The sequence below is a fragment of the Shewanella mangrovi genome, from assembly GCF_000753795.1.
Taxonomy (GTDB): Bacteria; Pseudomonadota; Gammaproteobacteria; order Enterobacterales; family Shewanellaceae; genus Shewanella; species Shewanella mangrovi.
Genome location: NZ_JPEO01000015.1, coordinates 1 through 57,547 on the forward strand (window position 1 = coordinate 1; position 57,547 = coordinate 57,547).

61 protein-coding genes (1 of these 61 cut by a window edge) are annotated in these 57,547 nt (G+C 49.5%); 28 read left to right on the forward strand and 33 right to left on the reverse strand.

From position 1 onward, the window contains the following. Both HR45_RS19565 and HR45_RS14615 read left to right on the forward strand, forming a co-directional pair. Positions 1-258, forward strand: a 258-nt coding sequence (locus tag HR45_RS19565; RefSeq protein ID WP_206537913.1) for a hypothetical protein, incomplete at its 5' end; no start/stop codon positions are given. 77 nt (positions 259-335) lie between these two features. After that, the gene (locus HR45_RS14615) at positions 336-785 is read left to right on the forward strand and encodes an RNA recognition motif domain-containing protein (RefSeq protein WP_037444377.1); all 450 of its coding nucleotides are present in this window, start codon (positions 336-338) and stop codon (positions 783-785) included. 11 nt (positions 786-796) lie between these two features. Here the strand turns inward: HR45_RS14615 and murI are convergent, their stop codons facing one another. Next, positions 797-1,606 carry a glutamate racemase gene (gene murI, locus HR45_RS14620; RefSeq protein WP_037444379.1) on the reverse strand — a complete coding sequence of 270 codons (810 nt, stop codon included), beginning with the start codon at positions 1,604-1,606 and terminating at the stop codon, positions 797-799. Between the two features lie 189 nt (positions 1,607-1,795). Between murI and trmA the strand changes: the two genes are divergently transcribed. Beyond that, complete coding sequence (gene trmA / locus HR45_RS14625) at positions 1,796-2,899, forward strand: tRNA (uridine(54)-C5)-methyltransferase TrmA (protein ID WP_037444381.1); 1,104 nt, start codon at positions 1,796-1,798, stop codon at positions 2,897-2,899. 10 nt (positions 2,900-2,909) lie between these two features. On the opposite strand, the gene fabR is transcribed toward trmA, so the two are convergent. Then, complete coding sequence (fabR, locus tag HR45_RS14630; RefSeq protein WP_037444383.1) at positions 2,910-3,551, reverse strand: HTH-type transcriptional repressor FabR; 642 nt, start codon at positions 3,549-3,551, stop codon at positions 2,910-2,912. Between the two features lie 142 nt (positions 3,552-3,693). On the opposite strand from fabR, the gene HR45_RS14635 reads away from it, so the two are divergent. The 3 genes from HR45_RS14635 (at position 3,694) to mnmH (ending at position 7,047) form a co-directional block, all read left to right on the forward strand. Next, on the forward strand, positions 3,694-4,800 hold the full coding sequence (locus HR45_RS14635; protein ID WP_037444385.1) for a fatty acid desaturase: 1,107 nt from the start codon (positions 3,694-3,696) through the stop codon (positions 4,798-4,800). Positions 4,801-4,902: 102 nt separating this feature from the next. Next, positions 4,903-5,937, forward strand: coding sequence for a selenide, water dikinase SelD (gene selD, locus HR45_RS14640; protein WP_037444387.1), 1,035 nt, complete (start codon positions 4,903-4,905; stop codon positions 5,935-5,937). Continuing rightward, positions 5,938-7,047: a tRNA 2-selenouridine(34) synthase MnmH gene (mnmH, locus tag HR45_RS14645; protein WP_037444389.1), complete on the forward strand. Its 1,110-nt coding sequence runs from the start codon at positions 5,938-5,940 to the stop codon at positions 7,045-7,047. On the opposite strand, the gene cysQ is transcribed toward mnmH, so the two are convergent. After that, complete coding sequence (gene cysQ / locus HR45_RS14650) at positions 7,048-7,860, reverse strand: 3'(2'),5'-bisphosphate nucleotidase CysQ (RefSeq protein ID WP_037444391.1); 813 nt, start codon at positions 7,858-7,860, stop codon at positions 7,048-7,050. Positions 7,861-7,925: 65 nt separating this feature from the next. Beyond that, positions 7,926-8,477, reverse strand: a complete 552-nt coding sequence (gene nudE / locus HR45_RS14655) for an ADP compounds hydrolase NudE (protein WP_037444393.1) — start codon at positions 8,475-8,477, stop codon at positions 7,926-7,928. Positions 8,478-8,558: 81 nt separating this feature from the next. Here nudE and yrfG point away from each other — a divergent pair, with 81 nt between their 5' ends. After that, positions 8,559-9,227: a GMP/IMP nucleotidase gene (yrfG, locus tag HR45_RS14660; RefSeq protein WP_037444396.1), complete on the forward strand. Its 669-nt coding sequence runs from the start codon at positions 8,559-8,561 to the stop codon at positions 9,225-9,227. An 11-nt stretch (positions 9,228-9,238) separates the two neighbouring features. Here yrfG and HR45_RS14665 read toward each other — a convergent pair whose 3' ends face one another. The 12 genes from HR45_RS14665 to gspC are packed head-to-tail and all read right to left on the reverse strand — an operon-like array spanning position 9,239 to position 20,646. Next, positions 9,239-9,991 (reverse strand): type II secretion system protein N, encoded by a 753-nt coding sequence (locus HR45_RS14665; RefSeq protein ID WP_037444398.1) that lies wholly within the window; start codon positions 9,989-9,991, stop codon positions 9,239-9,241. Positions 9,992-10,000: 9 nt separating this feature from the next. After that, positions 10,001-10,486: a type II secretion system protein M gene (locus HR45_RS14670; protein WP_037444400.1), complete on the reverse strand. Its 486-nt coding sequence runs from the start codon at positions 10,484-10,486 to the stop codon at positions 10,001-10,003. A gap of 1 nt (position 10,487) precedes the next feature. Next, a complete protein-coding gene (gene gspL / locus HR45_RS14675) occupies positions 10,488-11,675 on the reverse strand; it encodes a type II secretion system protein GspL (protein WP_037444402.1) in 1,188 nt (395 codons plus the stop codon). A 41-nt stretch (positions 11,676-11,716) separates the two neighbouring features. Next, positions 11,717-12,709 carry a type II secretion system minor pseudopilin GspK gene (gene gspK, locus HR45_RS14680; protein ID WP_037444404.1) on the reverse strand — a complete coding sequence of 331 codons (993 nt, stop codon included), beginning with the start codon at positions 12,707-12,709 and terminating at the stop codon, positions 11,717-11,719. Continuing rightward, positions 12,709-13,431 (reverse strand): type II secretion system minor pseudopilin GspJ, encoded by a 723-nt coding sequence (gene gspJ / locus HR45_RS14685; protein ID WP_037444406.1) that lies wholly within the window; start codon positions 13,429-13,431, stop codon positions 12,709-12,711. Before gspJ ends, gspK begins: the two co-directional genes overlap by 1 nt. Then, a complete protein-coding gene (gene gspI / locus HR45_RS14690) occupies positions 13,412-13,780 on the reverse strand; it encodes a type II secretion system minor pseudopilin GspI (RefSeq protein WP_037444408.1) in 369 nt (122 codons plus the stop codon). The genes gspJ and gspI overlap by 20 nt, the downstream gene beginning before the upstream one ends. Continuing rightward, positions 13,767-14,342 (reverse strand): type II secretion system minor pseudopilin GspH, encoded by a 576-nt coding sequence (gene gspH, locus HR45_RS14695; protein ID WP_081933494.1) that lies wholly within the window; start codon positions 14,340-14,342, stop codon positions 13,767-13,769. Before gspH ends, gspI begins: the two co-directional genes overlap by 14 nt. Further along, entirely contained in the window at positions 14,342-14,776 is a 435-nt protein-coding gene (gene gspG, locus HR45_RS14700; protein ID WP_037444410.1) for a type II secretion system major pseudopilin GspG, read from the reverse strand. The genes gspH and gspG overlap by 1 nt, the downstream gene beginning before the upstream one ends. A gap of 36 nt (positions 14,777-14,812) precedes the next feature. Next, positions 14,813-16,036 (reverse strand): type II secretion system inner membrane protein GspF, encoded by a 1,224-nt coding sequence (gspF, locus tag HR45_RS14705; RefSeq protein ID WP_037444412.1) that lies wholly within the window; start codon positions 16,034-16,036, stop codon positions 14,813-14,815. 3 nt (positions 16,037-16,039) lie between these two features. After that, positions 16,040-17,602, reverse strand: a complete 1,563-nt coding sequence (gene gspE, locus HR45_RS14710; RefSeq protein WP_037444552.1) for a type II secretion system ATPase GspE — start codon at positions 17,600-17,602, stop codon at positions 16,040-16,042. Positions 17,603-17,606: 4 nt separating this feature from the next. Beyond that, complete coding sequence (gspD, locus tag HR45_RS14715) at positions 17,607-19,733, reverse strand: type II secretion system secretin GspD (RefSeq protein ID WP_037444415.1); 2,127 nt, start codon at positions 19,731-19,733, stop codon at positions 17,607-17,609. A 25-nt stretch (positions 19,734-19,758) separates the two neighbouring features. After that, entirely contained in the window at positions 19,759-20,646 is an 888-nt protein-coding gene (gene gspC / locus HR45_RS14720; RefSeq protein ID WP_037444417.1) for a type II secretion system protein GspC, read from the reverse strand. Positions 20,647-20,908: 262 nt separating this feature from the next. Here gspC and hslR point away from each other — a divergent pair, with 262 nt between their 5' ends. Both hslR and hslO read left to right on the forward strand, forming a co-directional pair. Next, the gene (hslR, locus tag HR45_RS14725) at positions 20,909-21,310 is read left to right on the forward strand and encodes a ribosome-associated heat shock protein Hsp15 (RefSeq protein ID WP_037444420.1); all 402 of its coding nucleotides are present in this window, start codon (positions 20,909-20,911) and stop codon (positions 21,308-21,310) included. A 12-nt stretch (positions 21,311-21,322) separates the two neighbouring features. Beyond that, positions 21,323-22,186, forward strand: coding sequence for an Hsp33 family molecular chaperone HslO (gene hslO, locus HR45_RS14730; protein WP_037444423.1), 864 nt, complete (start codon positions 21,323-21,325; stop codon positions 22,184-22,186). Positions 22,187-22,246: 60 nt separating this feature from the next. Here hslO and HR45_RS14735 read toward each other — a convergent pair whose 3' ends face one another. The 7 genes from HR45_RS14735 to ftsY form a co-directional block, all read right to left on the reverse strand. Then, on the reverse strand, positions 22,247-22,651 hold the full coding sequence (locus tag HR45_RS14735) for a GNAT family N-acetyltransferase (RefSeq protein ID WP_037444426.1): 405 nt from the start codon (positions 22,649-22,651) through the stop codon (positions 22,247-22,249). A gap of 37 nt (positions 22,652-22,688) precedes the next feature. Then, positions 22,689-24,530: a toxin-antitoxin system YwqK family antitoxin gene (locus HR45_RS14740; RefSeq protein ID WP_037444428.1), complete on the reverse strand. Its 1,842-nt coding sequence runs from the start codon at positions 24,528-24,530 to the stop codon at positions 22,689-22,691. An 11-nt stretch (positions 24,531-24,541) separates the two neighbouring features. Beyond that, positions 24,542-26,713: a hypothetical protein gene (locus tag HR45_RS14745; protein WP_037444430.1), complete on the reverse strand. Its 2,172-nt coding sequence runs from the start codon at positions 26,711-26,713 to the stop codon at positions 24,542-24,544. A 115-nt stretch (positions 26,714-26,828) separates the two neighbouring features. Next, positions 26,829-27,686 carry an RNA polymerase sigma factor RpoH gene (gene rpoH, locus HR45_RS14750; protein WP_037444433.1) on the reverse strand — a complete coding sequence of 286 codons (858 nt, stop codon included), beginning with the start codon at positions 27,684-27,686 and terminating at the stop codon, positions 26,829-26,831. A gap of 159 nt (positions 27,687-27,845) precedes the next feature. Next, positions 27,846-28,811, reverse strand: coding sequence for a permease-like cell division protein FtsX (gene ftsX / locus HR45_RS14755; RefSeq protein WP_037444437.1), 966 nt, complete (start codon positions 28,809-28,811; stop codon positions 27,846-27,848). Positions 28,812-28,821: 10 nt separating this feature from the next. After that, complete coding sequence (gene ftsE / locus HR45_RS14760) at positions 28,822-29,505, reverse strand: cell division ATP-binding protein FtsE (RefSeq protein ID WP_037444440.1); 684 nt, start codon at positions 29,503-29,505, stop codon at positions 28,822-28,824. 1 nt (position 29,506) lies between these two features. After that, positions 29,507-31,210, reverse strand: a complete 1,704-nt coding sequence (ftsY, locus tag HR45_RS14765; RefSeq protein WP_037444443.1) for a signal recognition particle-docking protein FtsY — start codon at positions 31,208-31,210, stop codon at positions 29,507-29,509. A 256-nt stretch (positions 31,211-31,466) separates the two neighbouring features. Here ftsY and rsmD point away from each other — a divergent pair, with 256 nt between their 5' ends. Beyond that, on the forward strand, positions 31,467-32,051 hold the full coding sequence (rsmD, locus tag HR45_RS14770) for a 16S rRNA (guanine(966)-N(2))-methyltransferase RsmD (RefSeq protein ID WP_037444446.1): 585 nt from the start codon (positions 31,467-31,469) through the stop codon (positions 32,049-32,051). Then, a complete protein-coding gene (locus tag HR45_RS14775; RefSeq protein ID WP_037444450.1) occupies positions 32,051-32,338 on the forward strand; it encodes a DUF1145 domain-containing protein in 288 nt (95 codons plus the stop codon). Before rsmD ends, HR45_RS14775 begins: the two co-directional genes overlap by 1 nt. Positions 32,339-32,341: 3 nt before the next feature. Here the strand turns inward: HR45_RS14775 and HR45_RS14780 are convergent, their stop codons facing one another. The 5 genes from HR45_RS14780 to HR45_RS14800 all read right to left on the reverse strand — a co-directional run bounded on the left by HR45_RS14780 (position 32,342) and on the right by HR45_RS14800 (position 37,072). Beyond that, positions 32,342-32,689 carry a DUF4870 domain-containing protein gene (locus HR45_RS14780; RefSeq protein WP_037444453.1) on the reverse strand — a complete coding sequence of 116 codons (348 nt, stop codon included), beginning with the start codon at positions 32,687-32,689 and terminating at the stop codon, positions 32,342-32,344. Between the two features lie 6 nt (positions 32,690-32,695). Further along, on the reverse strand, positions 32,696-33,391 hold the full coding sequence (locus HR45_RS14785) for an MOSC domain-containing protein (protein WP_037444456.1): 696 nt from the start codon (positions 33,389-33,391) through the stop codon (positions 32,696-32,698). A 27-nt stretch (positions 33,392-33,418) separates the two neighbouring features. Beyond that, positions 33,419-34,876 (reverse strand): sensor domain-containing diguanylate cyclase, encoded by a 1,458-nt coding sequence (locus tag HR45_RS14790; protein WP_037444459.1) that lies wholly within the window; start codon positions 34,874-34,876, stop codon positions 33,419-33,421. Positions 34,877-35,273: 397 nt separating this feature from the next. Further along, on the reverse strand, positions 35,274-36,113 hold the full coding sequence (locus HR45_RS14795) for a PfkB family carbohydrate kinase (protein ID WP_037444462.1): 840 nt from the start codon (positions 36,111-36,113) through the stop codon (positions 35,274-35,276). 104 nt (positions 36,114-36,217) lie between these two features. Beyond that, positions 36,218-37,072: a patatin-like phospholipase family protein gene (locus tag HR45_RS14800; RefSeq protein WP_037444464.1), complete on the reverse strand. Its 855-nt coding sequence runs from the start codon at positions 37,070-37,072 to the stop codon at positions 36,218-36,220. 151 nt (positions 37,073-37,223) lie between these two features. Between HR45_RS14800 and HR45_RS19840 the strand changes: the two genes are divergently transcribed. After that, on the forward strand, positions 37,224-37,532 hold the full coding sequence (locus HR45_RS19840) for an excalibur calcium-binding domain-containing protein (protein ID WP_081933500.1): 309 nt from the start codon (positions 37,224-37,226) through the stop codon (positions 37,530-37,532). On the opposite strand, the gene HR45_RS14810 is transcribed toward HR45_RS19840, so the two are convergent. Together HR45_RS14810 and HR45_RS14815 are read right to left on the reverse strand one after the other, a co-directional pair. Beyond that, positions 37,533-38,444: a LysR family transcriptional regulator gene (locus tag HR45_RS14810; protein ID WP_037444467.1), complete on the reverse strand. Its 912-nt coding sequence runs from the start codon at positions 38,442-38,444 to the stop codon at positions 37,533-37,535. Positions 38,445-38,558: 114 nt separating this feature from the next. Further along, a complete protein-coding gene (locus tag HR45_RS14815; RefSeq protein WP_037444469.1) occupies positions 38,559-40,730 on the reverse strand; it encodes a TonB-dependent siderophore receptor in 2,172 nt (723 codons plus the stop codon). A 277-nt stretch (positions 40,731-41,007) separates the two neighbouring features. Between HR45_RS14815 and HR45_RS14820 the strand changes: the two genes are divergently transcribed. From HR45_RS14820 to HR45_RS14860, 9 genes are all read left to right on the forward strand, one after another. Beyond that, the gene (locus HR45_RS14820) at positions 41,008-41,607 is read left to right on the forward strand and encodes a DUF4919 domain-containing protein (protein ID WP_037444471.1); all 600 of its coding nucleotides are present in this window, start codon (positions 41,008-41,010) and stop codon (positions 41,605-41,607) included. 196 nt (positions 41,608-41,803) lie between these two features. Further along, complete coding sequence (locus HR45_RS14825; RefSeq protein ID WP_037444473.1) at positions 41,804-42,079, forward strand: hypothetical protein; 276 nt, start codon at positions 41,804-41,806, stop codon at positions 42,077-42,079. Continuing rightward, complete coding sequence (locus tag HR45_RS14830; protein ID WP_037444476.1) at positions 42,076-42,357, forward strand: hypothetical protein; 282 nt, start codon at positions 42,076-42,078, stop codon at positions 42,355-42,357. Before HR45_RS14825 ends, HR45_RS14830 begins: the two co-directional genes overlap by 4 nt. Before the next feature lie 3 nt (positions 42,358-42,360). Next, a complete protein-coding gene (locus tag HR45_RS14835) occupies positions 42,361-43,983 on the forward strand; it encodes a PepSY-associated TM helix domain-containing protein (protein ID WP_037444478.1) in 1,623 nt (540 codons plus the stop codon). Positions 43,984-44,087: 104 nt separating this feature from the next. Next, complete coding sequence (locus HR45_RS14840) at positions 44,088-45,245, forward strand: iron-containing alcohol dehydrogenase (RefSeq protein ID WP_037444480.1); 1,158 nt, start codon at positions 44,088-44,090, stop codon at positions 45,243-45,245. A 144-nt stretch (positions 45,246-45,389) separates the two neighbouring features. After that, a complete protein-coding gene (locus tag HR45_RS14845) occupies positions 45,390-46,157 on the forward strand; it encodes a CDP-diacylglycerol diphosphatase (RefSeq protein ID WP_037444483.1) in 768 nt (255 codons plus the stop codon). 141 nt (positions 46,158-46,298) lie between these two features. After that, positions 46,299-47,063 carry a S1/P1 nuclease gene (locus HR45_RS14850; RefSeq protein WP_037444485.1) on the forward strand — a complete coding sequence of 255 codons (765 nt, stop codon included), beginning with the start codon at positions 46,299-46,301 and terminating at the stop codon, positions 47,061-47,063. Positions 47,064-47,408: 345 nt separating this feature from the next. Beyond that, on the forward strand, positions 47,409-49,646 hold the full coding sequence (locus HR45_RS14855; RefSeq protein ID WP_037444486.1) for a TonB-dependent receptor: 2,238 nt from the start codon (positions 47,409-47,411) through the stop codon (positions 49,644-49,646). An 87-nt stretch (positions 49,647-49,733) separates the two neighbouring features. Further along, positions 49,734-50,408 carry a Fe2+-dependent dioxygenase gene (locus HR45_RS14860; protein ID WP_037444488.1) on the forward strand — a complete coding sequence of 225 codons (675 nt, stop codon included), beginning with the start codon at positions 49,734-49,736 and terminating at the stop codon, positions 50,406-50,408. Positions 50,409-50,543: 135 nt separating this feature from the next. Here the strand turns inward: HR45_RS14860 and HR45_RS14865 are convergent, their stop codons facing one another. Further along, positions 50,544-51,497, reverse strand: coding sequence for an aldo/keto reductase (locus tag HR45_RS14865; protein ID WP_037444490.1), 954 nt, complete (start codon positions 51,495-51,497; stop codon positions 50,544-50,546). 11 nt (positions 51,498-51,508) lie between these two features. Next, positions 51,509-52,303 (reverse strand): SDR family NAD(P)-dependent oxidoreductase, encoded by a 795-nt coding sequence (locus tag HR45_RS14870; RefSeq protein ID WP_037444492.1) that lies wholly within the window; start codon positions 52,301-52,303, stop codon positions 51,509-51,511. Between the two features lie 129 nt (positions 52,304-52,432). On the opposite strand from HR45_RS14870, the gene HR45_RS14875 reads away from it, so the two are divergent. The 3 genes from HR45_RS14875 to HR45_RS14885 all read left to right on the forward strand — a co-directional run bounded on the left by HR45_RS14875 (position 52,433) and on the right by HR45_RS14885 (position 54,966). Continuing rightward, on the forward strand, positions 52,433-53,320 hold the full coding sequence (locus HR45_RS14875; RefSeq protein ID WP_037444494.1) for a LysR family transcriptional regulator: 888 nt from the start codon (positions 52,433-52,435) through the stop codon (positions 53,318-53,320). Positions 53,321-53,383: 63 nt separating this feature from the next. Next, positions 53,384-54,148, forward strand: a complete 765-nt coding sequence (locus HR45_RS14880; protein ID WP_052074768.1) for a metallophosphoesterase family protein — start codon at positions 53,384-53,386, stop codon at positions 54,146-54,148. 164 nt (positions 54,149-54,312) lie between these two features. Next, positions 54,313-54,966, forward strand: coding sequence for a DUF4937 domain-containing protein (locus HR45_RS14885; RefSeq protein WP_037444496.1), 654 nt, complete (start codon positions 54,313-54,315; stop codon positions 54,964-54,966). A 123-nt stretch (positions 54,967-55,089) separates the two neighbouring features. Here the strand turns inward: HR45_RS14885 and HR45_RS14890 are convergent, their stop codons facing one another. After that, a complete protein-coding gene (locus HR45_RS14890) occupies positions 55,090-56,136 on the reverse strand; it encodes a CDP-glycerol--glycerophosphate glycerophosphotransferase (RefSeq protein ID WP_037444498.1) in 1,047 nt (348 codons plus the stop codon). 147 nt (positions 56,137-56,283) lie between these two features. Here HR45_RS14890 and HR45_RS19745 point away from each other — a divergent pair, with 147 nt between their 5' ends. From HR45_RS19745 to HR45_RS14905, 4 genes are all read left to right on the forward strand, one after another. Then, entirely contained in the window at positions 56,284-56,415 is a 132-nt protein-coding gene (locus HR45_RS19745) for a hypothetical protein (protein ID WP_277619584.1), read from the forward strand. 2 nt (positions 56,416-56,417) lie between these two features. Continuing rightward, on the forward strand, positions 56,418-56,906 hold the full coding sequence (locus tag HR45_RS14895; RefSeq protein ID WP_037444501.1) for a pyrimidine dimer DNA glycosylase/endonuclease V: 489 nt from the start codon (positions 56,418-56,420) through the stop codon (positions 56,904-56,906). A gap of 57 nt (positions 56,907-56,963) precedes the next feature. Beyond that, positions 56,964-57,281: an MliC family protein gene (locus HR45_RS14900; protein ID WP_052074769.1), complete on the forward strand. Its 318-nt coding sequence runs from the start codon at positions 56,964-56,966 to the stop codon at positions 57,279-57,281. Positions 57,282-57,408: 127 nt separating this feature from the next. Further along, positions 57,409-57,547: the beginning of a hypothetical protein gene (locus tag HR45_RS14905; protein WP_037444503.1), read on the forward strand. The gene runs 374 nt beyond the window's last position; the window shows 139 of its 513 coding nt (coding positions 1-139); it begins with the start codon at positions 57,409-57,411; the stop codon falls past the right edge of the window.

Sequence of the window (57,547 nt, forward strand, 5' to 3'; positions counted from 1 at the left end):
TTTCAAACTTATTTTTCGCCTCGTGATGAGTTACCTCATCACCACCTCAACCGCCTTTGCTTTCGCGCTGTGCCGTCTCAGTGGGTGCGCATTATAGGCACCTCAAAAAACTCCGCAACCCCTTTTTTAAAGAAAAAAGATCGCTTGTTGATCTTTTCAGCGAAACGCTGTTTTAAGCGGCAAAATTTGCGGTATTTCCCAATTTTGAGGGATTTATTGTATGAAATAGCGCCTCAACCCAGCCCGGTACTGGTTTAAAACTAAATAATTCATTACCATAGCGGTGATTGTTAAAAATATATTGCCAATTAGTTATTTTTTGAGATCTTCTGTTTATGCAAAAATCCTTGCTTGTTGTCGCCCTAATTGCAGCACTTGGGGCACTGGCGATCTCCTTCTTGTTGCCAGACTTACCTGCTTATATTGCCTTTGTTATTGGCGCACTCGCGTCCGCATTAGTCTTTATTGCCTTACCTACTAATGGTAATGCGGTTGCAACTGAGACCGTCGGCCCCATGACGACGCTCTATGTAGGCAACTTGCCTTATCGAGCGAACGAAGCTGAAGTGAAATCCCTGTTCGAGAAATACGGTGCCGTTAATTCAGTCCGTTTGGTACGTGATCGTAAGACCGGACGCCGTAAAGGGTTTGGTTTTGTCGAGATTACTGAAGATGGTGCGCAGAAAGCGTTATCCAAGCTCAATGACGCCATATTTCAGGAGCGAACGCTGAAAGTTCGGGAAGCGAAGTCGCAGGACGCCGACTCCGACGATAGAAAAGAATAGAAATAGTGAGATTAAAACTGACCGTTCGCGGTCAGTTTTTTTATCGCTTGAAATCCCTGCTGACGTAATAGATTTTCCAAGCCAACGCTTAGGCTGCCCGTGTAATAAGCGGCGACCAAACTCTGCTGCAATGGCAAGGGAGGTAAACTCTCTGCTGCCGAAGCTTCCAGTAACTGACTCACACGACGGGCGATGGCGGCCCCTGAGTCCAATAAGGTTACGCCAGTACCGAGCACGTCTGCGATTTCAGCTTTTAGCATTGGAAAATGAGTGCAACCTAACACTAATACGTCAATATCAGCATCACGGATAGGTTGCAGCAAGCTGGTGAGTATCGCTGCATCCAAATGAAAGCCGGCACACTTTTGCTCAGCCAGTAATACCAGCTCTGAGCTACCAAACAATTCAACATGACAATCATGAGCGTACTGCGCTATCAACTCATGGGTGTAACGTCGTTTGATCGTACCGGGCGTTGCCAACAACCCTATATGCTTACTTTGACTAAGCTTTGCCGCAGGCTTAATCGCGGGGACCACACCGACAACCGGGATAGTCAGACGCTCACGTAATGCTGGCAAAACTAGGGTGCTGGCACTATTACATGCAATGACCAGAATATCGGCCTTTATATGCTCGACCAGAGGTACCAGTAAATCGACGCAGCCACGGATTAATGTCTGTTCTTCGAGTTCACCATAGGGCAAACGCGCATTATCGAACAGATAGTAATAGTGATGTTGCGGCAACAAGGCTTGGATCTCTGCCAAAATAGATAAACCGCCGACACCTGAGTCGAATACGAGAATTGACTGCGACAATCTTAACCTCTGCTCAGAAAACATGATTGCCACTTAACACCGTCATTGGGCGAATGTGAAATGACAGGCTATTTTTTCATAGCAGTTGCGAAACTGCAAAATGCGGCCGCAGCATTTAGTCACTTTGCTTGAGCTATAGCAACGATATGTTTACTATTTGCGCCCGTTTTAGCTCCGGAGAACCGTTTCATGAAACTCTCATCAATGGATCCAGCACTGTATCCACAACAATTAGCCGAAAAGCAGCAGTTGCTTACACAAGCATTTGCACCTTTTTCTGCGCCAACGTTGGAGGTATTTGCATCAGCGCCTGCCCATTATCGTATGCGAGCCGAGTTTCGTGTCTGGCACGATGGTGATGACTTATATTACTGCGTGTTCGATCAAGAGTTGAAGGCGATCCAACGCTGTGATCAATTCCTCCCCGCCAGTACGCTGATTAATGACATGATGCTCGCCTTGGTGGAAGAACTAAAACCGAATATGGTATTGCGCCATAAGTTGTTCCAAGTCGATTTTCTGTCAACGCTGTCAGGCGAGATATTGGTATCGCTGTTATATCACCGCCAGCTTGGTGAAGATTGGGTAGCCGAAGCGGAAGCATTGAAACAACGACTGTCGCAACGCTTTAACGTGGATATTATTGGCCGCGCTCGCAAGCAAAAGCATGTTCTGCATCGCGAGTTTGTTGTAGAGCAGCTAACGGTTAATGGCCATCAATACCAATACCAGCAAGTAGAGAACAGCTTTACCCAGCCCAATGCCAAGGTGGCAGAAAAGATGCTGGAGTGGGCGCTCGATTGCACTCAAAACAGCCAAGGCGATCTGTTAGAACTTTATTGTGGTAACGGCAACTTCTCCGTAGCGTTGGCGCAGAACTTTAATAAGGTATTGGCCACCGAGTTAGCCAAGCCATCGGTGGAGTCGGCGCAATATAATATTGCCGCGAATAAAATTGAAAACCTGCAGATCATCCGTATGTCAGCAGAAGACTTTAGCGATGCCATTACAGGTAAGCGTGAGTTTAAACGTCTCGGCGATATCGACCTAAGCAGCTATCAGTGCAATACCATTTTTGTGGACCCGCCACGTTCAGGCTTAGATCAAGCCACTCTCGATATGGTGCAAGGTTACGAACATATTCTCTATATCTCGTGTAACCCTGAAACACTGGCAAATAACTTGGAACAGTTAAGTAAAACTCACCGAATGATTCGCTTTGCTATGTTTGATCAGTTCCCTTACACAGAACATGTAGAAGCAGGAGTCTTGCTGAGCAGAAGGCCGGCTTAACCTATTGCTATCAACGACCTTGCAGCCGCGAGCGAAACTCTGGATTTTCCAAGCGCTGCTGCAGGGTTTCAGCCCCCTTTACTACCATCCGCAATTGCGTGATTAATCGCTCTGCTAATAACTTGCGATCGGCACGCTTCATATCCAGCGCCGCTGCACCAGCGTTAAATACCAAAATGACTAACGCCTCGGCTTGCACCCGCGCCAACTCCAAATCACGATGAGCCGTTTCTTCAATATAGTGCGATAACTCAGAGATGAAATGATCGATCTCGCGCTCAACCGCCGCTCGGAAAGTAGCCGATGTGCCGGAGCGCTCGTGCAACAGAATACGGAATACGTTGGGATTGGATTCCAGCACTTCCATGAAGGTTTCAACCGAAATGCGGATGACACTGCCACCTGCGTCAGCACGTTGTCGCCCTTTACGCATCATCTGCCGCAGCGCTAATCCGCCTTCATCCACCATGGTCATACCCAGTTCATTCATGTCCTTAAAATGGCGATAGAAAGAGGTGGGGGCAATATTGGCTTCACGGGCGACTTCTCTCAAGCTCAGGCTGGAAAAACTACGTTCGGCACTCAGTTGATTAAATGCTGCATCGACTAACGCCCGACGTGTTTTCTCTTTTTGCTGTGCTCTGACGCCCATGTTTTTTCCTTGTTCTGAATCAGTTAGCTAGATGATACCGACTTTACGCCATAAACAAAGTGTAAAGCATACAAGCTGTGATTAGGCGTTTACAATATTTTAGCTTACACTTGTAAGCCTAAGTATTTCTGGAAGTAGATTTATGCACAAACCGCGAATTCTCTGGCTTAATGTCATTTTCTTCACGCTGACCTTTACTGGCGCTGTTATTTGGGTGCCATGGCATGGGCTAGTCAACGGCTTTGATGCTGCAGAATGGCTCACGTTTTTCGTTTTAGTGTTTGCCTCAGGAATGTCTATTACTGGTGGCTATCACCGTTTGTGGTCCCATAAGGCTTATAAAGCTCACCCTATCGTACGGGTCCTGTATGCCTTGGGTGGCGCACTAGCATTTCAAAATAGCGCACTGCACTGGGCCTCAGATCACCGCGTGCACCACAAACATGTTGATGACAATGACAAAGATCCTTATTCAGCGAACAAGGGTTTCTGGTTTAGTCATATTGGCTGGATGTTGCGAGAGTACCAACCAGAGCGTTATAGCGATTATCAAAACGCGCGCGATCTGCAAAATGACCCGATCGTGATGTGGCAACACCGCAACTATTTATGGCTGGCACTGACCATGAACATTGGCCTGCCGCTGCTGCTAGGTTGGTTAAACGGCGATATGTTGTCGATGTTACTTTTAGCAGGTCTGATGCGCTTAGTATTAGTGCATCACTGTACCTTCTTCATTAACTCGCTCGCCCACGTTTGGGGTTCACAACCCTACACTGACCGCAACACCGCCCGTGACAATGGTTTTTTGGCGATTCTAACCTATGGTGAGGGTTACCATAACTTCCATCACATCTTCGAGCATGATTACCGTAACGGCATTCGTTGGTGGCACTATGATCCCACCAAATGGATGATTAAGGGCTTCGCAGCGCTGCGCCTGGCGTCGGATTTACGCCAAGTCCCTGAAGAGAAGATTGAATCCGCGAAGTTGCAGATGCAGTTGAAGCACACACAAAATAAGGTTGCACGCTTACCCAATGCTGAGCAGTTGCTATCACAGCTACAACACGAATATGAGCAACTCAAGCAGCACCTGACAGACTACTACCGCGCCAAGAAAGCCGCGTTAGAAGCCAAAGGACAGCAGTTGAAAGAGCAGGATCTGCATCAACAGGCAGCCCTGTTACAGCAGAACTTTTATCAACAGTTAAGGCGCTGGCGCCAATTTACTGCGCGAATCGCTTAAGGAATGGCGAATATTATCGTGGAACATGACACGTCCACCTTGTAGTGTGATGTAATCAGTTTATGATCAGGGGTTCTGTCGTAGCTTTCAGGACCCTTTTTTATGTCGCAAGATCCTATCAAGCTAACCGAGTACAGCCATGGAGCTGGTTGCGGTTGCAAAATCTCTCCTAAAGTACTGACCACCATTTTAGCGTCCCAGTTACCGGAATTTGTTGACCCCAACCTGTTAGTTGGCAACCACAGTCGCGATGATGCTGCAGTGTATAAGTTAGATGACCATACTGGCATTATTAGCACTACTGACTTTTTCATGCCAATTGTGGATGATCCGTTCACCTTTGGCCGCATCGCTGCAACCAATGCCATCAGCGACATCTATGCCATGGGCGGTAAACCCATTATGGCGATTGCTATTCTTGGCTGGCCGATTAATAAGTTACCTGCTGAAGTGGCTCAGCAAGTGGTCGATGGTGGCCGTCAGGCCTGTGCTGACGCGGGTATTATGCTTGCCGGTGGCCACAGCATTGATGCACCAGAACCCATTTTTGGTCTGGCCGTTACAGGAACGGTCGCACTGGAACACCTCAAGCAAAACGATACCGCCCAAGCGGGCGATAAGTTATATCTGACCAAACCGCTCGGTATTGGCATTCTGACTACGGCGCAAAAGCAGAAAAAGCTCGCCGATGAAGATGTATCGATCGCGCCAGAAGCGATGTGTCAGTTGAATAAGGTCGGTACCGAAGTCGCCAAAATTGCCGGAGTACACGCCATGACCGATGTGACCGGTTTTGGTTTGGCTGGCCATTTGTTGGAGATGTGCCAAGGCGCAGATCTCAGCGCAAATATAGATATAAGCAAGTTACCTCTACTGCCCAAAGCACGCGACTATCTCGCCCTTGGTTGCGTGCCAGGCGGTACCCAACGCAATTTCGACAGCTATGGCGAACATTTGCCAGTGCTCACCGAAGAGCAGAAAGCACTGTTGTGTGATCCGCAAACCAGTGGCGGATTAATGATCGCAGTCGCGCCCGAAGCAGAGGCGACATTAATTGATACGCTTAGCTCTGCTGGTATCGCCCCAATTGCCGTGGGAGAGTTGACCGCTCGCGGTACTCACTGGATTAACCTGTAAATGTCCAAACTTACCTATCCAGCATCAGCCTACAGCACATTGTTTGTTGAAGATCGGCCTATGGTCGATCTTCGCGCCCCAATTGAATTTAGCAAAGGGGCATTTCCGTGCAGCAACAACCTACCATTGATGACAGACCGCGAACGTGAGTTAGTGGGAACCTGTTATAAACAACAAGGGCCGGATGCCGCTTTAGCACTGGGTCATCAACTGGTTAATGGAACGACCAAACAACAAAGAGTCGACGCTTGGTTAGGCTTTTTGGCGGCCAATCCCGATGCCTTGATTTACTGTTTTCGTGGCGGACAACGTTCACAGATCTCGCAACAGTGGATCAAAGCCGCCGGCCTAGAAGTGGCCTACATTGAAGGCGGCTATAAGGCGATGCGGCAGCACTTAATTGAGGTAATAGATCAAACGCCACAGCGACAACCTATGTTGGTGCTGTCTGGTATTACCGGTTCCGGTAAAACAGATTTTCTGTTGCAGCGGCCGGAGGCGGTGGATTTAGAGGGCGCGGCGAATCATCGAGGCTCCAGTTTCGGCAAAAAGACCACGCCACAGCCGACACAAATTAACTTCGAAAATCAGTTAGCGGTGTCGCTGTTGAAACAGCAACAGCGCTCACCTGAGCTGCTATTGCTGGAAGATGAAAGCTATCTGATTGGTCGCAATGCGTTACCCAAAGATTTTTACATGGGCATGCAACAAGCTAACGTGATTGTACTGGAAGCCAGCTTTGAACAACGTATACAACGCTTACGCTATGAATATGTCGACCGTATGTTGAATGATTTTGTGGCACGCGATGGTGAACAGGCTGGATTAAATGCCTTTGTGGATTATCTGCATCAAAGCATTAACAGTATTCGCAAACGACTCGGTCATCAAAACGCAGATGAGCTTATTGCAATGATTGATACCGCCATTGATGAACAGCTACAGCGCAATAATCTGCAACTGCACCTTGAGTGGATCGGCATGCTACTGACGAAATACTACGACCCTATGTATGAGTATCAGTTAGCGAAGAAAAGTGAACGGGTGATTTTTCGCGGTGATCAGCAGGCGCTTAATCAATGGTTAGATCAGCGCCAACTTCAAGCTTGATTAACTGGCAATCAGGATTTTATGCCACTGCAGATTGGGCGAGCCCATCACAATAAAGTCGGGATTTAGCAAGCTATCACGCTCGTTATAGGTCAGCGGTTGCAGTTCGATATCCAGCAGCTGACCGCCCGCTTCTTCGATAATTATTTGTGCTGCGCCCGTGTCCCACTCACCCGTTGGACCAACACGCACATAACAATCGGCTTCACCTTCTGCCACCAAACAGCTTTTTAATGCTGCACCGCCTAACACCACTAATTCACATTGCGTGGCATCCTGAAATAGACGCAACACTTTTTTCGGATCTTGACGGCGGCTCACCGCTAAACGCAGATGCTGTTCGGCCGTTACCGATAGCTGCTTGCTTTGGATACGACTGATGCTGCCATTGATTCGCTTGTAAGCACCTTTGCCCGCCATCGCAAAATAACAAACTTCGGTCATCGGTACGTAAACAATGCCCATGACTGGACGATGGTTTTCTACCAATGCAATGATCACCGAAAAATCGTTACTGCCGGCAATAAACTCACCGGTACCATCCAGAGGATCCACCAGCCAATAGCGCTGCCATTGCTGACGTTGTAGCAACGGAATGTCGGCATCTTCTTCAGAAAGCACGGGAATATCGGGCGTCAGTTGTTTGAGTTGCTTAACAATAAACTCATGCGATGCCATATCCGCTGAAGTGACCGGCGTATTGTCATCCTTGATTTCACGTTCAAAACTGCCCTGTTGGTAGATCTCCCGAATCAATTTCCCAGCCTGAGTCGCAATGGAAATAACCTGATCTATCAACGCTTCTGGATTCATAAATACTCCAGTCTCCGAATAGGTGGTTCTACAACAACCGACTTACAAAAGCGGTACTGCACGTACTAACTAAGTTTGAGTTGTTTAATGGCTAAAAACAAGGCGCTAACGCTGCGGGATTCGGAAAAATCTGGCTCGACCAGTAGCTCTTGCCAACGCTCCAGTTCCCAATGGATGAGTTGGATAGGCTCAGGTTCATCACCTTCCAGCTGACTTTCAAACAGATCTTCGGCAAGGAAAATCTGCATCTTGCTAGCAAAATATCCTGGTGCCAGGCTGAGTTCTTTAAGGTGGGTCAACTTGCGACTGGCGTAGCCAATCTCTTCTTGGAGCTCGCGGTTGGCTGCTTCCAACGGCGTTTCACCGGGATCAACCAATCCCTTGGGAAAGCCCAGTTCATAGTTGTCAGTCCCTGCGGCATACTCACTGCCCAGCAGCAGATGCGGGCCTAACACAGGTACCACCATCACAGCGCCGCGGTTATTGCCTTTCATGCGTTCGTATATCCGTTCCTGCTGATTAGCAAAGCGCAGATGCACCTGCTCAATCTGGAACAGCCGACTCTTAGCAACGACTTCGCGATGCAAAACATCTGGTTTTTTTTGCCGCTTATTCATTGCTCCCTCGAATATGCAAGCTGAAAAATGTGACTGGGGTTACAATGTTATACCAACCACCAAGAAATGACAGAGGTAAGCATGTTTCCTTGGGCACAAATCGATGCCGTATTACTCGACATGGATGGCACCTTGTTGGATTTGCATTTCGACAATCATTTCTGGTTAACCTTGGTACCACAAACGCTCAGTCAACAGCGCGGGATCAGTACCACCAAGGCAACCGCGCTGGTCAGAGAAGCGTATGAGCAGGTTCACGGCACCTTGAATTGGTATTGTCTCGATTATTGGGCCAATAGACTGCAACTGGACATCATGGCGTTACATCGCAGCATCACCGATAAAATAAAACTACGCGATGATACTCTTCCGTTTCTCGATGCCTTGGCGGCACAGGGGAAAAAACGCATTTTGCTGACCAATGCACATCCGCTCAGCTTAGCCTTAAAATTAGAACACACACCGCTGGCGCAGCATTTGGATATTATCCTCTCCAGCCACCAGTTGGGGGTTCCCAAAGAGTCCGAGCATTTCTGGTCACAGGTATTTGCGTTATATCAGCTGCGACCAGAGCGCTGTCTATTTGTGGATGATAACGAGCATATTTTGCAGGCGGCGCAGCGCGCTGGCGTGAGATATCTTTTGGGCGTAAATAATCCCGACAGCCAACAACCACATAAGCAGTTTGCTGATTTTGTCGCAACGGAAGATTATTTGCAGTTGCTACCGGGACTCGCCAGTAGCAACTAGCAGGAAAGTAGTTAGAAACGACCGCTAAATTTCAGCGGATAAAAACCATTGTTATCCGCTTTACCCAACAGCGGCAGGGCTTTTTGTAGATCGGCTGGTTGCTGCTCAGTCAGCTTCATACGACCATTCAACTGATAACGCATGTTGTCTTGCAACAGCAAAGTACCGGCGATGCCGAGTTTATTTTTCTCATCATCGGTGGCCAATTGAATCTGGCCTTTGATGCATTGCAGTGACAGCTCAATATCGCCTAGCGGATACTGCCCAAATTGGTTCTTAATGCCGATATTGTTGAGAAAGGCTTTGCCGGACAACTGCTCACACCAAGGTTTACCTTGGTCAAACTGTTGAACAAACAAACTGATGTCACCACTAGCAACCGTGCGGAATGGCAGTTGCTTTTTACCGGCTAAAAAGGCCACTGGTGCATCAAATTTTAAGCCGCTCGCCTTAATGGCACTACTGCTTAAACTCAAAGAACCTTTACCATTCACCGCGGTACTGGCATTGCCTAGCTGAAAATCCACATTGGCGCGGCCAGTCAACAAGCCCCAAGGACTTAACTGCCACTGCAGTTGATCAAACTGAAGACCATCGACAACGACGGAATCCGCACTGCCGTGCCACACGCTGCCGCTGACACCAGCCAAGGTCACTCCTGCGGGTAACGGAGCTAACGCCACCACAACGCGTGCAGGCAACAATACCAACAAAAACACCAGATAAAGCAAAACTGCGATTACGACTTTGGCAAATATCTTCAAAATCACACCTTAAGACTGAGAGAATTGGATGCGACGAACTTGCACCATGCCCGGCGCATCACTTACCGCCACATCCAGATTATCGAGCGATAGCCCTTGCTGTTGCACTAAATCATCTAAGCAGGACAACAAGGCTTCAAACGGCACATCATCCATCCACACCTGAATTTTATTACCTTGCGGCTGCATGCGGGTGATAGTCAAACCAAAGCGCCCCGCACTTTGAGTCACTATGGTACTTAAACTTCCCGAAGTTACCGCCCGCGCGTTAGAACCTGATTTTTTCAACGCCGCAATCTTATTCGCGGTTTGTTTGACATAACTGAGCATGTTGGCTTGCGCATCGCGCTGCAATTCAGCACGTTGTTCAGCATTGCTGATTGGCGTCCAAATGCCCCAATACAGAATACTGACGGCAACCAACACCGCCATCACCGCCACTAACTGCTGTTCACGTTGCGCCAGATGCGCCCACCAGTTACGCAAATTTTCCATGCTATTTGCTCCTCAAGGTCAGCGTACTGGTCACAGCACCATCGTTATTATTCATCGCCCCAGCATCAATGATGAAGCTGCTTGCGGCGATTTGACGGAACTTGTCGATCTGCTCATAAGATTTGGCCGATACTTGCATCCGCAGTTCACTGCGACTGCCATCAAAACGCAGTGATTCTGGTTTTAATTCTGGTACTTGGCTAAATGACTGTTGCAGTTGCTGCAACATATTAAACAGCTCGGCGCCACTGCCGCTGCCCTGCAACGAACGCAAAGTGCTATCCAGCTGTGAACGTAAATTCACGATACGGCTGCTACCCGCCACTTGTCGGTAAATGGCTTCACTTTGCGCTTTAAGTTGCTCGGCTTCACTACTGTAGCGGTAAATTCCTAAGCCTTTGTTCGCCAGTCCTAACACAAACACGGCGACAGCGATGGCCGCCACCTTCTTCCAAGGTTGCAGCTGTGCATTATATTCTTTGCGCGGTTTATAACGCCCGGTTAACAGATTAAGCGGTGACTGCAAATGGCCTTTAGCCAGCACCAACATGGGTAATTCGAGTGTTTGCAACTGGCAATCTAAACGCTCATCGTCAAATTCGGTATAACAGGCAACACTTGGTTTAGTTTCGGTTTGCTCCAGTAACTGAGGCAACATCATGCCCAACCAATCTTTGCCAACCGCGACCCCCGCACCTTCACCAGTACGCAGCAGATATTGATTCGCGACTTGTAATAAGCCCCATTGGCATCCGGCTAATGGCACGGCTAAACAATCCGGCACCAGTTTACGCGCTGTTAGCCCCGCCTCTGTTAGCCAGGCTAACCATTGTTCCAACTGCTCATGCGCCACGATGGCCACATTCAACAGGTCGCCCTCGCGAGCACCCGGCACAAAATGCAGCTCCTCAATATTCTGCGCCAGGGATTCTTCCAGCAGGAAAGGCAATGCCTTCAGCGCTTGGCGCTGCCCCTTTTCCGGCAGGTTCACCTGCATCAGGCGCACCACATCACTTGGTACCAACACGTCAACCGGGCGATTTCCAGCGCGCTCACTCAGCGTCTGCAGAGCGCTGGCGTCGGCCAGCTCACCAGAGGCAATGATCTCCTGTTCCTGTTCGGACCACACCAGCCAGCTACATGGATCGCTGCTGGTGACCCCCAAACGGATAAATAAGCGTTCACTCACTGTGTCTCTCCAGCGGTTTTAGCGCAAAACCGCGCCGTTGGTTAATCTTGTCCGCCGTATTGACGGGTTAACACTTCCAGCTTGTTACCACCAATTACGTGTAACACACTGTCTAACCGAAACAGCGCATCATCCACCTTCGCTGCTGCTTCGAGTTTGAAAAACTTGCTACTCACTGACATGCTGGATTTCAGTTGATCGTCCTGTTGGGCAATGTTTGTCAGCGAACCTTGTTCCCAAAAATCTTCTATCTTGTCATAACCCGCAGTACCACGTTGTTCAATAATGTTCTGCGCTTCGTTGACCGACACCTTGTTGAGCAACATTGCGGCGAGTAATGCCGCCTGTTCTGGCTTAACGGTATTAACGTTCAACACTTGGCTGTTATTACCCGGGATCACACAAATGTAGGGCTGCAACTGCTGATAAAGCGCTTTCGGCACTCCCAATACTGCACGTAGTTCACTGCGATCATTCATCAAGGTATTGGCCGCGCGGTATGGCACTTTACGCGATTCATACTCTGCATCTTCTGCGCCCAACGAACTCACGTCGCTATCATCATCGAGATAATCTTTGATGCGATATACCAGCTGCTCCGCTGAAAAATTATCGACACCTAAATCTTCTAACAATGCTGCAAATTGACGCCCCGCCAACGACAACTTTTGCACTTGGCCATTTTGCGGTTTAGGTCCGTCGAGCGCCAAGGCGTTAAGGTTAAAACAGCTCCGCAGATCTGATAACTTACCGCCAATCTCCCCGGCTTCAGCCGGCAAAATCACATTGGACAAGGCCCAATATTGTTGCAAATGTACGCGCCCTTCGGAGTCGTCCAGATCTTGTTTCAGCACTTTGCGCGCCAACTCTTCTGCCGACAGCGCATACCAGTAGGCTTGATCGTACATCGCCAGATTGATTGTACGTCGCACCGACAGCTGATTACGCCCGCTAATCGTGGTCGCCAATACCGCAATAATTGCCACAATCAGCAATACCATGATGAGCGCGACGCCGCGTTGTTTACTGCGCATCATTGCTCCTCAGGATCGCGGCTATTACGGTTACCGCTATTGTTGCTGTTTTGCTCATTAGCTGGCGTATCGTCAGCACTATTACTGTTGTTATTTTCGGATTCGCTACTTGGGGTGGCCGCCCCTTTCGGCAACAGGAATTTACGTGTAATCACGCCTCGATCTTCCAGCTCAACTTCAATCGCGATAGCGTCTGGCAACGTGGTGTAGGAACCACCCTGTTGCCATTTGCCTTCCACATTGAAGGAGTATTTCACCGATACTACTTTGTTCATCAGCACGGTTTTTATAGGCTCGGCACCCTGCTCAGGTTCAGGATACGGATAAAACCAGCGCTGCAGTTTGCCCTCTTGAACAACATACGCCACGCTCTGCAGACTACCACGCGGCAATATACCGCCCGGATTGAGCCAACCAAGACGGAAGAACACAATAGCTTCCGACTCGGAATCCAGCATATCTTTACCAGATTGAATCACAGTGGTCGCACGACCACCCTGTGCCATGCGCGGCGTGCGTGCCACTATCTGGCTAAAGTCACGCTCGATCGCACCAAAGCCCTGCTGCAAATCTTTCAACTTTTGCGCGAAGTCTTGCGTCACTTCGTCATCTTTAATCACTGTCTGCAGCACCGCGTTGGCGGCGAGGCCCAACATGGCAAAAATGCCAATTGCGACCAACATCTCCAGCAGTGTAAAACCGCTATTCCTGCTTGAAGACATAACTGCTTACCTTAGTGATCACTCGCTTAAATTTGTCACTATCACTGACACTGATGCGGATCATGCGAAAATTATCATCGGTGGTTTTGACCACCTCACGCTTCCAGTACCAGGTTTTTCCTGCCATCTCTTCTTGGCCGGTTTTACTGCCTAACGGCGGAAACTGGTCGGTTAAACGCGCATCCACCATATGGTTATCCGCCACCCACTGCGCCAATGTGCGCTCTTCGAGAATGGGCATGTTGGCCATCTGATCGCCGAGACTTTTGGTGATGGCAACCGCCGCAATCGCAAATATCGCCATCGCCACCATCACTTCAAGCAACGTCATACCTTTAACTGAGTTCATCAAATTCCCCCAGCATCAGGCGGCCAAGGTTATTGCCGCTGACCAATTTCTCCAGTTGCTGCCCCGCATCGCCCGCTGCGATAAAACGTAATTTAAAGCTGGTCATTTCACCACTGGGCAGTAGCATGATTTGTGGCTCTGGAAACTTCTTCTTTTCTTCGGCATTGGTGTCAATCAGTGGTTCATCAAACCACGATTGCTGCTCTTCGTCCTGCTCCAGCGGCAAGCCTTCCACTTCTAAATCGGTGACGATGCCAGCAGGCAGTTCTCGCTCCGACAACAGATTATCCTGTTCAATCGGATGCCACTTGCCTTCATGCATCACCACAAAGTGGTATTTGTGCTCTTCAACCACAATGCCAAAAAAGCCACCACTGAGCACAGCTTCATCTTGCAAAGCTTCGGTGGTGGCCATAAATCGTTGCGCCTCGCGGCTAAGCACTTGCTGCTGCCCACCACTACCGATAGACATGGTGACAGCGGCTGCCATCAATCCCATCAGCAGCACCACCAGCATGACTTCTAGCAGAGTAAATCCCTGCTGCCGCTTCGCCTTGTTCATTACTGGAAGTTCTGCAGGTTCCAGTTACCGATATCATCTTCAGTGCCAGCTTGGCCGTCAGGGCCAGCGGTGAAGACGTCAACCTTGCCGTGCTCACCAGGGCTCAACATTAAGTAGGCGTTGCCCCAAGGATCTTGTGGCAGGCGCTTGATATAGCCACCATCACGATAGTTACGTGGTTCAGGTGATGAAGTCGGCTTTTGCACTAAGGCCTCTAACCCCTGTTCTGTCGTTGGGTACTTGCTGTTGTCGAGCTTGTACATGTCGAGCTGATTTTCCAGCGACACGATATCGGAGATTGCTTTTTGTTGATCGGCTTTCTCTTTGTTACCCATGATGTTAGGTACAACCAAAGCGGCCAACATCCCTAAAATCACGATCACCACCATGATTTCCAGCAGGGTAAAACCTTGTTGTCTGTTGTTGCGTTGCATTGACTTCCTCCAGAAAAATCAGTGGCACGAATGCCCTTAGCCACTGACCATATTGTTGAGCGCCAGAATAGGCTGCAAAATTGCCATCACGATAAACAGTACAACCACCGCCATACTGACCACCAGTGCCGGCTCAAAAATCCCCAGCGCTAAATTCACATGAGATTCAAACTCGCGGTCTTGGTTATCAGCCGCACGTTCCAGCATCTGTTCCAATTCACCACTCTTTTCGCCCGAGGCAATCATATACAGCATCATTGGCGGAAACAGTTTAGTGTTGGTTAAGGCCGCGCCGAGGCTGGTACCTTCACGTACTCGTGCTGTGGCTTCGGCGACGGCTTCACGTACTTTAACATTGAGCATCACCTCACTGGCAATCCGCATCCCTTCCAGTAGCGGTACTGAACTCGCGGTCAGAATACTGAGTGTTCGAGCAAAACGGGCGGTGTTCAAGCCACGGCTGACGCGGCCAACGACGGGGACCCGTAACAGAAAGGTATGGTATTTCATTAAGAATTCTGGGCGGGCCAACATGCGTTGGAACACGACCGCCATTATCACAATCGCGGCCAGCACAAATATGCCGTAGTGTTGCAGGAATTCAGACACGCTGATCAGCGCTAGGGTCGTGCCAGGCAATTCTTGTCCCATATGCTGGAACTGGCTCACCACTTTTGGCACCACGGCCGTCAGCAACACTGACACCACACCGATAGCGACTAAGGTCAACACTGTGGGATAGATCATCGCCTGCATCAGCTTACTTTTCAGCTGCTGGCGTCGCTCGGTGTAATCGGCCAAGCGATTCAGCACCACCTCAAGGTGACCTGATTTTTCACCGGACGCCACCATGGCGCGGTATAAGTCATCAAACACGTGCGGGAATTCGGCCATCGAATCGGCCAGCGAGTAACCTTCGACCACGCGCGAGCGCACCGCCATTACCATCGAGGCTAAGCGATCTTTTTCGCACTGTTGGCCAACCGCTTTAAGTGCCTCTTCGACAGGCAAGCCAGACGCAATCAAGGTGGCTAACTGCCTCGTGATCAGCGCGAGTTCGGCAACCGAAATTCGCCGGCGACGGCTCAGAAAATTGCCGGAAGCCGCCTTCTTTTCCTTTTCGGTCACTTGCTTGATATCAAGAGGGATCAGCCGCTGCTCTCGCAGTTGGCTACGCGCATGCCGAGGAGTATCCGCTTCGATGACCCCTTTGACCTGTTTGCCCGCACTATTGAGGGCTTTATAGTCAAATGCTGCCATGGATTACTCCTCGCGGGTGACCCGCAATACTTCTTCGAGTGTGGTAATACCCGCCAGCACTTTCTGCATGCCGTCGTGACGAATACTAGGGGCGACGCCACGAATGTATTTTTCGATAGCCAGTTCACCTTTACCGCTGTGGATCAATTCGCGAACCTTCTCATCCACCAACAGCAATTCGTGAATACCAGTACGACCGCGATAACCGTTGTGGCCACACTTCTTACAGCCCACTGCGCGATAAATTTTCACATCATCTTTCTTATCGACACCCAACAGTTCACGTTCCTGTTTGCTCGGTTCGTGAGCAGTTTTACAATCATCACACAAGGTACGTACCAAGCGTTGTGCAAGCACCCCAAGCAAACTGGATGAGACGAGGAAAGGTTCTACGCCCATATCTTGCAAACGGGTAATTGCCCCGGATGCGGTATTGGTGTGCAGTGTGGATAACACTAAGTGCCCAGTGAGTGATGCTTGTACCGCAATATGCGCGGTTTCAAGGTCACGGATCTCTCCAATCATCACAACGTCAGGGTCCTGACGCAAAATCGCCCGCAAGCCACGAGCAAAGGTCATATCGACTTTGCTGTTAACTTGGGTTTGACCAATCCCGTCAATCTCATATTCGATAGGATCTTCCACGGTGAGAATATTGATGTCTTTGTGGTTGATATCGGTCAGCCCGGCGTACAAGGTTGTACTCTTACCTGAGCCGGTAGGTCCGGTAACCAAAATGATGCCGTGTGGTTTGCGGATTAGCTGCTCAAATTCCACTTGTATCTGTTTGGTCATGCCCAACTGAATCAAATCGAGGTTGCCCGCGTTCTTATCTAACAAACGCAATACCACCCGCTCACCGTGGCTTGATGGCATGGTTGATACCCGCACGTCTACCGCACGGCCACCAATACGCAGAGAGATACGGCCATCCTGCGGCACCCGTTTTTCGGCAATATCCAGACGCGCCATCACCTTGATACGCGACACCAAGAGTGATGACAACTTGCGATTAGGTTTTAGTACTTCACGCAATACACCATCAACACGGAAGCGCACCACCAGCTGCTTTTCATAGGTTTCAATATGAATATCGGAAGCTTCTTCTTTGATCGCTTCTGACAGCAGCGCATTGATTAATCGAATAATTGGCGCATCGTCATCGCCTTCTAGCAGATCTTCAGTCTGTGGCAACTCTTCGGCAAGGGTGAACAGGTCCATCTCATTGCCGATATCTTCCATCAGCTGTTGTGCTTCGGAAGAATTACTTTGATATGTCTGCGTCAACTTGGCTTCAAACTGCGCATCCTCGATTTTCACCAAGGGCAATTCTTTGGCGACGTAACGACGTGCTTCAAGCAGCGAACTCATATCGGCACGCGCTGTGTAATACAGGGTCAATTCGTCGCCGTCTTCGGCAATCAACACACCATGACGATGGGCAAAGGCAAAGGGCAGGCGCTCGCGACTGCCGGTATATAATTCATCGGCCTCAACCTCAGTCGCGATCCCCAGCTCGTCGCTGACCTGCGCCAAGGCTTCATTGCTGGTTTCAAGCTCGCTCATAGGTTTAGTCATTGCCTTGTTGCTTATCGTTTGAAATCGCTTTTAGCGCTGGCTCGGAGTCACGCTTTTCAGTTTTTAAGCCTTCACCGCGTTTGTAACGCTCCAGAATTTCGTTCACTTCTGGCGATACATTGTTTGGTTGCATCTCATCCAACACCGGCACTTTGGTATCTGGCATCAGATTTACGCCACGCGCTTGTTGCTCGAGTTGCAGGGCGCGGAAATAGTTATATTTGCGGCCAGCAATGCCTTCCATGGTAACGCCATCACGCACAATTGTCGGGCGAATGAATACCATCAGATTACGTTTGGTCTTGCGGCTGTTAGAAGAGCGGAACAGTTGCCCCAGAATTGGGATATCGCCCAACAACGGCACCTTCTGCACACTTTCTTGCACTTCTTCATTAATCAAACCACCGAGCACCACGATTTGGCCTGAATCCGCCATTACTGTGGTAGATAAACGACGCGTTGCAAACGTCACGTCGACGCTAGTATTACCGTTAACGTTGGAGACTTCTTGCTCGATAGAAAGTTTGACCGCAGTACCTTCGTTAATCTGTGGCACCACTTTCAGTTTCACGCCCACTTCTTTACGTTCAACGGTTTGGAATGGATTGCTGTTACCGTTTTGCGAGCTTTGTGCGCCCGTCAATACTGGCACTTCATCACCCACAATAAATGACGCTTCTTGGTTATCCAGCGTGGTGATCGAAGGTGTTGCCAGTACGTTGGAGTTAGTGTCGGTCGCAACCGCTTGCAGCAAGGCGGCAAAGTCACCAGACACGACACCAAGCGCTGCACCACTGACATTACCTAACGCTGATGCAAGAGCGGTTACATCACCATCAGTGTCTGGGGTAGTGGTAGTAACCACACCCGAACTGGTTGCCGTAGTAGTTGTAGAGCCATCTTCACCACGCGCGCTCCAAACGCCGGCACCAATTTCACCAATGGTTGTGCCAACGTTATTAAATTGGGTCATACCGCCTGACAGCGAGCCCATCTGTACGCCAAGACCAATGCTGTCGCCTTCGGCAACCTCAACGATAATCGCCTCAACCAATACCTGGGCACGACGAATATCCAACTGGTTGATAACATCTTCCAGTGTGCGCATCTGATCCGGCTCAGCGTTAATCACCAAGGCATTAGTTTCTTCGTGCGCCATCACCGTGATTTCGTTACGGCGCTTAGTGCCAGCACCGGCAGTGGCCGCTGAGCTGCTGCCACCATTAGCTTTATCATCGAGTTGTTTGGCAAACCCCGTCAGCACTTCCACCAGATCTTTGGCTTTCGCATATTTCAGGTAACGGACTTTAGTGTTACCGCTGCTGGCCTGCTCGGCATCCAGACGATTGATCAATTCAACGGCGCGATCACGACTACGAGGATCGCCGCTGACAACCACAGAGTTGGTACGTTCATCAGCCACAACTTTTGGCGCTTGCCCCGGCATCTGCTGCTGGTTAGCGCTATTGCGATACAGGTTTTCCACAATGCGGACAATCTCGCCAGCAGAAGCATATTTCAGCTTCACGACGGTCACATCCACATCGCCTTGTTTATCAACTTGCTTGACGATTTCGACCAGTTTATTCACTACGCCAGCACGACCAGTGATCATCAACACGTTCGACGGGTCATAGTTGACCACGTTACCGCCACCAGCGTTATCGTTCAGCTGACGTAATAACGGCGCCAGTTGCTTAGCTTCAGTGTTATACAAGGCCACAATGCGAGTGACCATTTCATCACCCAGCCCTGGCGTGTTGTCATCCGCCACGCGAATGTTGGCCACTTTGGCGTCTTTGTCTTTAACAACCTTGATAACGTTGTTATCCATCTCAACCACAGCGTAGCCATAGACTTGCAGTACGTTCAAAAAGAACTGGTAATACTGCGAGTCATTGAGCATGTCATAGCTGCGCACGTTGATTTTGCCGCGAATGGTCGGGTCAACAATGATGGTTTTATTCAGGTTCTTACCAACAATATTGATAAATTCCTGAATATCGGTGCCTTTAAAGTTGGCGGCGTACTGTTCAGCCCAAAGCGGTTGCTGGGCCAGCATTGCTGCCGAGGCCACCAGACCGGCGATCAGCTTGGAACGAATGCGCTTGTTGTTCATTATGCAACTTCCCCTAAATTCTGCGTCACTGTGGCAAACTGAGTGAAATTTCGATGAGCTGATTTTCGCGTTCAACCATCACAGATATATCTGTTAACTCTGCTAATTGCCCCATAATCTCTAACGCCTGTGATGCGTCGGTCAAATCATAACCGTTGATAGATTTGGCAAGGTCATTTGGCTTAAAGCCTGCGCTATTAAAAGCCGCGGCGTTTTTTCCTGGATTGAGTCGATAGCCAACCAGTTCACCATCCTGCTGTACTGGTGAAACTGCAATGTAATCACTGAGCTTATCTGGATTCGCTAACACATCATCGCGAATAGCAGCCGCATCTTCGGCAACGTTTTGCGCCTCGGATTTCGCTTGCTGCAACTGACTATTAGCATCTTCGCCAGCATTAAATTCTAAGCCATCCAACATCAGCGTTTCATAACGCCCATTGTTGGTAATGATGATACGGTCGGCATACACCTCTTTCAGCGATGCTGAGGTACCTTTGATTTTGTCACCTAGACCATAGGTATCTTGGCTACCAGCAGATTGGATGACGGCCACACCACGACGTTCTGCAGTAGAGGCAACAACGCCCGTCAGCAGAATCGAAAGATTAGTTTTTGGTGCGTCAGTAATGAGAACAGGTGCTTGATTGGCACGCTGTGCTACGTCAGTAGCATCGGCTTTACCAAATAAGCCTAGATTTTTGATCGCGGCGATATCGACAATACTGCCTTGAGAGACACTCACAGGCGTCGGCTGCCACTTGGTCGTCGAAGGTGACGCAGGAATGGCTTTCCAGGTCACTTGTGCCGCCAGATATATTGCAAGCACCAACAACAGCCAAAACACCAGATTACTGGCCTGCCGTGCTGGAACCCTGCTGGCTTGTGCAATAGCTTTATCGAGTAAGTCCATATTCCCTGCTGCCCAATTTCAGGCATTTATCGTTATTTTAGTAATTTACAAACAAACCTGCGCCATGCTACCCCAACATACGCAGTTGCAACAAGTGCATAACCTGTTTGCAATTGGCTAAATTTGGCCAATTATGCTACCTTTGCGCGCTACTAAAGGGTGTGATGCGCCCCACTGTTTGACTTGCGTAAACGCTTAAGTTCCGAAGCTTTTCGCAACTATGTGAACTTATACCTCTTTTGACTAATTCAGGAGTTTCGTCATGGTGAATCAAGCTCACCAAAGCGAAGAAGCGGTCCGTCTCGACAAGTGGCTTTGGGCTGCTCGCTTTTACAAAACCCGAGCCATCGCCAAAGAGATGCTCAATGCAGGTAAAGTTCACTACAACGGTCAGCGTGCTAAATGCAGTAAAACAGCTGAAGTCGGCGCGCGCATTAAATTACGTCAAGGATATGACGAAAAAGAGATAGTGATCATAAAAATTTCCGGCGTTCGCCAAGGTGCAGCGGTAGCTCAGACGCTATATGAGGAAACTGCCGAGAGTATTAAAAAGCGCGAAGCCAATGCAGAAGCCCGACGGCTAAACATTCTGCACAACCCATCGCCAGATGGTAAACCTGATAAAAAGCAGCGGCGCCAGCTACTGCGCATTAAAGATTATTGATGTGAGACATAAATGAATAAAGATTCGCTTTACCGCTACCTGTTTGACAACGTCGATGTACGCGGTGAATTGGTACAGCTTGAAGAGAGCTATCAGCAGATTGTAAATGCGCACCAATATCCACCACGTCTGCAGCTGTTGCTGGGTGAGTTGATGGCTGCCACTTCCTTGCTCACTGCAACGCTGAAGTTTAAGGGTGATATCAGCGTACAACTGCAAAGCCAAGGCCCGGTGTCATTAGCAGTTATCAATGGCAATAATCAACAACAGTTGCGTGGTGTCGCACGTTGGAGTGACACCATTGCCGATGATGCTTCGCTAAGCGATCTGTTGCCCAATGGCCACATGGTCATCACACTGACCCCTGTAGATGGCGAACGTTATCAAGGCGTGGTTGCGCTCGACAAAGCCTCTATTGCGGCATGTTTAGAAGGCTATTTTGCACAATCCGAACAGTTGCCGACCGGCATCTGGTTGTTCGCCGATGGTAAACAAGCCGCGGGGATGTTACTGCAAATATTACCGGGCCAAGCCGCCGAAACAGGCGAGTTTGATCATCTGCAACAACTGACAGCCACCATCACTGCGGATGAGTTGTTTGGTTTATCGGCTGAGCAGGTACTACATCGCTTATATCACCAAGAGCATGTACGTTTATTTGACCCGATTCCGGTCAGCTTTAAATGCACCTGTTCACGTGAACGTAGTGCGGCCGCCATCATGACACTGCCGAAAACAGAACTGGATGAAATCATTGCTGAGCATGGTGTGGTAGAGATGGGCTGTGAATTCTGCAACAGTCAATATCGCTTTGATGCTGTTGATGTTGAAGCACTGTTTAACGACGCTGAAACGGCTCCAGTACGGCAGCAGTAATGCATAGCGTTTTTAAAAAACACCGGCAATCCGCCGGTGTTTTTGTTTGTTCGTTTGCCGTTAGCGACTGAATTTTTTAAACATGCCATAACTTGCTGGCGCCGTGGGTCGATAGCCCTGTTTTTCATAAAATTCTGGCTTGTCAGCCAGCAAGGAAACATAACTGCCATCAAGAGCCACACGTTGTAGGTAGTTTTCCAAGCGATTCATTATCAAGCGGCCTAAGCCTTGCCGCTGATAGCTGGGCGCTACCGCGATATCGACAATCTGAAAAAAGCAGCCGCCATCACCAATAACTCGCCCCATGCCAATAAGCTGTTCACCGTCACGCACACAGATACCGTATAACGTATTGGCAAGGCCTATCTCTGCTGCCGCCAGCGACTTAGGCGATAACCCGGCGGCGTGTCGCAACTGGCAATATTCTGCTGCTAAGGGCACTTTTTCTGTGACCTGAAAATCCATCAATCACCCCCGTAATTGCTGATAAATGACACTGTGATTAGTTGTCGTTATCACTATCATCGCATGCCATGAAACACAATGCCGTGTCGTCGCTTTTACTTTCAATATATTCACCATCGCGATAGATCTCAGTGCGATAGACGTTGCCATTAGCATAGTAGATCTGCTCACCATGTTGCTGCCCATTACGATAATGGTGCAGTTCAGTCAGCAGACCATCTTCGGCAAAGGTGTAAAACTTACCTTGCGCGCGCCCTTGCTGATCATACTGTTCAGCCCCTAGCAGATAACCGTGGCGCGAGTTAGCGCGCCAGTCGCCTACTTTGTTTCCAAGCCGGTAGCGCCCTTGCCAAAAGCGGTCTTTATCGAAATCATCTCGATATTGCCAGTCACCATCGCGTTTGCCACCAACATAATCCCCTTTGCCCAACAGCAAGCCTTCTGAATCGCGTTGTTCAAACTCTCCAACTAACTGATCTTGCTTGTAATGCTCAAGGCGCAATAATTTACCATCCAGCGTGGTTTCCAGCAGTTTGCCATTCTTGCGACCCTGTTGATCATAGTGCTCAACGCGCTGGCTGTTGTCATCCCGATAGTGCCACTCACCAACTTTCTCATCTTGGCGATATGTGCCTTTAGCGGCGCTCAGCCCACTGCTAATGTCCACTTCTTGGTATTCACCATTGAGCTTGCCTTGTTGATAATGCCCGGTAATACGACGCAGGTTCTGCCCACTCCAAGACGAAACCGTTTTGATGAAATCACCGTCGAGGCGTTGATTTCGATACGGCAAAGATTCGGTTACGTTGCCCTGTTGATCAAATTCCTGTTCAAGCTGCCACTGTTGGTTGGGATCACGCTGGCGCTTGAAAAACAGCAGCCCGTTTTTATAGACAATCATCTCCGTTTTGGGTTGCTTTTCGCTGTAGTCGTAATGTGTTTCGCGCTGCTTGTTGCCATTTTTTTCATAGCGAATTTCTACTAGCAGTTGACCAGCATCATCGTAATGTTGTTCACGCATGAGCTGCTCACTGCTGTGATAATAAAGATGCTGCTCACCGACCTGTTTCCCTGCAACATAACGGTAATGACGATACAAGCTGCCATCGCTACCCCACTCGATGGAATCACCATCGCGCTTACCCTCGGCGTAACTAACCTTGGCAATTAACTGTCCGTTTTTATCCCAACGCTGACTTAGGCCATGACGCTGATTATGTCGAAAGACGCGCACCTCACTTTTACCGCCTTCCGCGTTGTAAATAGTGAGTTCACCTTCTCGCTTTCCAGCCTGGTAGAACGCGGTTTGGGCTAACTTACCATTGTCATGATAGCTACGTTGCTCACCGTTGAGTTTACCGTCGCGATAAACCTCTCGCAGCTGCAGCTGACCACCTTGGTAGTACTGCAGTAATTCGCCCTGCTTTTTACCCTCTTGCAGTTGATAGACCAGCTTTTTACTGCCATCGGGCCAAAAGCTGGTTTGTTCTCCCACCTGCTTGTCATCGGCAAAATGCTGAATATCGGTCAACCGCCCTTGTTCATCAAAAAAGCGAGTCACCCCGGTAAAGTTACCATTTTGGTCTCGACTCCCATCTGACAACAGAGCGCCATTAGGATGAAAGTATTTGTAGGGCCCAGTTGCTTTTGCTTGATCTGGCTGCATTGGCTTATCAAGCAAGCCTTCAAAACGCGGCACCATCCCCTGTTTATAAAACACTTTCACTGGCCACATACCGTCGGCATTTGCCTGCTCAGCGATTTCCATATAATAGCTGGCCTGAGTCTTTGAGACAGGCTTCCACGCCTTATCCAGCCATAACTCTGCAGCATTTATCCCGCTCGACAATAAGCACAATAATCCAATCCAATAACGCATACTGCTAGTTCCTACGGTAAGGCCGGAAAGGCTTGTGTCCATTGACGGCTAAGCGGCTCGCCAACAATCTTCAACTGCCGCAGTGAGCTTACTTTACCCGCCACGCGAAGTTGTCGCTGCTTGGTCAATATGTCCGCCAGCGGCGTTTGCTCTGGCGCAGCAGGTAGATAACCATCCAACCCAATAAGGTGCAAAGGCTGTCCCTGTTCATTGAGCAACTGATAGTGACTAAGAAAACTTGCAATAGACTGTTGGCTATCGACCTCACCGAATGCAGTCAGCGGTATCAACCAAGCCTGTGCGTCGGCTTGATATGGCAAGTCTTGCCACTGAGGCTGGCCTTGGCAAGACAACTCACTGGTCACTGCAATACCATAGAAGTAATGCCGAATCGCATCGTCGGTGCCAAGTTGATAATCGCTAGTCGGCGTATAGCGCGAATACCCCTGATGAGGTTTTTTCTGCCATACGAGGGCATGTCCTTGTTGCGGGCTACCATCCACAACTCTCAGTTCGCAGATACTCGCCCAATCGCTCGGCAGTGAAATGGAGCTGCCTTGCGCTGTGTCGCTCACGGCCTGAATCTGATTAAAGCCAACGGCAGGCAGCGTGGCTTGAGGATCCGCCCCATAAAGCCACACTTCGCTGGTCGGTGGCAGAGTTGCATCCAGTCGATAAATATCGGGGCTAATAAATTTGATCGGTTTGCTAAAGCTGGGTTGCTCTGCGTACTGTGCCACGTAGAAAGTAACGGGCTGCGTAGGTAGCTCCGTCAACCGTAACTCAAAGATGTCGTGTCTTGGCAACTGACTCAGAAACGAGAACATCGCGTTATCGCCAGTATTCAACCAAGGCGCTTTGGCGGGATATGGCGGTAATTTCAGTTCACCTTGCAAACCGCGAAAGAATTTCTGCAATGCAAAATTGGCCGCATGGTCGCTATGAATGGTAAACAGCAGTGGATCATCAGGATCGGGCACAATCTCAACTGTTACGCCCTGTATGTCAAAATGCTGCGCACCAGGCTGCCAGGCACGCGTATCGGCAAAATAGCGGGTAGGATAGTAATCTGCGTCAGCGCTAAAACTGGCCGCCGAATTATCGGTATCAGAGAGGTTCCACCCCAAAGGGAGCAAATGATGCTGAGAACTGAGTTGGTCGTAATACGCTGGCTCTGAATTTTGCCAAGAAAAGGCCAATGGCAGCTTATTACCCTGCTCATCAAAAGCGACGATATTGCGCAAGCGAATATCACTTAACGCGCCAGCACGATGGCTGCTCTCGGGGAGCACTAAGGTTACATCGGCAGGATTGGGCGCGTAGTAACCGCTGTCATATGGCAATAACTCTGCACCTGTCGCGGTCTTCAGTTCAGCATCATCTTCTGGTTGCGTTGGTAACGGCATCCAGTCGGTCATTGGCTCAAAATCATCAAAATTGAAATCCACAGGATGATCTTCAGGCAGCATGGCAAGCCGCATATGCAACTTAGCCCCCGGCTTGACCTCTGGCATCGGCTGCTCAACCACCATCAATAGTTGCTGCAACCAGCCATTGTCGCGATCTAACACTAGCTCACCATAGAGCTTGGCGCCGGTGTGCTGATCACTAGCGGAGACACTGGCGATGAGCTGAGTGTCAGTGACCAATTCAACGCTCAATTTTGCCTGTTGGTTAGCAAAGGTCAGCAATTGCAGACTTGCACCTTGGCGCGCCGGAATGGTTTGCAACACACCGGGCGACAACATGCTCTTTTTCAACATGTTGACTAAGCGTTCGCCGCCATCTTGCCGCAACTGTTGCCATAGTTCAGCATCCAAACCACGAAAGTCGATAAGGTTGCCGCTGTCGGGATCAAGCGTGATTTCAAAACCTTTAGAAAAGAGCCGCTGCAACTTTTCATCGCCTTTAGCGCTGCTGAAGCTGGTAATGTGATGGCCCCCAGCGCCGCCAATATCAAGATAACGATTGCTAATTTCGAGTGTTAGCGGGGATGTCTCTGTGACTTTATAGCGTTGCAGCATAGTGCTGGTTTGTACTTGACCGTAACCAGTGACAGCGATATCGGCATAACTCCAATATTGCTGTTGGTCACCACGAGAGGGAGAAAATGTAACTTCATTTTTAGGCGAGCAGGCGCTGAGTAATAGGAAACTACTCAACCACAATAGTCGTCTGAACATATCATTCCATGAAACAAAAAATCCGAAGTCGCGAGAGTAACAAAAAGCCCGCATTAATGCGGGCTTTTTTAAGAATTTTTCTAGATTTTACATACGCTTTCAGTCGTTATTCAGCTTATGCATCCATACACGCTTTGAGCTTGTTCATGGCATTTTTTTCAAGCTGACGAATCCGCTCAGCAGACACCTGATAAGTATCAGCCAACTCCTGCAGTGTGGTCTTATCTTCATCTAACCAACGGGCGCGCAGAATATGCTGACTACGCTCATCCAGCGTTTTGATCGCTGACAACAGACGCGCTTGAGCATTAGATTCCCAGTTGTCATGTTCAACTTGTGCTGCAACATCAGATGAGTGGTCTTCAAGATACAGTGCTGGCGCAAAGTCACCATCATCATCGTGGTCGCTGGACATATCAAACGCTGCGTCTTGAGCTGCCATGCGCGATTCCATCTCGGTCACGTCTTCTTTAGAGACACCCAGATTTTCCGCCACCATGGAGACTTCTTCATCGCTGAACCAGCCGAGACGCTGTTTCGCTTTACGCAGATTAAAGAACAGTTTGCGTTGTGCTTTGGTGGTCGCGACTTTCACGATACGCCAGTTTTTCAAGACGTATTCGTGGATTTCGGCCTTAATCCAATGCACGGCAAAAGACACCAGACGTACACCGACTTCTGGATCGAAGCGTTTTACCGCTTTCATCAAACCGATATTGCCTTCTTGAATCAAGTCGGCCTGTGGCAATCCATAACCGGAATAACCACGCGCAATGTGCACAACAAAACGAAGGTGCGACATAATGAGCTGCTTAGCTGCCTGCAAGTCACCTGTTTCCTGCAAACGCTTAGCCAGCGCATATTCTTCCTCGGCTTCCAACATTTTGATGTTGTTTACCGAATGAATATAGGCCTCGAGGCTATGGCTTCCATGAGGAACCATCAATGCCATTGATTGCGTTTGTTCAGTCATACACGCTCCCATTTCATTTACCGCAGCCCGCATATGGATTCAGCGGGTGTTTGGCACTATCGGTGAATTGACATGATATGTCAACCTCCGCTACTGTCCGAACTTCTATTTTCGTTCCGTCAATAAGACATTGCAAGTGAACATTAGTTCACTAAATCATCAACTGGGTTCAATCGCTCGCAGATGGTGACGGACTGAGATATAAGAACCGATCCAACCCAAGAACGATGCAATGAGCACCATATCGATAAGCTCTCCCAGCGACAAGCCTTTCATATGCAAATTGCTACCGTAGAGGCCTAACAAGTGTGACAGTGCGCCATCGAGGTACCACACCAAAATATTGATAATCAGCCACGCCAAAATGCCACCGACGACACCATACCATATACCAGTATATAAGAACGGCCGCTGAATGAAGGCTTCTGTTGCCCCGACTAATTTCATTACTTCAATTTCGCTGCGACGGTTCATAATCGCCAAACGAATAGTGTTGCCAATAATCAACACAACCGCCAATACCAGTAGTGCCCCAATCGCTATCACAGTACGTTCAAGTACATGCACCAGCGCTTGTAAACGTTCCAGCCATTCGATATCGAGGCGACCAAAACTCACTTCCGGCTCATGTTCCAGCTTGGCCAATAATTCACGCGCGCCCTGCGGCGTCGAGTAACGCTCAGTAGGAAATACGGTGACCACTGCTGGCAGTGGATTTTCATCTAAATAGTCGAGCGCATCGCCAAACCCCGACAACTTGCGAAACTCGGCCAACGCATCATCTTTACTGATGAAACGGACATCATCGATCTCGGGATAGACTTTAATGCGGGCGATTAAACTCTGAATGCTTTTATCAGAGCGTGGACCATCAATAAACAATGAAATCTGCGCGGCACTGTCCCAAGACTGGGTAATGGTTTCGGCATTTTTTACCATCACCTGCAGCGCTGCAGGTAAGCTCAAACTTACGCCGAGCACCGCCATGGTCATAATGGAAGATACCGGGCTGCGCCACAGCTCACCAAGACTCGCCATCGCATGCTGCACATGACGAATAAAAAACATCACTATCCGACCAGAAATCGGCAACTTACTGCGGGTTAAAGAGGCGCTATTCGTCATTCATTCACCCTTAGTTGACTGGCATGGCGACATCGGATTCACCGCCGATCATGCGTCCTTGACGCAAGGTCAGCGTGCGGTATTTCATTCGTGCAATCAAACCGAGATCGTGTGTCGCAATTAACACGCTGGTACCAGCGTCATTAAAGGTTTCAAACAGCCTAAGAATATCCATCGACAGCTTAGGGTCGAGGTTACCAGTCGGTTCATCTGCCAGTAACAATGCGGGCTTGTTCACAATCGCGCGGGCAATGCCCACACGTTGCTGCTCACCACCTGACAGCATAATCGGATTGTGGCGTTCTTTGCCGTACAAGCCGACCATATCCAGCGCAGCAGCGACCCGTTTGCGAATTTCACCCAGGGTAAAGCCTTCAATCACCAACGGCAGCGCCACGTTATCAAAGACGCTACGGTCCATCAGTAGATGGTGGTTTTGGAAGATCATACCGATATCGCGACGCAGATAGGGCACATGACCACGCTTAATATTGGCAATATCATGGCCGCCAATAAACACGCGGCCAGCACTGGCACGCTCAATCACGGTAATCAATTTGAGCAGGGTACTTTTACCTGCGCCGGAATGCCCTGTTAGAAAGGCCATCTCCCCTTTGCGCAGATGGAAATTTACCTCAGTCAGTGCTTTCTGACCGCCGGGATAGATTTTGCTGACCTGTTCAAATCGAATCATGTTAGCTGTCCGTTTTCTCCTGACTGAACAGGGCATCGATAAAGTCTTTGGCATCAAAGGTACGCAGATCATCAATCTGCTCACCCACACCGATATGACGAATAGGAATACCAAATTTATCAGCAACCGCAAAGATCACTCCACCTTTGGCGGTGCCATCTAACTTACTGATCGTAATACCGGTAACACCAACGGCTTCATGGAACAGTTGTGCCTGACTAATGGCGTTCTGACCGGTACCAGCATCTAGCGTCAACATCACTTCATGCGGCGCATTCGGGTCGAGTTTCTTCATCACCCGCACCACTTTTTTCAGCTCTTCCATCAGGTGTGCTTTGTTCTGCAAACGACCCGCAGTATCGGCAATCAACACATCAACGCCACGCGCTTTGGCTGCTTGCAGTGCATCAAATAATACTGAGGCGCTATCTGCACCCGTGTGCTGAGCGATAACCGGAATTTCGTTACGTTGTCCCCACACTTGCAGTTGCTCCACCGCCGCGGCGCGGAAGGTATCACCCGCCGCTAACATCACACTCTTACCTTGGCGTTGATACTGTTTGGCCAGTTTACCGATAGTGGTAGTTTTACCCACGCCGTTTACACCAACCATCAGCAACACAAATGGGCCGTCGCTGTTTTCCGGAATAAGCGGCACGCTGACTGGTTCCAACATCGCCAGCATTTCATCACGCATTAAGTCGTATAAGGCTTCCGCATCTTTTAACTGTTTGCGGCTGGCGTGGTCAGTGAGGCTATCAATCAGTTTGCGGGTGGTTTCTACGCCAACATCGGCGATCAGTAACTGCTCTTCCAACTCATCAAACAGATCATCATCAATTTTTTTGCCACGGAACAGGCCAATAAAGCCGCTACCGATGTTTTCACTGGTGCGCATCAAGCCACGCTTTAAACGCGCAAACAGCCCTTCACGTTTTGGCTTTTCTTGCGGCTCTGGCTGCACTTCTGCTTCTGCTTCTGCTTCTGCTTCTGCTTCTGCTTCTGCTTCTGCTTCTGCTTCTGCTTCTGCTTCTGCTTCTGCTTCTGCTTCTGCTTCTGCTTCTGCTTCTGCTTCTGCTTCTGCTTCTGCTTCTGCTTCTGCTTCTGCTTCTGCTTCTGCTTCTGCTTCTGCTTCTGCTTCTGCTTCTGCTTCTGCTTCTGCTTCTGCTTCTGCTTCTGCTTCTGCTTCTGCTTCTGCTTCTGCTTCTGCTTCTGCTTCTGCTTCTGCTTCTGCTTCTGCTTCTGCTTCTGCTTCTGCTTCTGCTTCTGCTTCTGCTTCTGCTTCTGCTTCTGCTTCTGCTTCTGCTTCTGCTTCTGCTTCTGCTTCTGCTTCTGCTTCTGCTTCTGCTTCTGCTTCTGCTTCTGCTTCTGCTTCTGCTTCTGCAACAGTTAACTCGGCTTCAACTACAGCGGCAAGCTCAACTTCTGGTACCACTTCCGCAACGATTTCTGGCTCTGGCTCTGGCTCTGGCTCTGGCTCTGGCTCTGGCTCTGGCTCTGGCTGAGCTTGCTCAAGCTCAACAGCGGGTGCAATAGCTTCTGCATCAACCGTTTCGTTAATGCTAGTTTGCTCTGGGTTGCTGTCGGTTACCGAGGTGTCGGTGCTGGTGTCAACCGACACTTGCTCTACTTTTTGTTCCTCTGGAGTCTGTTCCTGCGCTTGCTTATCTTTGCGGAACCAGGAGAAAAAACCTTTTTTTGCCATGAGTATTAATGCTCAATCTAAATGGATGATAGCTGACAACCAGCTTGTCACTGGTCGCAAAAAGGTACTGGTCAATGGCTTGACCTGTACCTTGGCAACCGCTTTGCACTTCGCCTTCACTGGCGAGTTTGTTATAGAATAGCGGCGCTCGATTTTAACCGTCGCGGATATTCAGAAAATCCCTGCATTTTGACGGCGTTAAAATAATCGGCACAGTCTACCATTTTATTTCTTCTGGCAAAATCACGGGGGTCAAATGTCCAAAAATCGCCCAGGTAGCGGTCAAGTGCGAATTATTGCGGGGCAATGGCGCTCACGGCGCTTACCCATCCATGATTTGGACGGATTACGCCCCACCACAGATCGCGTACGTGAAACCCTGTTTAATTGGCTGAGCGGTGATATTGCAGGTGCGAAAGTGTTGGACTGTTTTGCTGGTAGCGGCGCTTTGTCACTAGAAGCCTTGTCGCGCTATGCCGAATCGGCCCGCATCTATGAGCTGCAGCGCCCAGCAGCAGAGCAGCTCAAACAAAATTTGGCCTCTCTTAAATGCGATCACGCTGAGGTGCTCAATCGTGATGTTATTGCCGCCTTAGGTCAGCCAGCTGATCGTCAGTTTGATCTGGTATTTATTGATCCACCATTTCGCAAAGGACTGGCACAGCAGACCATTGATTTGCTGGCACAACACCAATGGCTCAGTGACCTAGCGCTGATTTATGTGGAAGTGGAAAGCGAGTTAGCCACGCTGAAAACACCGGCAAACTGGGTGCAACTTAAAGAGAAAGTGGCGGGGCAAGTCTGCTATCGCCTTTACCAACTGCAACAAGAGACAAATTAATGCTGATTACCTTGGGAAAAATGATCACCCTGCTGGCATGGTGTTTAATGGCGTACAACCTCGTGATGCCATTTGGGGGCAATATCTCGTTGATCCTCAATATCCTGTTGGGGATCACCGTGATGATGCACTTATTGCAAACCCTGATGTTCTATTCGGTATTCAGCAATCTGTTGCCGTTGCAAGGTAAAGATTATCTGCAGGCCTTTATCTTCGGAGTATTTGCCCTGTTGCAATACCGCCAACGAGCACTGGCAGCCATGGCTGAGAAACAGTCTCAGCAATAACCGTTATTTGAGAAACCGAATGGCCAGTGGGTAGTGATAGACCTTGCCTTCACTGGCCTTAATTGCCGCGATTACCGTCACAATAAGATTGAACAAGCCCAACACACCCAACAATACAAAACCAATTAACACGAACGCTAAGACCAAACATACCGCTGCGTAAATCACCATGCTGATCTGAAAGTTGAGGCAGTTCTTACCGCAGGCTTCGATGAACGGCGAATCTTCGCGTTTCATCAAATACACAATCAAGGGGCCCAACACGTTGCCAAAAGGGATTAGGTAACCCGCGAAGCTAGCACAATGCACCAAAATCCCCATGTCACGTTCTTGTCGTGTTACTGTTTCCATACTCAATCACCATCCTTCGTAAAATTGTTCGCTGCCATAGAGACGCCCCTGCCAGTTTTCGCGTTGCTCGGTCGCTAGACGCTTATGCAGATTTTGTTGCCAATCAGCGCCCAAGCCTGGTGCACTCAATAAGCGTTCATACGCTTGTGCATCATAGTTTTCAGCAAAATACAGTGTTAGCGCATCTGCCACGCTGATATCGCAATGACGTTTAACAATACTCAGCGAATCATCTGCTTGAATCGTGCCGGGTGTGAGCACGCGATACAACCAACCACAGCGTCTGGTGTCTTGCATGGTGCGGGCAAACTCACGTTGGCGAAATTGCAGATTGGTTTTATAACACGGGGCACGTGGCAACGTAATTTGCAACAGCACCTCCCCAATCGCGACTTCGTCACCAATGCACACATCCTGCTCCAATAAACCTAGGGTGGAAATATTCTCCCCCAGCGCTGGAGCTTGCCGCTCGGCCGTCATCAAACCTTGTTGCTTGAAAAACGCGTAATGCTCCAGCGGAAAATGGTGCAACACGCGATCATTGCCGCCGTGATTTTTCAGATCAAAGCGCGCATCGCCGTCGACACGATCAATATGTACCTGCAGCTTTGTCATCGCCTGCTTGCTGTTGATACCACTGTTTACTAACGCGGTAAATTGCTGGCCCTTACCGGCGTATAATCCGCTCAATTTCACCGTCATGTTTTGCGTCCTGTCTCTGACTTGCTCTCAATGGCTTAACACGACGTTGTTGCGGCCATTCTCTTTGGCCTGATACAACGCCTTATCGGCACGAATCAGCAACTGCTCGCCGCTTTCATTGGCTTGCAGCTGGGCCACGCCACCACTGACGGTGACCACTAGTCCACTGCTGTTGACCTGTAACATCCATTCGCTGATTTTACGTCGCAGCAACTCAGCTTCTGCCGCCGCTTGCGCCAAATCGACTCCTTCAAGCAGCATGAGAAATTCCTCCCCACCCCAGCGGCACACCACATTGTGTTGCTTGAAGTGCTGCTGCAACATCAAACTAACGCTTTTAAGGACTAAGTCACCCACACTGTGACCATAACCATCGTTAATTCGCTTAAAATGGTCAATATCAAACAGGATCAATGACAAAGGTCGTTTTTGTTTGTGCGCCTGCGGTACTGCGCGGGTAAAGTGTTCTTCAAAGGCCTGACGATTAGCAACGCCAGTTAATTTGTCGGTGGATGCCATCAATTCCAACCGCCGCTGATAGCGCCCTAAAGTCATATTCGCCGTCAATAACACCATAACGGTGACCAGCAGACTGATCCCTAGGTTACCCCAGAACGTCGTCAGCAACTTTTTATCACCTTTCGTACCACGTTGCTCAACCAGCAAATACCATTGGAACTCGGGTACAAAGCGGCTGTTCACATAATAGGTTTGGCCATCCTGTTTGTAGGTGAACGCCGAGCTTGGATTCGCCAGAATACGAATCGCATTTTCTGCTAACCCCGGATATTCCTGTAGCGTTTTGGCGCCATTGTAGTCGGTACTGTGTAGCGTTACTTTCCCTTGTCTATCTGCGAAAAAAACGCGGCGATTGTAACGCTGCTGATAGTGTTCAATCAGTGCGCCCACTTTTTCCACTTCTAAGCCAACCCCGGTGACACCGATAAAGTTACCGTCGTAATCAAACACCTTGTGGTTGACAAAAACGTTGGTCTTGTTGCGATTAGCTGTATCTAAATCAATATTGATTTCATAATCTTGCGACTTAGGTAATGAGCGGGTACGAAAATACCAACTGTCGTTGGGATCTGTATCATTTATCTGCTTTAAAATGCCGCTTGAGTGGTAATAGTTGCGACTGGCTTCCGAGACAAAAAAGCTGGTTACTGTACTGTATTTTTCTTGGATCTCTTTGAGATAGCGGATCAGACGTTGCGGTTGCTGCTCATGGCCCAGTGTCCAGTCACGCACAAAAGTGTCGTGCGCCATAAGCGAAGAGATAAAGATAGGTTTCAGTAAATCCTGCTGAATTTCCGAGTAGATATTATCACTGGTCAGCGGCAAGGTGTTTTCTTCCACCTGCTGGCTCAGCGAGTTTTGTGCCACCCAATAGCTAAAGCCACTGGTAAGCATAAAGGCCCCGAGCAGCAGCGCGGCAAGTAGCCAAATCGTTTTCTTTTTATCGTTCCAAAGGCTCATGCCCATGCGCCGTTCCATCCATACTGCAAACAAGCTGAATCGTGCAAGTTTCGATTACTTAATCAACAAAAACCGAAGCTTACCTTAATTCGCCTAGTGGCGCATTGCTTGATTGTCGAGGAATAAAAAAAACCCGTTTTGTTTACAAAACGGGGGAACGAAGGGGTCTTTTGTCAGCGATTACAGATGTTGGGGATTCTGTAATGCACGGTGCTATCCTGCCAACGGCAAATGACAAACACATGACAAAAAAATGCCCCACAAATGTGAGGCCTCTAGAAAAACAAACAAAGCTACGAAGGGAGAGTCAAACAAGAGTTAAGTCATCAACTCGGAGCACATAATAGGCAGTCAGCATGACAGCCACATGACGCTAATGCCTTTTTTTGATGACAATGACGCATCACTCTTGCAAGTAGCAGCGCAGTGATTCACCCGGAATTGACGTTTCAGACGCAACAGCATGAGCGCCCCACACGGCCGCTTCCTGCATCGCAGTTTCAATTGGCATGCCACTGACGAGGCCATGGATCAATCCAGCAGCGTAGACATCGCCTGCGCCAGTGCTATCAACCACAGTAGCGACCTTTGCCGCAACGTGTTGCTCACCGTCAGCGGTATACAGTCGCGCCCCCTGTTCACCTTCCGTCACGATAAAATACGCTAAGGCTTCGCCGGCGATACTACGACCATAATCCCACATCGATAACTGTGTGCGTCCATGCATATCCGAGTGCGATGACAACAGGATATGGCAAGGTCGTGGCCGCTCATCCTTTGCGAGCTGGGCGACCACTAAAGTGTGTGGTAAGGCTGATTTTGCCCAACTGGCAGCACCTTCTGCCGACGAATTAAGATACACCGCCTGCCATTCAGGCCAATCTGGCGGTGTGGCTAACTGAAACAACGGCCGCGCTGGTCGAATAATGGTGCGCTCGCCATCGGGCGTCATCAGCAGCATGATTTCGCAGGTTTGCCCGCGGTGGCGTGAAACACGGCGGCAATCCAATCCATTGACGCTCGCTTGGGCCAGTAACCAGTCACCCAATTCGTCTTGTCCAACCTGACTGACTAACGCCACCTTATGACCAGCCCATTCGAGGCCGATGCCAGTATTGGCACCACCACCACCCAAACGGCGTCCTCCATCGTCATAATGATAACGGCCACCTTTTTGCAGAGATTTATTCAACTGCAATATGCGATCACAATTCAGGTTCGCAATCAGCAGAATGTTAGCCATAGGTGCAGTTCCTCATTACATCACTCGTCGAAATAAGCTCGCGCCCTATTTAACCCGTAATCGGCATTTAACCATAGCCTTGCCTGCCGATTGCTGAATGGTGCTCACGCAATAAAAGTGCTGATGGCGGGCAATGCCGCACGGCCATCCGCTAAGCCCAACTGATACACAGCCTCAACTTTAGTGACATCACGCTCTAACCGTGACAAGCCTAGCGGCAGTGCTGGCTGTATCACCATGGCAGTCCCTTGCTGCACCCGTTGCGCTAAATCGGCCAACGCCTCGTTATAACGTTGATGACGTAGCAATAAGGCGTCAGCGACCTGTGGATACTGGCGATAAACCCGTTTAGCTAACCATTTGAGTTTGAAGGCTGACTTTCGATAATTGGCGTCCTGAGTCAGAATTACCAGTTGCTTCTGATACCCGTCAGCCGTTGCCTGTGCCACTGGAATAGGGGTGGCGATCCCCCCATCAAGATAGGGCTGTCCGGCAATCGTCACTGGCGGCGAAATGAAAGGTAAGCTCGAAGAGGCAATAAGAATGTCGAGCAACTGCTGATGGTCCTGAAAATCCGCATTGCCAAAAAAGTCTGTGTGGCCGCTGCGGCAGTTAAATGCGCCCACTTTAAATTCGGACTCGCTCGATAGGAAGGTGTCGAAATCAAATGGCACCAATTCATGCGCCATGCGTCGATAAGTGAAGTCGACATTGACATAGTTGCCGTTTTTCAGCCAATGACGCCAGCCCATGTAGCGTTTGTCTGCGAGGTAACGTTGCTGAATGGTGAGGTTGCGCCCCGCCTGTTGCGATAGATAAGACGCCGGATAAATGGCGCCGGCAGACACGCCCACCACATAGGGGAAATGCAGCCCTGCTGCTAAAAATGCATCCAATACGCCGGCAGTATAAATAGCGCGTAAGCCGCCGCCTTCTAACACTAATGCGGTGTTTATCATAGAGTTCTCCCTGTTCGCGATGCTCCAGCATACTCAAGCCGTCTGCATCAGCAAACCTTTAGCGTATCTGCGAGACGCTATTTTGCTGGAACCCCCGCATAAACGCTGCTATTTTCAACAGTGTTTTCATTTTGGCCAAACGGAACTGACCATGAAACAACTGATCTTCTATCTGATCCTCATCTATGCACTTTGGCTGACGTGGGAGCGTTTTGGCGGTGACAAACTCTTGCCGCAAAGTACGGTAAAGTTGAAGCAAGAGTTGACCGATGTCATTGAGCAAGAGGCTGAGCGACTGCCAAAGTACGGCTCTCAGCAACAGTTCCGCTGTGATGGCCGTAAATATTGCTCAGAGATGCGCTCCCGTGCCGAAGCCGAATTCTTCCTGAAAAACTGCCCTGGCACTCGTATGGATGGCGATAACGACGGTATTCCGTGCGAAAATGACAGCCGCTGGTAATCAGGCAGCACGCAAGTTGTTGTAGCGCGCAAAACAGCTTTTGAGGATACGCAGGGCTTCGCGTACTTTAGGCGACATATGCTTGGCTTGAGTCAATGCGTAAGCATTGCATTCTGGTAGTTGCCAATCTACTAACAGCCGTAGTAAACGCCCCTGTTCAAGCAACGCCAGAACATCTGGCTCAGGCAAGGCAGCATAGCCTAATCCCGCCTCGGTAAAGTTAATCACAGACTGCATGTTGTTGACCTGAAACTGACTGGGCGGCAACTCAAACACCTGCTGCAAACGTTGATTGCGTAACGTGGTAAAACGCCCTTTGGAAGGCGAGTGGGCGATTCGTTGCCACGAGGCAAGTTCACGCGGATGTACTGGCAACGATAAGCCACGTCTGGTCAGGTAACTCGGGGCGGCGCACAGCACTAAGCGCCAACGACTCAGATGATGGGCAAATAGCGAGGAGTCTTGCAAGGGCCCCATCTGAATGGCGATATCAACCCCTTCACGCAGCGGGTCGAGCGGCGTATCTTGCAGCACAATATCGAGCGCCATATCAGGATAGCTCTGCTGCAGGCGCCGAATGGGCTCCCCGAGCATAGTGCCACCAAAGCCAGCGGGTGCGGCGATCTTTAGCTCACCGCTGGGTGACTGTTGGTAACGGTTGAGCAGATCTTGGGTCTGCTCGGCCAGTGCGATCATGCGGCAACAGTTATCGTAAACCTGCTGTCCAACATCGGTAAGTTTGAGCGTACGAGTATTACGATTGAGCAGACCAACGCCAGCATGGAGTTCCATTTTTTGGATCTGCTGACTGACAGCGGATGTACTGAGATTGAGCGCTTCGGCGGCCGCTTTCATCGACCCCAGCTCCACCGTTGCGGTAAATACGCGCATAGAACGCAGTAATTTATGCATTGCGTTAACCTTTCCTGTTGGCAGCAATGAATGCATTCACGTTAATTATGGCGCCGGCCCACCTCCGTCGCTGGTGCTATGGCGGCAAGCATCAGGCCTGCCGCCGCTCTCTACTTAGAAACGATACTTAAAGCTCAGCGTAACGTTACGTGGCGTACCGTAGTGATACACACTGTAAGGCAGCGTCGATGCTGACATATAGGCGTAGTACTTCTTATCCAGCAGGTTTTCGACATTGAACTGCAAATCCATGCTGTCATTAATGTCGTAACGTGCCATTACATTCACCAGTGAATAGGCGCCTTGGTCAATATGGACGCTACCACTGTCGGAATAGGATGCACTTTGCCAGTTGATGCCACCACCAATCGTCAGCTCAGGCAGCAGTTGTTGGAACTGATAGGTAGTAAACAGTTTCAACTGCTTGCGCGGTGCGGTCGTTTGCACCTTGTTACCATCAGCATCTTCCGCTTTGAACTGTGAGTAACCGGCAGAGATGTTCCAACCGTCGGTTGGCTGACCAACCACCTCAAACTCAAAGCCTTCACTCTCTGTGCCCTGCGCAGCAATGGACGCAGACGTTTGGCCGTTGGCAACCTGTTCATCGGTTGGTACAAAGTCAGGATCGTTAACGGCGAGGTTGTCCTGATCGATTTTAAACACCGCGACAGTCGTGTGCAGGCGATCATCAAAGAACGAGCTCTTCAAGCCCAACTCATAAGATTTACCTTCCAGTGGGTCGATAAAGCTCCCATCTGCAGTACGCGCATTTTGCGGGTTGAAGATTTCGGTGTAACTGGCGTAGATACGATGTTGCTCATTCACGTCATACAAGGCGCCTAAATAAGGCACGAACTCGCCATTGTTACCATAGTTGACATCCCCCCAGCTAATACCTTCACGGTTCCAGCTCGAGATACGACCGCCAGCAATGACTTTTAGCTCATCGGTGATCGACAAGCGGGTGGCGGCGTAGAAACCTTTTTGTTCGGTCTCTAAGTCTTGATTGCGACTCGCAGTAGTTGACCACTCTGGCTCAGCAAAGGTATCGCCTTGCTGCCAACTATAAAAGTCATCAACGGGCATGGCATCGTAAAATCCACCACCCGCCAACGGCGTTGGCTCATAGGTATCGGTATAGCCTTTTTGCTTGCTATAGAGCGCGCCCATCACGAATTCATGACTGCGCGAGAACAACTCGTAATCACCCTTCAGTTGCAGATCGAAGTTATTGGAATTGTTTTCCGCATGGCTGTTATAACGCTGTCCTGCTAAACCTGTGCCGGTTGCTTCATCTAAGGCGCCAGACATGTAGATCAAACGCGAGTAGCTCTCATATTCCATGAGGTTGTAGTTAGCAATCAGTTGCCAACCATTGCTGAACATATGATTGATATTGGCAAAGTAGTTTTTATTGGTCGATTCCCAACGAGTCCAGTCTGCGCCGGTAGTGGTCGAGACATCCCAATCGGCAGCACTACTATCAGCAAAGACGGCCGGCAGTCCACCCCACATCGCGCCATGCGGATCATTGTTGTTGTACACCGCGCCCACCCGCAGCAAGGTGCTATTGGTAATGTCAGCATCGACAACACCATACAGAATAGTTTTATGGTCTTCGTAATATTGCTGGAATGAATCGTTATCGACATATTTGGCCACCAAGCGGCCACGAATGGAACCATCGCTATTCAGCTTGCTTCCCACATCCGCAGTAAGCTGTTTCTTGTTCCAGCTGCCAGCATCTAACTGCAGATAGCCACTTAGCTCTGTCGCATCGGCATGTTTACGCACCAAGTTGATAGACGCAGATGGGTCGCCTGCCCCCGTCAGTAACCCGGTGGCACCACGCACCACTTCAACGCGTTCGTACAGAGAAACGTCTGACACGGTTTCACCGGCATCACCGCCGAGACTCCATGACAAAGGCACACCGTCAATCTGGTAATTTTGAATGGTAAAACCACGAGCACTGAAACCATTGCGGACGTTATCTGTCTTTGATGACGATAACCCCACCGAGTTATTCACCACATCTACCACGGTATTCAGCGCCTGATCGCGAATACGTTCATCGGTAATAATACTGACCGACTGCGGCGTTTCCTGCAGTGTCAAACCCAGTCCGGTGGCGGTGTCGATGGTTTTACTCACGGTATACTTCCCTGTGACCGTGATTTTTTCGATATTTTCGTTTGCGTCAGTCGCCGATTCCGCAGCAGAAGCTGCGACTGGGTACAACACTGCAGTAACGGCTGCAGCAACTGGTAGAAGATGATAGCGCATAGTGAAAGTTCATTATGATTGAGTCACAGAAGAGGTGTTACGATAACACTACTGAGAATTATTTTCATTTATGTTTTAGTGATAAATGTAACAAATCTCAATCATTAATTTGCCAGAACGGACTCTAAAAGGAGTTGCTGCCGTTTTCTTCGCGTCTCGCCGGCGCTTCAACTACCGACACTTCACTTAAATTGTTTTGACTTTTCACGCCAGAACCCGCTAATTATGAGCTGCGAACACTCAGCCAGTTTTGAGTGGGATTCATATAGGGAGTTTTATGAAATCGCTGCTAATACTCGTGATGGGCTTATTACTGAGCGCGTGCTCGTCACTTTCCAATCCCGCGCCCACCAGTAAAATCAATTGGGCCGACGATGTCGATTTTGATGCCATGCGGATGATGGTCGGTTGGGCGGACAATTATCAGCAACGCTGTCGTGACGGGCGGCCACTAGAAAAGATTTATGACTTGGCTGATGCTGGCGACTGGCAACAGCTGGCGACTATTGGCGAACAGTGGTTACAGCAATGTCCAATTGATATTCGCATTCACTATATGACCAGCATGGCGATTGAGCAGATTGGTGCACAAGATAGCTCAGATGATCATTATCGTTGGTTTGATGGTTTAATGGAGTCACTGGTGTCTTCGGGTGATGGGACCAGTCCAAAAACAGCCTATGTCACTATCTCAGTGCAGGAGGAATATGATGCGATGTATTTCTTCCAAGTGAGACCCACGGCGCAACGGTTATTTGGTGAACCTTTGTGTGATGAAATCCAGGTCGTCGATAGCAATGGCGACAAGATGGTGCTTTATTTTAATCCTGCGGCGCACTTTAGCCGTCTAGCGAAAAAACGTACCAAGTCCAATTAATCCCATCGCTGCAGCAAGGTGCTCGTCAATTAGCGCCTTGTCTGTTTGGTGCACAAATACTGCCGTTGTGCACTTCGCCCCAGTAAAAGTTGCGTCAACTCGCAAATCAATGTAAATGATAATGACTATCATTAACTTTGTGTTATAGCCTTGCCGTTCCATTGAATCTCTGTAACGCAGATCGAGGCAAGGCGCTATGGATACCACACTGTTTTACAGCTTTCTCATACTGCTGATGTTAGTCGCCTGCGGCTTAATCTATCTCAGCTGCAAACAACAAGGGCTACTTGCAGAGCCCATCGCCGTCGCACCATGGCGCTATCTGGCTTACCTGCTGTTAATCAGTGCACTGGCCGGCTGGCATGTGGTACTCACCCCTGCTGCGGCATTTTTCTGGTGGCTGCTGCTATTAGGGCTGATGCTAGCAGCGCTGCCGCTGCTGTCACTGCTGAAGCAGGAGCCGTTGAAATGAGTCGCGCCGCTAAGATCCGTCCTGATTGGCTGGGCAAAACCCTTTGTGGGGTCGTGCTCGGCTTTACTCTCGCGCTGGCAATCGTGGGATTATTTGCTTGGTTTGGTCCAGGTGGTATCGATGCCCGCGATAAATACCAATTCAATATGTGGCTGATGACACCGCTGTGGCTGTGCGTCATCAGTTTTATCTACCTATTTCACTCCACCCGTCATGCTTTTATCTGGCTTGGCAGTGCCAATCTGCTGGCCTGGACATTATTGCTGTTATTGAGGTAACCGATGCAAATTCGTAGTGACATCATGCGTATCTACCAAAAACTACACCTTTGGTGTGGCATCGGTGCTGGCATTCTGCTTTTTATCTGCTTTTTTGCCGGCGCGTTAACCATGTTTAAGACCGAGATCGCGGCGTGGGCCTCACCACCGGCGCACGTGTTGCCACAAGTTTCTCTGAATCAACTAGATAAACTGCTTCACAAAGCACAAGCGCAGCATCCTGAACTCAGTAAGGGCTTTGTGATTCATCCGGCAGATCCACGTTTTTCACCCCTCAGCTGGTCGAACGGAGAACGCGACCACAGCGTCAATCTGAGCGCTGAACACTGGCACGCCACGCTCGATGAGCAAGGCAATTTGATTACCGCCAAAGTACAACCGAACAAATTGGCCGATCTTATCGACCAATTACACCAGACGGCAGGGATCCCCGGCAGCCTCGGCCATGAGCAACTAGGTGTGCTCATTATGGGAGGCGCCTCAATCTTGTATTTTATCGCGCTGATATCAGGGGTGATTGTCTTGTTGCCAACCTTGGTTAAAAGCATGTTCGCTATCAGACGCCGAAAAACAGCACATCGATTTTGGCTCGATCTGCATAATCTACTTGGCATTACCGCACTGCCGTTTCACATCATCATCGCACTGACGGTCATCGTATTTGCTTTTCACGACCAGTTTTATGGTGCACTGAATCAACTGGTCTACAAAACACCCCCTAGTTTTATGCCGCGCAACGCTATGCAGCAACCGCTAGACACCACTCAATTGCCCAACATCAGCCAAATATTGAGCAGTGCTAATCAGTTTAACGAAGGTTATCAGGCTACCAGCATCAACGTTATGGGTCTAGGCACGCCTAGAGCGATGGCTCGGATTGAAATGTATAACGAGCAGGCGTTAATGCGGGGGCCAGTTGCCGATTTTCTCGCACTCAATCCATACACCCAGCAAGTGTTGTTCAGCACCATGACGCCCGGTAATGAGGGGGTTTGGGGACGAATTGTGTCGAGTTTCTTCGGTTTACACTTCGGCAGCTATGCGGGAATGCCGGGGCGCTGGCTCTATTTTCTGCTAGGCCTTAGCGGGGCCATGCTGTTCTATTCCGGCAACCTGTTATGGCTGGAGAAACGTCGCAAACAGCAAACCTCTGAACAGCCCAAACGAGTGCAGATAATGGCGGCACTCACCGTCGGCAGTTGTCTTGGCACTGTGGTTGCTGTCGCCGCTAGCATGCTACTTGGTAAATGGCTCTATCAATTCATCGATAACATCAACTACGGCTACTTATGGTGTTATTACCTGTGCTTCGGGCTAGCGCTGCTGTATAGCGTCAAAATCGGGGCTGCGAGGGCGGCGATTCACCTGCTTCAATTAACCGCCATGATTTGCCTATTGATGCCGCTCACCTCGTTACTGGCGCTGACGATACCGACGTTAGGACTGTGGGCCCCCCAAACACTGGCAACTATGATGGTCGACATCACCGCCTTGCTGGCGGCCTTGCTGCTTGGCTATTGCACAAAGTTGACACGCAGACGGGCATTAACGGGCGAGCCAGACAGTATCTGGGCTATTCGCCCGTCAGCAACAGTCAAACACATGGCGCCACAAGCATCACGCTAACAGCAAGGATTGCAGCAACTATCAGACTTTTGCGGCATGCGACCTTAATTTGTCATACAAAATTGACTACTATAGGCGCATTCTCTTAATGATAGGACGCCCGCATGTTCAATTTTGACTACCGCAATCCGACCAAGATCGTGTTTGGCCAAAATCGCCTCAACGAACTCGACCAACTGATCCCAGCCGACGCCAAAGTGCTCATCACCTATGGTGGTGGTAGCGTCAAGAAATTTGGCACTCTCGATGCGGTAAAAGCAGCGCTGGGACAACGCACAGTGTTGGAATTTGGGGGGATTGAACCTAACCCTCGCTATCAAACTCTGATGCAAGCGGCGGCGTTAGCCAAAGCAGAACAGATAGATTTTTTGCTCGCCGTCGGCGGTGGTTCCGTCATGGACGGCACCAAATTTATTGCGCTGGCGAGCCATTATCGCGGTGACTGCGCCGAACTGTTATTCAAAGGCACTGAGCAAGTCGACGCCAGTGCCGTACTGCCGTTAGGGACCGTGGCAACCTTACCGGCAACTGGCTCCGAGATGAATGGTAATGCGGTGATCACCCACCCTGACGGCAAGCTAGCGTTATCTTCTCCTTTGGCGTACCCGCAGTTTTCTATTCTCGATCCAAGTCTGACGTTTACTCTGCCGAAAATTCAGGTTGCCAACGGTGTGGTCGATGCATTTGTGCATGTATGCGAGCAGTACATGACCTACCCTGTGGATGCGCGCATTCAAGATCGTATGGCCGAAGGCATATTACGCACGCTGATCGAAATCGGCCCAATCACCATCAACGAACCCAATAATTATGCCGCACGCGCCAATTTAGTCTGGAGCGCGACCAATGCCCTCAACGGTTTGATTGGTGTTGGCGTGCCGCAAGATTGGGCAACGCACTGCATCGGCCATGAACTGACGGCCCGATTTGGCATTGATCATGCGCAAACACTGGCAATTGTGATGCCTGCGCTCTGGCAAGCACGTCGCCAACAGAAAGCCGCCAAGTTGCTGCAGTATGCGGAGCGTGTCTGGGATATTTGTGATGGCAGTGACGAGCAACGCATAGATGCCGCCATTGCAAAAACGCGCGCGTTTTTTGAAAGCCTTGGCATTAGCACACGCTTGAGCCATTACGCCGATGATGAAAACAGCATCGACGATATTATTGCAGCGCTCGACGCCCATGGCATGACGCAACTGACAGAAACCCAAGATCTTGGCCTCGACGATAGTCGTGCGATTTTGCAGTCGGCATGGTAACTCGTTCAGCGCATTAAAATTCATTTACTAAATATTCGATGCAAAGACGCTGTCAGTGACGCAAACTCGCTGTTGCCGACATGACAGCGTCATGATTTTTTAGGACAATGCCGCCGCGCTTTGGGCCAAGGAATATTTGGAATAATGAAACAATCAACAAAAAAACTGCTAATTGGTTTGCCTGTGTTAGCAATTATCGCCGCAGCGGCGTGGTGGTATCTGGCACCGAGTAGCACTCATAACCCCAATGCTTTATGGCAACTCATCAGTCAGCGCTGTGTTATCGGTCAGGAACAGGCTGGCAATCCGGCTCCCTGCAGTAAGGTGGATGAAGCCAAGGGCTATGTCACGCTGAAAGACCGTAACGGTCCGTTGCAATACCTGCTAATGCCGGTCAGCCGTATCACTGGCACAGAAAGCCCAGCGCTACTAAACGCCGACACGCCAAAATTTTTCGCCTTGTCATGGGATGAGCGTCATTTGCTGGCGGAAAAGTATGGTCGTCCCATCGATGACGCCGCTTTATCACTGGCGATCAACTCAGCCTATGGCCGTACCCAAAACCAGATGCACATTCATATCTCCTGTCTGCGTACCGATATTCGTGCTCAGTTGGATAAACTGGCGCCCACGCTGAATGCGCATTGGCAAGCGGTCACACTCGACAATAGCGACTACCAAATCCGCACGCTGAACGACAGTGAACTGCACAACGAGAGTTCCTTTATCCGTATCGCCAGAGAGCTCAAGGTAGCACCCGATGATATGGGGAAATTTGGTTTAGCCTTAGCGAGATTGCCCGATCAACGCTTGGCACTGCTAGCGTTGCAAGCGAGCTGGTTTGGTATTGAAAAAGCCAGCCCGGAACTGCTGCAAGATCATAGCTGCGCTATTCTCAACCCCGCGCCTTAAGCTAACTTGAGGCGCAGATGCTGCGCCTCATTGCTCCTTTCATATTTTGTTACGCTAATTTAGCGTTTAAAAAAACGTTTCAGTGTTCTGCCGGTCACCAAGGATGAGTACAATGCCGCCACTGATAATAGGAGACACACTATGTATCGTTTGTTTGGATTGTTGTTATTGGCCTTCACCAGCCAAGTCCACGCTTGGGGATTCACCGGCCACAAGGCCTTCTGCGAAGCCGCATTTGATTTAACTCAGCCTTCGACCCAAAAAGCACTCAGCGCCATTGCGGCGAAACAGGGCGAGTATCACTCCTTTGCCGAAGCTTGTACTTGGGCAGACGACATTAAAAAAGACCATAAATGGGATTGGTCCAAGCATCTGCATTACGTCAATATCGCACACAATGATCATCACTTAAGCGCCAGCGATTGTCCGAAGAAAGGCTGCGTACTCAGTGGCATCGACGAGATGCAAGCCAAGCTGAAAAAAGATCCACAGGACTGGCAGGCGCTGTTTTTCCTCGCCCATTTTGTTGGCGATCTACATCAACCGATGCACGTGAGCTATGCCGATGACTGGGGTGGCAATAAAACCAAAGTGAGCTTTTTCGGTAAACCTGCCAATCTACACGGCATTTGGGACTACGGCATTATTGAACATCTGATTGGTAATGACTGGAAAGGCTGGGGCGACCAGCTAGCGAGCAAAGCCTCTGCCGCTGATGCGAGCGGAACGCCCGCGCAATGGGGCAACGAATCACTGCAACTGACGCAGCAGATCTATCAGGGCTATCATGAAAATGCGCAACTTGGTCAGGCCTACATTGACGCCAATGCACCGCTGATTGAGCAACGTATTGAGAAAGGCGCTGAACGTTTAGCCAAAATGCTGGATGCGATTTACGCTAACTAAACCGCAACTATGCTTCAAAAATCCCTGCTACGGCAGGGATTTTTATTTATTACCTCGCATTCACACTCCCTCATAAGCGCTATTGCCACCACACTGCGTACTGTTACAAGTGTAAAGGTTAAGGTCAGTAAGTCTTATTCCATATCCCCTTATAAGTTAATCAGTTACCTCATTTTTTTTGCCAAAAAGACCATTATTTTGAGGTGAGTTTGATCTAAATCAACGTAATACAAATGAGAATCGTTATTGATACAATTGTCATAAACTTCTATATTAGCCGTCGCTGAAAGAGACAACCACTCGTAGTTGTCCAACTAACCACTTACAACTTCAGGATTTTTCACGATGAAGACGAAAAAATGCCGTCACGGACGAGTGCGGCTGAGCGCGACTGTATTGGGGTCTTTGACATTGGGGATGGCGGTGACTCCGGCAATGGCAGCAGAGCAGCCAACCGCTGAGCATAAACAACACGCCAAAGATCATCACCCTGACAAACGCCACCATCATGATGATAAGCGACTGGAACACATTGAGATTAATGGTGAATACTCGGGCTATAACAACCGTCGCGTGCAATCAGGTAAATTCACCGAAGATCTGCTCAACAGCGCTAAATCTGTTACCGTGATTAACCAAGATCTGATCAAGGATATGGGCGCCCAAAGCTTTACTGATGCGTTGCGTGCCACGCCTGGCATCACCCTAGGTACAGGTGAAGGTGGCAACCCTTACGGCGACCGTCCTTTTATTCGTGGTTACGATGCGCAGTCATCTACCTTCATCAACGGTATGCGCGATGTCGGCTCGCAAAACCGTGAAACCTTTAACATTGACCAGATTGAAGTACTGAAAGGTCCTAGCTCTGTATATAACGGCCGAGGTGCTGTAGGTGGCAGTATTAATATCGTCACCAAAAAAGCCCGCTTAGGCGACTTCATCAATGCCGATGTGGCGGTAGGAACTGACTCACTAAAGCGCGCCACCCTAGATGTAAACCACAGCATTGGCGATGACAGCGCCGTGCGTATCAATATGATGAGCCATGACGCCGATACTCCGGGACGCGACCATATTGCGGGTAATCGCTGGGGCGTTGCACCTTCCATCAGTTTAGGCCTCAACAGCGCTACTCAGGTGACACTGGAGTATTACCACTTTGAAAGCCACGACGTACCTGACTACGGCATTCCGTACGATCAAACCACAGGGCGTCCGGTAAAGGTCGATGCCGACAGCTTTTATGGCTTGCTGGATCGCGATTTTCGTGACAACAGCGATGATACCGGCTCGGTACTCATTAACCATGATTTCAGCGATACGCTGCACTTAAGTTCAAATACCATTTACAGCCGCAATACCAACCACTACATAGTGACCAACCCAGATGATTCGGCTGGCAACGTAGCCAATGGTTATGTATGGCGAAATACCAAGGCGCGTAACTCCGCCACAAAAACGCTGGCGACACAGTTGCAACTTGCGGGTGAAGTAAAACTGGCGGGCATGCCAAACCGTTTTGCTGTGGGGGCCGAATTTAGTAACGAACGCACCAGTAACCGCAGTTACAGCGTCGATACCGGCAACGGCCGTAATGCGGGTTGTGATGCCGATATGCTGGCCAGTTACAACTGCACTAGTTTAGAAAATCCCAACGCCAATGATCCTTGGGTAGGCGATATCACTCTGAGCGCGACACCAACGGTCACCGAGACAGACACTCGCTCGCTCTATGCTTTCAATACGCTGGAAGCCACCGAACAGTGGTTTATCAACGCGGGCGTGCGCTGGGACGACTTTGATACCACCGCCACTGCGGGTGATAGCACGCTGACGAACCAAGATAGTTTCTTCAACTACCAGCTATCACTACTCTATAAGCCTGCCGAAAACGGCAGTATTTATCTGGCATGGGGCACCTCATCTAACCCGCCGGGGACCTCCAACGGTGATGGTAGTGATCGCCTCAGCAGCAGTAACGAAGACTTGGAGCCGGAAGACACCAAGAGCTTAGAACTGGGTACCAAGTGGGATCTGTTCCATGGTCGTTTGTCACTGAACGGCTCTATCTTCCAGATTGAGAAGAACAATGCGCGCGTTGCGACTGAAGCTGGTCGTGGTGCACCACAAGACAACGTGGGTAAACAAAAGGTCAAAGGCTTTGAAGTCGGTTTCTCCGGCGATATAACCAAGCAATGGCATGCCTTCGGCGGTTATACCTATTTGGATGCAACACTCGAGGCTAACGGCTTTAACAGTGCGCTGGATGGTAATCGCTTTCCAAACACCGCCAAAAACAGCTTTAGTTTGTTCACCAATTACGACATCACTGAGCAGTTTAATGCTGGCGTAGGTGCTTATTACATGGATAAGGTTTATGGCAATACCGCCAACACCTTATGGATCCCATCGTACTGGCGCTATGACTTTGTCTCCTCTTATCGCTTTAACGATATGGTGACCCTACGTTTGAACGTGCAAAACCTCACCGACAAACGTTACTTTGATAAGGCGTATGCTGCTCACTTTGCCAATATGGCACCGGGACGATTAGCCATGTTAAGTGCAGATTTCCGTTTCTAGGTGCTGACTTAGCAACCTTATCAGCACGAACAAAATATGCGGTGCCGACCAGTGTCGGTACCGCTTTTGCGTATCAGGATATTGACCATGTTATTAGAAATTCCGCAGCTGTTTTCCAAGGCTGAAGTGGCCCAGCTTAGAGCCAAGCTTGATGAAGAACCTTGGATCGATGGCAACCAGACCTCGGGAGAGATGGCGGCCACCCGCAAACGTAATCAACAGTTAGATAAAGATAACCCAGTAGCGATTGATCTTGGGCAACTGGTGATGGATCGGCTGATGGCACATCCCTTGTTTGTTTCTGCCGCGCTGCCATTACAATTCTACCCGCCGCTGTTTAATCGCTACGAGGGAGGAGAAACCTTTGGTTACCACATCGACAATGCCATTCGGTCCACCGCCGAGGGGTTAGTCCGCACCGACCTGTCGACCACGCTGTTTTTAAGCGAGCCGGACAGCTATCAAGGCGGAGAACTGGTTATCCAAGACACGTTTGGTACTCAGGCAGTCAAGCTGGCAGCCGGTTCAGCGATTCTTTATCCCTCCACCAGCCTGCATCAGGTAACACCCGTTACTCAAGGTGAGCGTACCGCGGCTTTTATGTGGTTGCAGAGTATGGTGCGCGATGAAGGACAGCGACGCATGCTATTTCAACTCGATCAATCGATTCAGGCACTGACCGCATCCAACGCTGAACAACAGGAAATTTTTAATCTGACCGGCATTTATCACAATCTGCTACGGCGCTGGAGTGAACTTTAGTGCGAAAAAAAGCCAACCGACGAACGCGGTTGGCTGAGATTGGAATTTACCTAGCAAGCATCACGATAAGTCCGTTTACCGTGTAAAACGACTGTGCCTGCTGGAGAGTTATTATTGTTATTATTCTAAAAAAAATCAGATACCTGCTTGAGTCAGTAAAGCCAAATCTTCATTGCTCAGCTTGAGCATCGCGGCTTTGGCAAAGCTGTCGATATGCTGCGGTTTGGTGGCACTGACAATTGGCGCCGTCACACCGCGAGCGGCCATCAGCCAAGCTAATGCGACTTCTGCTGGCTGCGCACTATGCGCCTCAGCGACGTTATCCAATGCTGCTAAAATGGCATGGCCTTTAATATCCAGATACTTACCAATACCTTCACCACGAGCACTTTGGCCTAAGTCGGCGGCAGTGCGGTATTTACCTGACAAAAAGCCTGATGCCAAACTGTAATAGGTCACCACACCGATATTCTCTTTGACACACAACTCTTGCAATGTGCCTTCAAAACCTGAGCGATCATACAGATTGTACTCAGGTTGCAGCACTTGATACGGTGTGAGCTGCCGTTGCTTGGCGGCATCCAATGAGGCTTGTAGCTGATCAGCGTTAAGGTTAGATGCACCAATCGCGTTAATTTTTCCTGACTGTTTAACATCATTAAACGCTTGCAGAGTTTCGCCAATATCAGTGTCCGCATCGGGCCAGTGGGCAAAATAGAGATCGACATAATCTGTATTGAGTCGAGCTAAGGATGCATCAATCGCTTGCTTGATCCAGTTGGCTGACAAGCCCTTTTTACCGGGTTGTTCGAGATCCGCACCTACCTTGGTAAAGATTTTCACTTTATCGCGTATTCCCGGACGAGCCTTCAGCCAGTTCCCTATGATGGTTTCCGACTCACCGCCTTGATTGTCCGGTGCCCAGATCGAGTAACAATCAGCAGTATCAATACTGTCAAAGCCCGCATCGACAAAAGCATCGAGAATGGCAAAACTGGTTTTCTGGTCGATCGTCCAGCCAAAGACATTGCCGCCAAACACCAAGGGCACAATCTCTAGCCCTGTTTGACCGAGTTGTTGCTTATCCATCTGCAACCTCCTTACAGAATATCGTCGACAACACCGCCATCAACGCGCAATGCTGCACCGCTGGTCGCCGACGCTTGCTTAGAGCACACATACACCACCATATTGGCAACCTCTTCAACGCTGGCGGCACGTTGGATCACTGAGCTGGCGCGGTGAGTCATGACAAACTCTTTACCAATCTGTTCAAACGACTTGCCAGTCCGTTCGGCTTCTTCGGCCACCATAGTTTCAAAACCATCAGAAATGGTTGGCCCCGGCAGTACTGCGTTCACCGTTACGCCGCTGCCAGCCACGCGTTTAGCCAGACCGCGACTCAATGAAAGTTGGGCGGTTTTAGAAACACCGTAATGGATCATATCCGCCGGAATATTGCGTGCCGATTCTGACGAAATAAACACTACCCGTCCCCAAGCTTGCTGCTGCATAGCAGGCAGATAGGCACGTGCCAGTCGCACGCCCGACATCACGTTAGTTTGCCAATACTGTTCCCAAGTGGCGTCGTCAGTTTCAAAAAAATCTTGTGGGCCATAGATACCGGCATTGTTCACCAAAATATCCACGCTCGGAATGGTATTGATCAACTGCTCACAGCCGGCATCGGTCGACAAATCAGCCACTGCCAACACAATGTCGGCATCACTCACTTCCGCGAGTAAGCGCTGCTTAGCTGCCGCTACTGTGGCTTCGCTGCGGCCATTGAGTACCACTTTAGCGCCGCTTGCCGCCAGTCCCTTGGCGATAGCAAACCCAATACCGCCGCTAGAAGCGGTCACTAATGCTGTTTTGCCTTCTAATCTGATGTCCATATTTCCTCCAGAGATTTGGCAGCTGAATATGCCAATTCAGCTATTGAACATTTGATGGCTCATTGTAGAGACTGAGTTAACTTGATTAAATGGACACAATTTAAAGATACTCTTTCCAAAAGGTTAACAATGAATGGATTAGATGATCTCACTGGTCTGAAGGTATTTGAGCGGGTCGTGTCTCTCGGCAGTCTCACTGCCGCGGCCAACGAGTTAGGCTTGTCTCTTGCGGCGACGTCCAAACGCCTGACCAACTTAGAAAGACGTAGTGGCCTACAACTCATACAACGCAGCACCCGGAAGCTGTCGGTCACGGATGAAGGCAAGACTTTATATCAGCATGCGCAGCGCATCCTGCACGAACTCCATCAAGCTGAAGAAGCATTACTAAAACAGCAACAACATCTGTCCGGCACGCTAAAAATTACCGCGCCCAATAGCTTTGGTCATCGAGTACTGCTGCCGCTGTTAGTCGAGTTTCATCGCCACCATCCAGAGATCCAGCTACAGTTGCTGTTTAGTGATGAAGTCAAAGACCTGATCGCTCACGGTATTGATATCGCTATTCGTTACGGCGAGCTACCAGACTCGGGATTGATTGCACGGCAATTGCTTGATAATCGGCGGGTGCTCTGCGCCTCTCCTGCTTATCTGCAGCAACATGGATCGCCAACAACGCTGGCCGACGTAGCACAGCATCGTTGTATTGTTATTGGCAGCCACGCCGAGACAGAATGGCGTTTCAGCCAAGATAAAGTCCATATACGCGCCCACTTCCTTTGCCATGACGGGGAAACTGGCCATGACTTAGCGCTGCAGGGAGTTGGCATTGTGATGAAGTCTTATTGGGACGTCGCCAGCGATCTTCGTAGCGGCAAGTTAGTACAGCTACTGCCCGGCATCGCAGAATCCAATGCCCCCATCAATCTCGTTTATCTGCGTAATCAAAATGCCACACCAAGGCTGAAGCAGTTTGTTGATTTCTTACTGCAGGCAACACAAAAAATGACCATCTGATCGCGAAGTTGTACGAAAAAATGTGCCACGCTTATGGGAGAAGAAAGAAAAAGGACAGGCACTATGAAAGTGGCGGCAATCTACGATATTCATGCAAATCTTCCTGCGCTGGAGGCGGTGCTGGCTGAGCTCTCCAGCCTGCGAGTGGATATGCTGGTCGTGGGTGGCGATGTCATCTCAGGGCCGCTGCCCAACGAAACCTTAGCGCGCCTTAATGAATATCAAGGCAACAAACTCTTTCTAAAAGGCAATGCTGAGTCAGATCTGCTGAGCTGCCTGAACAATGCGCCGATGAACGCCCTTAGCCCGCGGGCCGCACACGAAGCCCATTGGTTAGTATCAGTGCTCAAAAATGAATATAAAAAGCAGATTGCTAACTGGCACTTTACGACCGAGATTAACTCACCTGAGCTTGGTCGCATGTTATTTTGCCATGCGACACCACGCGACAATGTCGAAATTTTTACGGAACAAACCCCGCTAGAACAGCTGCGTCCTATGTTAAGCCGCTGCAATGCAGACCTCATCATCTGCGGTCATACCCACATGCAATTTGAACGACGTCTGCCTCAGTGTCGCATCGTCAACGCTGGCAGTGTTGGCATGCCTGTTGGTACCAATAGCGCATGTTGGCTGTTGCTAGACCATCAAATCAGCTTTAAGCAAACACCATATGATGTGCAAGCCGCGGCACAACTGATCCGTCAATCTGGCTATCCTGATGCAGAGAATTTTGTGCAGCAACAAGTGTTATCCGCACCAGAGGAAGCGGAATTTGAAATCATGCTCACTCAGATGGCAAGGCAGCAATTGCGACCGGCGTCGTGATCATCACCGTCATTATCTTATCCTTTAGCCAAAGATAAACGCGCGAAACTCGCGGCATCAGCATTTGCTGCTTACACTCAATAGAGGTTTGCAAATATAGCTTTGATATTAAACGCTTGGCGTTAATGTCTAGCTTGAACTCGCACTCAATCTAGGGAGGGTTAATGACGGTTCTCAAACTGATCCGCTGCATCGTGCCGCGCGAACATCGTCAGGCATTTTCCGCCGCACAAAACATCTGGCAGGCGTTAGCGCCGATAGAGGGATTTGCAGGACAGGCTGGAGGCTGGGAAGCGGTGAGCGCGCATGCGGTGATTTTTGGCTATTGGTTAAGTGTCGAAGCGCTACAACAGTTTATGGACACAGAGCACGATAGCTTTCTTAAAAAGAACACCGATATTCAATCCTTTAGTGAATGCCAAGTGTCACTCTATGAACAAGTATTAGCGGTGCCAGCAATGTCACCTAGTGATGATCAGTCACGGGTGATACGCACTGTGTTCTGCAACGGCGTGAAGGATGAACGTCAGTTTATTCGCGATCAGCTGGCGATGTGGAATCCAGCGCTCGCGACACAAAACGGTATGCTAGGCGGTTACATCTGGCGTAACCGCCTGCGCAGCCGCGATTTTATTCTGCAAACCTATTGGGAAAGCAAGCAAGCCCACACGCGCTATCTCGAAGACTTGCTGCCAGAATTAATGCAAGCCATGCGGCCAATGCGCTATATGCAGTCGATCTCAGGTAGTTATGTGCTTGAAGAGCCATTGTGGCGGGTCAATCCGCAACATCGACACTATGCCGGCGTGCCTGAGTAGCCAACGCAGAAGCGCGCACCATCAGCTTGCTAGTGTAAGCGCTATCCAGCTCAATAAACGCTCACCCGCCGAGCATTGTTTATATTTTCTAATGCATTAATGAAAATACGCATCACTGGTGAGTTAAAAGCCCCAATAGCGCAACTTTTTGCGCTCTTTTAGCGAGCGCACGAAATTGGCGGGTTTCGCCTTGAGCTGGCCAAATTGCGTGTGTTTAAAATCGTCAATAGCATCCAATACGCGCTCGCTCGATTTGCCATCTTGGTAAGGATGGGTATCGGCAATAAAACCATCGATTTTCGCCATCAGCTCATCGGGACAACTCAAGGCATAGGCGATTGCCTGTTCCAGCGCATCGGCTTCGGTGACATTAAGCAGATGCTCAGTATTACCGCGCGTTTGATTTCTGAACGTCACCACAGGCTTGCGCTGCAACAGGAACATCGTCATCACCGATGAGGTGTCACACACCATTAAATCGGCTTGCTGCAATAGCGGAATAACATTATCGGTCTCAACAAAGGTTAACTGTTCGTTTTGCAATGCTTTATAGGCATTGACCACTTCTCGCGGCATTTTCGGGTGAAACTGCACTAGCCAACGCCATTTGCCGCTGTCGCGTAACTGCCGAATCGTCTCCACTAGCAGCGGCGCGCATGACAGCTCTTTGGTAAAGGTCGAGCACAGCAAAATGGTCTTTTTGCCATCGTCTGGCACAGCGGAAGGAAGATTTTGAAACAGCGGGTCCATCGCCGACCAACCGGTTTGCCTTACACCAAAGAAGCCATATTTTTTTGCTCGCTGTTCAAAGCCGCTGGTGGTATTGGGGCCTTGAGTACAATAAAGATCGAAACAGCCGCGAATATTGAAGTGGCCACGGTCATCAGGACGGGTGGACTTGGCCACATTAAAGCCATGAAAAATACCGACCTTGATGCCCGGAATAAATTTCGGCACATGATTGCCCGGCACTAACACCACATCAGGATGCCACGCCACCACCTCTTTGATGCTATTAAATTTGCGCTCATCCGCGTGCAAATAATCATGGCGAATTTCATTGCCCGCTAAGAACCATACGGCTTCGTCGCCACGCTGCAAAATCGCTTGCTGCAAGGGGCGCAAAATGGCGTAGGAGTAGTTCTGTTCGGCGTAAAGTAAGTAGCGCATGGGGCTGATGACTCTTAGTGAATTAGCTAACACTCTAATCAAATTTTTGCCAACAATAGTCGCTTGCTAAGCCAATGAAAATTAGAGTGTCTTTTGGACTGTCATAATGTGTTGCCAATAGTAACGCAACCACTTGATGATTGCGCAATGAAATCAAATTCCGCTGGCGTAATGATGTCTCACGCGGCATCAATGCTAGTGAAATTTGCTCCAGACAAAGTGATCAACAACCTAGTGTGTGTTCGTATTGATGAGCGCAAATCAAACCAAGACCAGTAACAATGAATATCTTTGTGTTAGATGACAATATTGCTAAATGCGCCGAGTATCACTGCGACCAACACGCGATAAAGATGATTTTGGAATCGGTGCAGTTGCTCTGTACTGCGTTGAATAAAAAGGGCTTTCGCACGCCGTATAAATCAACCCATATGAAACACCCGTGCCTACTTTGGGTTGAAGAGTCCTACGACAACTTTGAATGGCTGGTCAAACTCACGCGGGCGCTCAATGCCGAATACCGTTACCGCTTTGATAAACAAACCGATCACAAGTCGATGGCGGTGCTGGAACAGATCCTCGATATGCCATTTGAGCGACGCGGCCTAATGCCATTTCCGCAAGCGATGCCTGATGAATTTAAAGTTTCCGGCAACGCCGTGCAGGCCTATCGTAACTTCTACATTGGCGACAAAATGCGGTTTGCGAAGTGGACTAAGCGCCCAATGCCACAATGGCTCATGACTGCAGTTCAGGTTCAGCCAAGTTAAACTAGAATAACCATTCAACTCGCTAACATACGGCATGGAGCCCATAAGGAGTACGGAATGAAACACATACTATTCACACTCTTGCTACTGCCACTACTGAGCCTAACCAGTGCTTGTCAGCAACTCGCACCGATGCGGGAAAATCCTGCGGTGCACTTTGTGTGTAAAAACGGCCAATCGCTAGATGTGAGATTTGACAATCAACAACAAAAGGCGGTGATTCGTTATCAAAATAAAACGATCACTTTGCCGCAACAGCCCAGCGGTTCCGGATTTCGTTACGCCGATGCAGCCCATGAAATTCGCGGCAAAGGTAACGCATTAACGGTCAGCCTAACGCCAGATCAACAAATTCAATGTGTTGCCTATCCCTGAGCAGATCAAATAACGCCTAAAAACCCCCTTGTTATACTGGCATCTCGGCGAAAGAACGTTCAGACTGACCATTGATCGCACAGTAAATAAATCAACCGCGGCGGATCGTCGAGAACAAGGAGCGAGTATGGATCATGAATACATAGGCCAACTTCTGGGATTTACTTTGGCACACAGCGCCTCAGTAGTGGAAACGCTCGAACAAGACCAAGCAATGGTGCCTTTCGCTATTACCATGCAGGAAGATCAACAAGAGCTGGTCAATT

Coding starts and splice junctions, on each gene's coding strand:
- HR45_RS14615 (WP_037444377.1), top strand. CDS start 336: ATGCAAAAATCCTTGCTTGTTGTCGCCCTAATTGCAGCACTTGGGGCA.
- trmA (WP_037444381.1), top strand. CDS start 1,796: ATGAAACTCTCATCAATGGATCCAGCACTGTATCCACAACAATTAGCC.
- fabR (WP_037444383.1), bottom strand. CDS start 3,551: ATGGGCGTCAGAGCACAGCAAAAAGAGAAAACACGTCGGGCGTTAGTC.
- HR45_RS14635 (WP_037444385.1), top strand. CDS start 3,694: ATGCACAAACCGCGAATTCTCTGGCTTAATGTCATTTTCTTCACGCTG.
- selD (WP_037444387.1), top strand. CDS start 4,903: ATGTCGCAAGATCCTATCAAGCTAACCGAGTACAGCCATGGAGCTGGT.
- mnmH (WP_037444389.1), top strand. CDS start 5,938: ATGTCCAAACTTACCTATCCAGCATCAGCCTACAGCACATTGTTTGTT.
- cysQ (WP_037444391.1), bottom strand. CDS start 7,860: ATGAATCCAGAAGCGTTGATAGATCAGGTTATTTCCATTGCGACTCAG.
- nudE (WP_037444393.1), bottom strand. CDS start 8,477: ATGAATAAGCGGCAAAAAAAACCAGATGTTTTGCATCGCGAAGTCGTT.
- yrfG (WP_037444396.1), top strand. CDS start 8,559: ATGTTTCCTTGGGCACAAATCGATGCCGTATTACTCGACATGGATGGC.
- HR45_RS14670 (WP_037444400.1), bottom strand. CDS start 10,486: ATGGAAAATTTGCGTAACTGGTGGGCGCATCTGGCGCAACGTGAACAG.
- gspK (WP_037444404.1), bottom strand. CDS start 12,709: ATGCGCAGTAAACAACGCGGCGTCGCGCTCATCATGGTATTGCTGATT.
- gspJ (WP_037444406.1), bottom strand. CDS start 13,431: ATGTCTTCAAGCAGGAATAGCGGTTTTACACTGCTGGAGATGTTGGTC.
- gspI (WP_037444408.1), bottom strand. CDS start 13,780: ATGAACTCAGTTAAAGGTATGACGTTGCTTGAAGTGATGGTGGCGATG.
- gspH (WP_081933494.1), bottom strand. CDS start 14,342: ATGAACAAGGCGAAGCGGCAGCAGGGATTTACTCTGCTAGAAGTCATG.
- gspG (WP_037444410.1), bottom strand. CDS start 14,776: ATGCAACGCAACAACAGACAACAAGGTTTTACCCTGCTGGAAATCATG.
- gspF (WP_037444412.1), bottom strand. CDS start 16,036: ATGGCAGCATTTGACTATAAAGCCCTCAATAGTGCGGGCAAACAGGTC.
- gspE (WP_037444552.1), bottom strand. CDS start 17,602: ATGAGCGAGCTTGAAACCAGCAATGAAGCCTTGGCGCAGGTCAGCGAC.
- gspD (WP_037444415.1), bottom strand. CDS start 19,733: ATGAACAACAAGCGCATTCGTTCCAAGCTGATCGCCGGTCTGGTGGCC.
- gspC (WP_037444417.1), bottom strand. CDS start 20,646: ATGGACTTACTCGATAAAGCTATTGCACAAGCCAGCAGGGTTCCAGCA.
- hslR (WP_037444420.1), top strand. CDS start 20,909: ATGGTGAATCAAGCTCACCAAAGCGAAGAAGCGGTCCGTCTCGACAAG.
- hslO (WP_037444423.1), top strand. CDS start 21,323: ATGAATAAAGATTCGCTTTACCGCTACCTGTTTGACAACGTCGATGTA.
- HR45_RS14735 (WP_037444426.1), bottom strand. CDS start 22,651: ATGGATTTTCAGGTCACAGAAAAAGTGCCCTTAGCAGCAGAATATTGC.
- HR45_RS14740 (WP_037444428.1), bottom strand. CDS start 24,530: ATGCGTTATTGGATTGGATTATTGTGCTTATTGTCGAGCGGGATAAAT.
- HR45_RS14745 (WP_037444430.1), bottom strand. CDS start 26,713: ATGTTCAGACGACTATTGTGGTTGAGTAGTTTCCTATTACTCAGCGCC.
- rpoH (WP_037444433.1), bottom strand. CDS start 27,686: ATGACTGAACAAACGCAATCAATGGCATTGATGGTTCCTCATGGAAGC.
- ftsX (WP_037444437.1), bottom strand. CDS start 28,811: ATGACGAATAGCGCCTCTTTAACCCGCAGTAAGTTGCCGATTTCTGGT.
- ftsE (WP_037444440.1), bottom strand. CDS start 29,505: ATGATTCGATTTGAACAGGTCAGCAAAATCTATCCCGGCGGTCAGAAA.
- ftsY (WP_037444443.1), bottom strand. CDS start 31,210: ATGGCAAAAAAAGGTTTTTTCTCCTGGTTCCGCAAAGATAAGCAAGCG.
- rsmD (WP_037444446.1), top strand. CDS start 31,467: ATGTCCAAAAATCGCCCAGGTAGCGGTCAAGTGCGAATTATTGCGGGG.
- HR45_RS14775 (WP_037444450.1), top strand. CDS start 32,051: ATGCTGATTACCTTGGGAAAAATGATCACCCTGCTGGCATGGTGTTTA.
- HR45_RS14780 (WP_037444453.1), bottom strand. CDS start 32,689: ATGGAAACAGTAACACGACAAGAACGTGACATGGGGATTTTGGTGCAT.
- HR45_RS14785 (WP_037444456.1), bottom strand. CDS start 33,391: ATGACGGTGAAATTGAGCGGATTATACGCCGGTAAGGGCCAGCAATTT.
- HR45_RS14790 (WP_037444459.1), bottom strand. CDS start 34,876: ATGGGCATGAGCCTTTGGAACGATAAAAAGAAAACGATTTGGCTACTT.
- HR45_RS14795 (WP_037444462.1), bottom strand. CDS start 36,113: ATGGCTAACATTCTGCTGATTGCGAACCTGAATTGTGATCGCATATTG.
- HR45_RS14800 (WP_037444464.1), bottom strand. CDS start 37,072: ATGATAAACACCGCATTAGTGTTAGAAGGCGGCGGCTTACGCGCTATT.
- HR45_RS19840 (WP_081933500.1), top strand. CDS start 37,224: ATGAAACAACTGATCTTCTATCTGATCCTCATCTATGCACTTTGGCTG.
- HR45_RS14810 (WP_037444467.1), bottom strand. CDS start 38,444: ATGCATAAATTACTGCGTTCTATGCGCGTATTTACCGCAACGGTGGAG.
- HR45_RS14815 (WP_037444469.1), bottom strand. CDS start 40,730: ATGCGCTATCATCTTCTACCAGTTGCTGCAGCCGTTACTGCAGTGTTG.
- HR45_RS14820 (WP_037444471.1), top strand. CDS start 41,008: ATGAAATCGCTGCTAATACTCGTGATGGGCTTATTACTGAGCGCGTGC.
- HR45_RS14825 (WP_037444473.1), top strand. CDS start 41,804: ATGGATACCACACTGTTTTACAGCTTTCTCATACTGCTGATGTTAGTC.
- HR45_RS14830 (WP_037444476.1), top strand. CDS start 42,076: ATGAGTCGCGCCGCTAAGATCCGTCCTGATTGGCTGGGCAAAACCCTT.
- HR45_RS14835 (WP_037444478.1), top strand. CDS start 42,361: ATGCAAATTCGTAGTGACATCATGCGTATCTACCAAAAACTACACCTT.
- HR45_RS14840 (WP_037444480.1), top strand. CDS start 44,088: ATGTTCAATTTTGACTACCGCAATCCGACCAAGATCGTGTTTGGCCAA.
- HR45_RS14845 (WP_037444483.1), top strand. CDS start 45,390: ATGAAACAATCAACAAAAAAACTGCTAATTGGTTTGCCTGTGTTAGCA.
- HR45_RS14850 (WP_037444485.1), top strand. CDS start 46,299: ATGTATCGTTTGTTTGGATTGTTGTTATTGGCCTTCACCAGCCAAGTC.
- HR45_RS14855 (WP_037444486.1), top strand. CDS start 47,409: ATGAAGACGAAAAAATGCCGTCACGGACGAGTGCGGCTGAGCGCGACT.
- HR45_RS14860 (WP_037444488.1), top strand. CDS start 49,734: ATGTTATTAGAAATTCCGCAGCTGTTTTCCAAGGCTGAAGTGGCCCAG.
- HR45_RS14865 (WP_037444490.1), bottom strand. CDS start 51,497: ATGGATAAGCAACAACTCGGTCAAACAGGGCTAGAGATTGTGCCCTTG.
- HR45_RS14870 (WP_037444492.1), bottom strand. CDS start 52,303: ATGGACATCAGATTAGAAGGCAAAACAGCATTAGTGACCGCTTCTAGC.
- HR45_RS14875 (WP_037444494.1), top strand. CDS start 52,433: ATGAATGGATTAGATGATCTCACTGGTCTGAAGGTATTTGAGCGGGTC.
- HR45_RS14880 (WP_052074768.1), top strand. CDS start 53,384: ATGAAAGTGGCGGCAATCTACGATATTCATGCAAATCTTCCTGCGCTG.
- HR45_RS14885 (WP_037444496.1), top strand. CDS start 54,313: ATGACGGTTCTCAAACTGATCCGCTGCATCGTGCCGCGCGAACATCGT.
- HR45_RS14890 (WP_037444498.1), bottom strand. CDS start 56,136: ATGCGCTACTTACTTTACGCCGAACAGAACTACTCCTACGCCATTTTG.
- HR45_RS19745 (WP_277619584.1), top strand. CDS start 56,284: ATGAAATCAAATTCCGCTGGCGTAATGATGTCTCACGCGGCATCAATG.
- HR45_RS14895 (WP_037444501.1), top strand. CDS start 56,418: ATGAATATCTTTGTGTTAGATGACAATATTGCTAAATGCGCCGAGTAT.
- HR45_RS14900 (WP_052074769.1), top strand. CDS start 56,964: ATGAAACACATACTATTCACACTCTTGCTACTGCCACTACTGAGCCTA.